Source organism: Amycolatopsis sp. MtRt-6, from assembly GCF_017308975.1.
Classification (GTDB): domain Bacteria; phylum Actinomycetota; class Actinomycetes; order Mycobacteriales; family Pseudonocardiaceae; genus Amycolatopsis.
The window spans coordinates 171,264-226,099 of record NZ_JADWPD010000005.1 but is presented as its reverse complement, the minus strand read 5'-3'; the positions used below and the strand labels follow the sequence as shown (position 1 = coordinate 226,099).

Annotated in this window: 59 protein-coding genes and 1 pseudogene (1 of these 60 only partly in view); 36 read left to right on the top strand and 24 right to left on the bottom strand. The window is 71.8% G+C overall.

Annotation, left to right across the window (positions count from 1 at the left end):
* Window positions 1-107, top strand: partial view of a C4-dicarboxylate transporter DctA gene (dctA, locus tag I4Q55_RS11765; RefSeq protein WP_206787084.1) — the final stretch only. It extends 1,174 nt beyond the left edge of the window; the window shows 107 of its 1,281 coding nt (coding positions 1,175-1,281); its start codon lies beyond the left edge, outside the window; the stop codon is at window positions 105-107.
* Window positions 108-261: 154 nt separating this feature from the next.
* Here dctA and I4Q55_RS11760 read toward each other — a convergent pair whose 3' ends face one another.
* Both I4Q55_RS11760 and I4Q55_RS11755 read right to left on the bottom strand, forming a co-directional pair.
* On the bottom strand, window positions 262-750 hold the full coding sequence (locus tag I4Q55_RS11760) for a MarR family winged helix-turn-helix transcriptional regulator (RefSeq protein WP_206787082.1): 489 nt from the start codon (window positions 748-750) through the stop codon (window positions 262-264).
* A gap of 4 nt (window positions 751-754) precedes the next feature.
* Window positions 755-2,086, bottom strand: a complete 1,332-nt coding sequence (locus I4Q55_RS11755; RefSeq protein WP_206787080.1) for a PucR family transcriptional regulator — start codon at window positions 2,084-2,086, stop codon at window positions 755-757.
* 122 nt (window positions 2,087-2,208) lie between these two features.
* Between I4Q55_RS11755 and I4Q55_RS11750 the strand changes: the two genes are divergently transcribed.
* From I4Q55_RS11750 to pucD, 4 genes are read left to right on the top strand one after another with little or no spacing between them, the layout of a single operon-like run.
* A complete protein-coding gene (locus I4Q55_RS11750) occupies window positions 2,209-3,081 on the top strand; it encodes a xanthine dehydrogenase family protein subunit M (RefSeq protein ID WP_206787078.1) in 873 nt (290 codons plus the stop codon).
* Window positions 3,072-3,539, top strand: a complete 468-nt coding sequence (locus I4Q55_RS11745) for a (2Fe-2S)-binding protein (RefSeq protein ID WP_206787076.1) — start codon at window positions 3,072-3,074, stop codon at window positions 3,537-3,539. Before I4Q55_RS11750 ends, I4Q55_RS11745 begins: the two co-directional genes overlap by 10 nt.
* Window positions 3,536-4,876: an 8-oxoguanine deaminase gene (locus I4Q55_RS11740; protein ID WP_206787074.1), complete on the top strand. Its 1,341-nt coding sequence runs from the start codon at window positions 3,536-3,538 to the stop codon at window positions 4,874-4,876. Before I4Q55_RS11745 ends, I4Q55_RS11740 begins: the two co-directional genes overlap by 4 nt.
* Window positions 4,873-7,134, top strand: a complete 2,262-nt coding sequence (gene pucD / locus I4Q55_RS11735) for a xanthine dehydrogenase subunit D (RefSeq protein WP_206787071.1) — start codon at window positions 4,873-4,875, stop codon at window positions 7,132-7,134. Before I4Q55_RS11740 ends, pucD begins: the two co-directional genes overlap by 4 nt.
* On the opposite strand, the gene I4Q55_RS11730 is transcribed toward pucD, so the two are convergent.
* The 5 genes from I4Q55_RS11730 to I4Q55_RS11710 all read right to left on the bottom strand — a co-directional run bounded on the left by I4Q55_RS11730 (window position 7,121) and on the right by I4Q55_RS11710 (window position 9,928).
* On the bottom strand, window positions 7,121-7,669 hold the full coding sequence (locus I4Q55_RS11730; protein ID WP_206787437.1) for a TetR/AcrR family transcriptional regulator: 549 nt from the start codon (window positions 7,667-7,669) through the stop codon (window positions 7,121-7,123). The genes pucD and I4Q55_RS11730 overlap by 14 nt on opposite strands.
* A gap of 79 nt (window positions 7,670-7,748) precedes the next feature.
* Window positions 7,749-8,630 carry a factor-independent urate hydroxylase gene (pucL, locus tag I4Q55_RS11725; RefSeq protein ID WP_206787069.1) on the bottom strand — a complete coding sequence of 294 codons (882 nt, stop codon included), beginning with the start codon at window positions 8,628-8,630 and terminating at the stop codon, window positions 7,749-7,751.
* Between the two features lie 2 nt (window positions 8,631-8,632).
* Complete coding sequence (uraH, locus tag I4Q55_RS11720) at window positions 8,633-8,950, bottom strand: hydroxyisourate hydrolase (protein WP_206787067.1); 318 nt, start codon at window positions 8,948-8,950, stop codon at window positions 8,633-8,635.
* Complete coding sequence (locus tag I4Q55_RS11715; protein WP_206787049.1) at window positions 8,947-9,396, bottom strand: 2-oxo-4-hydroxy-4-carboxy-5-ureidoimidazoline decarboxylase; 450 nt, start codon at window positions 9,394-9,396, stop codon at window positions 8,947-8,949. Before I4Q55_RS11715 ends, uraH begins: the two co-directional genes overlap by 4 nt.
* Window positions 9,397-9,451: 55 nt before the next feature.
* A complete protein-coding gene (locus tag I4Q55_RS11710) occupies window positions 9,452-9,928 on the bottom strand; it encodes a helix-turn-helix domain-containing protein (protein WP_013223821.1) in 477 nt (158 codons plus the stop codon).
* A 128-nt stretch (window positions 9,929-10,056) separates the two neighbouring features.
* Here I4Q55_RS11710 and allB point away from each other — a divergent pair, with 128 nt between their 5' ends.
* From allB to I4Q55_RS11695, 3 genes are all read left to right on the top strand, one after another.
* Window positions 10,057-11,385: an allantoinase AllB gene (allB, locus tag I4Q55_RS11705; protein ID WP_206787047.1), complete on the top strand. Its 1,329-nt coding sequence runs from the start codon at window positions 10,057-10,059 to the stop codon at window positions 11,383-11,385.
* A 1-nt stretch (window position 11,386) separates the two neighbouring features.
* Window positions 11,387-12,400, top strand: a complete 1,014-nt coding sequence (gene alc, locus I4Q55_RS11700) for an allantoicase (protein ID WP_206787045.1) — start codon at window positions 11,387-11,389, stop codon at window positions 12,398-12,400.
* Window positions 12,401-12,676: 276 nt separating this feature from the next.
* Window positions 12,677-14,011, top strand: a complete 1,335-nt coding sequence (locus I4Q55_RS11695; protein WP_206787043.1) for a cytochrome P450 — start codon at window positions 12,677-12,679, stop codon at window positions 14,009-14,011.
* On the opposite strand, the gene I4Q55_RS11690 is transcribed toward I4Q55_RS11695, so the two are convergent.
* A complete protein-coding gene (locus I4Q55_RS11690; RefSeq protein WP_206787034.1) occupies window positions 14,008-14,181 on the bottom strand; it encodes a hypothetical protein in 174 nt (57 codons plus the stop codon). The genes I4Q55_RS11695 and I4Q55_RS11690 overlap by 4 nt on opposite strands.
* A gap of 176 nt (window positions 14,182-14,357) precedes the next feature.
* Window positions 14,358-15,107, bottom strand: a complete 750-nt coding sequence (locus I4Q55_RS11685) for an MBL fold metallo-hydrolase (RefSeq protein WP_206787032.1) — start codon at window positions 15,105-15,107, stop codon at window positions 14,358-14,360.
* A 157-nt stretch (window positions 15,108-15,264) separates the two neighbouring features.
* On the opposite strand from I4Q55_RS11685, the pseudogene I4Q55_RS11680 reads away from it, so the two are divergent.
* Window positions 15,265-15,825: pseudogene (locus I4Q55_RS11680) on the top strand (hypothetical protein).
* Here the strand turns inward: I4Q55_RS11680 and I4Q55_RS11675 are convergent.
* The 5 genes from I4Q55_RS11675 to I4Q55_RS11655 are packed head-to-tail and all read right to left on the bottom strand — an operon-like array spanning window position 15,822 to window position 20,760.
* Window positions 15,822-16,295 (bottom strand): CoA-binding protein, encoded by a 474-nt coding sequence (locus tag I4Q55_RS11675; protein ID WP_206787030.1) that lies wholly within the window; start codon window positions 16,293-16,295, stop codon window positions 15,822-15,824. The pseudogene I4Q55_RS11680 and the gene I4Q55_RS11675 overlap by 4 nt on opposite strands.
* The gene (locus I4Q55_RS11670) at window positions 16,292-17,578 is read right to left on the bottom strand and encodes an O-acetylhomoserine aminocarboxypropyltransferase/cysteine synthase family protein (protein WP_206787021.1); all 1,287 of its coding nucleotides are present in this window, start codon (window positions 17,576-17,578) and stop codon (window positions 16,292-16,294) included. The genes I4Q55_RS11675 and I4Q55_RS11670 overlap by 4 nt, the downstream gene beginning before the upstream one ends.
* A 56-nt stretch (window positions 17,579-17,634) precedes the next feature.
* On the bottom strand, window positions 17,635-19,011 hold the full coding sequence (locus I4Q55_RS11665) for a Clp protease N-terminal domain-containing protein (RefSeq protein ID WP_206787019.1): 1,377 nt from the start codon (window positions 19,009-19,011) through the stop codon (window positions 17,635-17,637).
* On the bottom strand, window positions 19,004-20,320 hold the full coding sequence (locus I4Q55_RS11660) for a caspase domain-containing protein (RefSeq protein WP_206787016.1): 1,317 nt from the start codon (window positions 20,318-20,320) through the stop codon (window positions 19,004-19,006). The genes I4Q55_RS11665 and I4Q55_RS11660 overlap by 8 nt, the downstream gene beginning before the upstream one ends.
* Window positions 20,317-20,760: a hypothetical protein gene (locus I4Q55_RS11655; RefSeq protein WP_206787007.1), complete on the bottom strand. Its 444-nt coding sequence runs from the start codon at window positions 20,758-20,760 to the stop codon at window positions 20,317-20,319. The genes I4Q55_RS11660 and I4Q55_RS11655 overlap by 4 nt, the downstream gene beginning before the upstream one ends.
* Before the next feature lie 24 nt (window positions 20,761-20,784).
* Between I4Q55_RS11655 and I4Q55_RS11650 the strand changes: the two genes are divergently transcribed.
* Both I4Q55_RS11650 and I4Q55_RS11645 read left to right on the top strand, forming a co-directional pair.
* The gene (locus I4Q55_RS11650; RefSeq protein WP_307793185.1) at window positions 20,785-21,222 is read left to right on the top strand and encodes a VOC family protein; all 438 of its coding nucleotides are present in this window, start codon (window positions 20,785-20,787) and stop codon (window positions 21,220-21,222) included.
* A gap of 51 nt (window positions 21,223-21,273) precedes the next feature.
* Window positions 21,274-21,687 carry a PPOX class F420-dependent oxidoreductase gene (locus I4Q55_RS11645; protein ID WP_206787005.1) on the top strand — a complete coding sequence of 138 codons (414 nt, stop codon included), beginning with the start codon at window positions 21,274-21,276 and terminating at the stop codon, window positions 21,685-21,687.
* A 4-nt stretch (window positions 21,688-21,691) separates the two neighbouring features.
* On the opposite strand, the gene I4Q55_RS11640 is transcribed toward I4Q55_RS11645, so the two are convergent.
* A complete protein-coding gene (locus I4Q55_RS11640; protein WP_206786993.1) occupies window positions 21,692-22,525 on the bottom strand; it encodes an SDR family NAD(P)-dependent oxidoreductase in 834 nt (277 codons plus the stop codon).
* 71 nt (window positions 22,526-22,596) lie between these two features.
* Between I4Q55_RS11640 and I4Q55_RS11635 the strand changes: the two genes are divergently transcribed.
* Together I4Q55_RS11635 and I4Q55_RS11630 are read left to right on the top strand one after the other, a co-directional pair.
* The gene (locus I4Q55_RS11635; protein ID WP_206787433.1) at window positions 22,597-23,502 is read left to right on the top strand and encodes a LysR family transcriptional regulator; all 906 of its coding nucleotides are present in this window, start codon (window positions 22,597-22,599) and stop codon (window positions 23,500-23,502) included.
* 83 nt (window positions 23,503-23,585) lie between these two features.
* Window positions 23,586-24,440 (top strand): sigma-70 family RNA polymerase sigma factor, encoded by an 855-nt coding sequence (locus I4Q55_RS11630; RefSeq protein WP_206786984.1) that lies wholly within the window; start codon window positions 23,586-23,588, stop codon window positions 24,438-24,440.
* On the opposite strand, the gene I4Q55_RS11625 is transcribed toward I4Q55_RS11630, so the two are convergent.
* Both I4Q55_RS11625 and I4Q55_RS11620 read right to left on the bottom strand, forming a co-directional pair.
* Window positions 24,437-25,063: a (2Fe-2S)-binding protein gene (locus I4Q55_RS11625; protein WP_206786982.1), complete on the bottom strand. Its 627-nt coding sequence runs from the start codon at window positions 25,061-25,063 to the stop codon at window positions 24,437-24,439. The genes I4Q55_RS11630 and I4Q55_RS11625 overlap by 4 nt on opposite strands.
* On the bottom strand, window positions 25,060-25,911 hold the full coding sequence (locus I4Q55_RS11620; RefSeq protein ID WP_242545752.1) for a putative RNA methyltransferase: 852 nt from the start codon (window positions 25,909-25,911) through the stop codon (window positions 25,060-25,062). Before I4Q55_RS11620 ends, I4Q55_RS11625 begins: the two co-directional genes overlap by 4 nt.
* Window positions 25,912-26,084: 173 nt before the next feature.
* On the opposite strand from I4Q55_RS11620, the gene I4Q55_RS11615 reads away from it, so the two are divergent.
* The 3 genes from I4Q55_RS11615 to I4Q55_RS11605 are packed head-to-tail and all read left to right on the top strand — an operon-like array spanning window position 26,085 to window position 30,125.
* Window positions 26,085-27,470, top strand: a complete 1,386-nt coding sequence (locus tag I4Q55_RS11615) for an ammonium transporter (protein WP_206786978.1) — start codon at window positions 26,085-26,087, stop codon at window positions 27,468-27,470.
* A complete protein-coding gene (locus tag I4Q55_RS11610; RefSeq protein WP_091306756.1) occupies window positions 27,467-27,805 on the top strand; it encodes a P-II family nitrogen regulator in 339 nt (112 codons plus the stop codon). Before I4Q55_RS11615 ends, I4Q55_RS11610 begins: the two co-directional genes overlap by 4 nt.
* Window positions 27,806-27,815: 10 nt before the next feature.
* Window positions 27,816-30,125 (top strand): [protein-PII] uridylyltransferase, encoded by a 2,310-nt coding sequence (locus I4Q55_RS11605; protein WP_206786977.1) that lies wholly within the window; start codon window positions 27,816-27,818, stop codon window positions 30,123-30,125.
* 130 nt (window positions 30,126-30,255) lie between these two features.
* Here I4Q55_RS11605 and I4Q55_RS11600 read toward each other — a convergent pair whose 3' ends face one another.
* The 6 genes from I4Q55_RS11600 to I4Q55_RS11575 form a co-directional block, all read right to left on the bottom strand.
* Complete coding sequence (locus I4Q55_RS11600; RefSeq protein WP_206786974.1) at window positions 30,256-31,584, bottom strand: FAD-dependent oxidoreductase; 1,329 nt, start codon at window positions 31,582-31,584, stop codon at window positions 30,256-30,258.
* Window positions 31,577-32,233, bottom strand: coding sequence for a VC0807 family protein (locus tag I4Q55_RS11595; protein ID WP_206786972.1), 657 nt, complete (start codon window positions 32,231-32,233; stop codon window positions 31,577-31,579). The genes I4Q55_RS11600 and I4Q55_RS11595 overlap by 8 nt, the downstream gene beginning before the upstream one ends.
* Window positions 32,230-32,832, bottom strand: a complete 603-nt coding sequence (locus tag I4Q55_RS11590) for a TetR/AcrR family transcriptional regulator (protein WP_307793184.1) — start codon at window positions 32,830-32,832, stop codon at window positions 32,230-32,232. The genes I4Q55_RS11595 and I4Q55_RS11590 overlap by 4 nt, the downstream gene beginning before the upstream one ends.
* Before the next feature lie 67 nt (window positions 32,833-32,899).
* Complete coding sequence (locus I4Q55_RS11585; protein WP_206786968.1) at window positions 32,900-34,204, bottom strand: diguanylate cyclase; 1,305 nt, start codon at window positions 34,202-34,204, stop codon at window positions 32,900-32,902.
* A gap of 369 nt (window positions 34,205-34,573) precedes the next feature.
* Window positions 34,574-35,326 carry a glucose 1-dehydrogenase gene (locus I4Q55_RS11580; protein ID WP_206786957.1) on the bottom strand — a complete coding sequence of 251 codons (753 nt, stop codon included), beginning with the start codon at window positions 35,324-35,326 and terminating at the stop codon, window positions 34,574-34,576.
* A gap of 23 nt (window positions 35,327-35,349) precedes the next feature.
* Window positions 35,350-35,937, bottom strand: a complete 588-nt coding sequence (locus tag I4Q55_RS11575; protein WP_206786955.1) for a TetR/AcrR family transcriptional regulator — start codon at window positions 35,935-35,937, stop codon at window positions 35,350-35,352.
* A gap of 121 nt (window positions 35,938-36,058) precedes the next feature.
* Here I4Q55_RS11575 and I4Q55_RS11570 point away from each other — a divergent pair, with 121 nt between their 5' ends.
* The 19 genes from I4Q55_RS11570 (at window position 36,059) to I4Q55_RS11480 (ending at window position 52,285) form a co-directional block, all read left to right on the top strand.
* A complete protein-coding gene (locus I4Q55_RS11570) occupies window positions 36,059-36,421 on the top strand; it encodes a hypothetical protein (protein WP_013223841.1) in 363 nt (120 codons plus the stop codon).
* A gap of 53 nt (window positions 36,422-36,474) precedes the next feature.
* Window positions 36,475-37,347, top strand: coding sequence for a Ku protein (locus I4Q55_RS11565; protein WP_206786952.1), 873 nt, complete (start codon window positions 36,475-36,477; stop codon window positions 37,345-37,347).
* A 438-nt stretch (window positions 37,348-37,785) separates the two neighbouring features.
* Entirely contained in the window at window positions 37,786-39,324 is a 1,539-nt protein-coding gene (gene ffh, locus I4Q55_RS11560) for a signal recognition particle protein (protein ID WP_206786943.1), read from the top strand.
* On the top strand, window positions 39,321-40,397 hold the full coding sequence (locus I4Q55_RS11555) for an amidohydrolase family protein (protein ID WP_206786941.1): 1,077 nt from the start codon (window positions 39,321-39,323) through the stop codon (window positions 40,395-40,397). The genes ffh and I4Q55_RS11555 overlap by 4 nt, the downstream gene beginning before the upstream one ends.
* A gap of 45 nt (window positions 40,398-40,442) precedes the next feature.
* Entirely contained in the window at window positions 40,443-41,168 is a 726-nt protein-coding gene (locus tag I4Q55_RS11550) for a CPBP family intramembrane glutamic endopeptidase (protein WP_206786931.1), read from the top strand.
* A 102-nt stretch (window positions 41,169-41,270) separates the two neighbouring features.
* A complete protein-coding gene (locus I4Q55_RS11545) occupies window positions 41,271-42,065 on the top strand; it encodes a CPBP family intramembrane glutamic endopeptidase (RefSeq protein ID WP_206786929.1) in 795 nt (264 codons plus the stop codon).
* A 159-nt stretch (window positions 42,066-42,224) separates the two neighbouring features.
* The gene (gene rpsP, locus I4Q55_RS11540; protein WP_206786927.1) at window positions 42,225-42,668 is read left to right on the top strand and encodes a 30S ribosomal protein S16; all 444 of its coding nucleotides are present in this window, start codon (window positions 42,225-42,227) and stop codon (window positions 42,666-42,668) included.
* Entirely contained in the window at window positions 42,665-42,904 is a 240-nt protein-coding gene (locus I4Q55_RS11535; RefSeq protein WP_003103110.1) for an RNA-binding protein, read from the top strand. The genes rpsP and I4Q55_RS11535 overlap by 4 nt, the downstream gene beginning before the upstream one ends.
* A gap of 20 nt (window positions 42,905-42,924) precedes the next feature.
* Window positions 42,925-43,437, top strand: coding sequence for a ribosome maturation factor RimM (gene rimM / locus I4Q55_RS11530; protein WP_206786925.1), 513 nt, complete (start codon window positions 42,925-42,927; stop codon window positions 43,435-43,437).
* Window positions 43,437-44,183 (top strand): tRNA (guanosine(37)-N1)-methyltransferase TrmD, encoded by a 747-nt coding sequence (gene trmD / locus I4Q55_RS11525; protein ID WP_206786923.1) that lies wholly within the window; start codon window positions 43,437-43,439, stop codon window positions 44,181-44,183. The genes rimM and trmD overlap by 1 nt, the downstream gene beginning before the upstream one ends.
* Before the next feature lie 166 nt (window positions 44,184-44,349).
* On the top strand, window positions 44,350-44,718 hold the full coding sequence (rplS, locus tag I4Q55_RS11520) for a 50S ribosomal protein L19 (protein ID WP_091306793.1): 369 nt from the start codon (window positions 44,350-44,352) through the stop codon (window positions 44,716-44,718).
* Between the two features lie 31 nt (window positions 44,719-44,749).
* Window positions 44,750-45,688, top strand: coding sequence for a signal peptidase I (gene lepB / locus I4Q55_RS11515; protein WP_206786913.1), 939 nt, complete (start codon window positions 44,750-44,752; stop codon window positions 45,686-45,688).
* A gap of 90 nt (window positions 45,689-45,778) precedes the next feature.
* Entirely contained in the window at window positions 45,779-46,633 is an 855-nt protein-coding gene (locus I4Q55_RS11510) for a ribonuclease HII (RefSeq protein ID WP_206787431.1), read from the top strand.
* Window positions 46,630-46,953 carry a DUF2469 domain-containing protein gene (locus tag I4Q55_RS11505; RefSeq protein WP_003096226.1) on the top strand — a complete coding sequence of 108 codons (324 nt, stop codon included), beginning with the start codon at window positions 46,630-46,632 and terminating at the stop codon, window positions 46,951-46,953. Before I4Q55_RS11510 ends, I4Q55_RS11505 begins: the two co-directional genes overlap by 4 nt.
* Before the next feature lie 262 nt (window positions 46,954-47,215).
* Window positions 47,216-47,593 carry a YraN family protein gene (locus I4Q55_RS11500; RefSeq protein ID WP_206786903.1) on the top strand — a complete coding sequence of 126 codons (378 nt, stop codon included), beginning with the start codon at window positions 47,216-47,218 and terminating at the stop codon, window positions 47,591-47,593.
* On the top strand, window positions 47,593-49,104 hold the full coding sequence (locus I4Q55_RS11495) for a YifB family Mg chelatase-like AAA ATPase (protein ID WP_206786901.1): 1,512 nt from the start codon (window positions 47,593-47,595) through the stop codon (window positions 49,102-49,104). The genes I4Q55_RS11500 and I4Q55_RS11495 overlap by 1 nt, the downstream gene beginning before the upstream one ends.
* On the top strand, window positions 49,101-50,243 hold the full coding sequence (gene dprA, locus I4Q55_RS11490) for a DNA-processing protein DprA (RefSeq protein ID WP_206786892.1): 1,143 nt from the start codon (window positions 49,101-49,103) through the stop codon (window positions 50,241-50,243). Before I4Q55_RS11495 ends, dprA begins: the two co-directional genes overlap by 4 nt.
* Before the next feature lie 103 nt (window positions 50,244-50,346).
* A complete protein-coding gene (locus I4Q55_RS11485) occupies window positions 50,347-51,327 on the top strand; it encodes a tyrosine recombinase XerC (protein WP_206786883.1) in 981 nt (326 codons plus the stop codon).
* Window positions 51,328-51,436: 109 nt separating this feature from the next.
* Window positions 51,437-52,285, top strand: a complete 849-nt coding sequence (locus I4Q55_RS11480) for a FliA/WhiG family RNA polymerase sigma factor (RefSeq protein WP_206786881.1) — start codon at window positions 51,437-51,439, stop codon at window positions 52,283-52,285.
* Here the strand turns inward: I4Q55_RS11480 and I4Q55_RS11475 are convergent, their stop codons facing one another.
* Complete coding sequence (locus I4Q55_RS11475) at window positions 52,286-52,780, bottom strand: M23 family metallopeptidase (protein ID WP_242545807.1); 495 nt, start codon at window positions 52,778-52,780, stop codon at window positions 52,286-52,288.
* Window positions 52,781-53,888: 1,108 nt separating this feature from the next.
* Here I4Q55_RS11475 and rpsB point away from each other — a divergent pair.
* Window positions 53,889-54,749 (top strand): 30S ribosomal protein S2, encoded by an 861-nt coding sequence (gene rpsB / locus I4Q55_RS11470; RefSeq protein ID WP_206786880.1) that lies wholly within the window; start codon window positions 53,889-53,891, stop codon window positions 54,747-54,749.
* Window positions 54,750-54,836 lie beyond the last annotated feature (87 nt).

Sequence of the window (54,836 nt, the reverse complement as noted above, 5' to 3'; positions counted from 1 at the left end):
TGCTCGGCAACTGCGTGGCGACGTTCGTGGTGGCGAAGTCCGAAGGCCAGCTGGACCGCGACAAGCTGCGGGAGACCCTGGAGGGAGCCACGCCGGTCGCGGCCTGACCGCGGTCACCTCCCGGGCGGCGGACGTGCTCAACGCGGCGATCGGCCTGACGCTGTTCTACGCGGGGGCGATCGCCGCCCACGTCCGGGCCCGCAGGTTCGCCACCGGCGCGGCACCGCCGGCCTTCCTCGGCCTGGCGGTGGCGACGCCGGTTCAGCGCAGCCGGGGCAGCGCGTCCCGGGCGAAGTGGCTCAAGGTCCGCAGGTCCTCGGCGAACCGTTCCCGGTGGTCGTCGGGCAGGGGCCGGAAGAAGAACTGCTCGACGTTCGCCACGTGCACCCGGCTGGCCCGCACGGTCGTCTCCTCGCCGAACGCGGTCAGCCTGACCAGCTGCACCCGCCGGTCGGCCGGGGACGCCGTGCGGGTCACCAGCCCGAGCGCCTCCATCCGGTCGACCAGCCGGGTGGCGCCGCCGGTCGTGAGCACCTGCTCCTGGGCGATCGAGCGCATGGTCAGCCCGTCTTCGCCGGTGCGGCCCACGATCAGCAGGACCTCGTACATCAGGTGCGTGATCCCGCATTCGCGCTCCAGCGCCCGCCCGAGCAGGTAACCGAGCCGGTGTGCCGCGCCCTGGAGCTGCCCGAAGGCCAGCACGCGGGCGTCGTCCGCCGCCTGCCGGGCCGAAGTTATTTCGGGGTCCACGCCCTCAGTCTCCTCCCGGGGAGCCGGCGCGCAACGCGAGATAAACGTCGAGCTGGTCGGTGAACTCCGTCAGGTCCACCCCCAGCAGCTCCCCGGCCCGCCCGATCCGGTAGCGCAGCGTGTTCACGTGGACGTGCAACGCCTTCGCCGCCCGCGTCGGGGAGCCCGAGCACTCCAGGAACACCCGGACCGTGTGCACCAGATCCGTGTGCTGCTCGGCGTCGTAGGCCAGCAGCGGCCCGAGCACCCGGCGCCGCAGCGCGGCACGCAGTCCCGCCGGGGCGCCGGCCAGCAGCAGGTGGTGGACGTCCACCTCGCCGGCCGTCACCACCGATACCCGTCCGGTGCGCTCCGCCGCCACCGCCAGGGCGTACCGCGCGCTTTCCGCGGCCTCGGCCCGCGGGCCGGGATCGCTGATGCCGCACAGAATCCGCTTGGCCCGCAGCAGGGGCTCCACAGTGGACAAACCGGCCGGTGAAGGCCGCGCCACGGCCGCGTACGACGTGTCCCCCGAGGAATCGAACAGCAGCGAGTCCGGCAGCCACTCGCTCAGGACGTCCCGGCTCTCGTCACTGCCCTCGGTCCGCAACGCGACGACGCACACCTCCGCGGGCAACGACACCTCGGGCGGCGCCGCTCGCGCCCGCGTGACCCCGACGAGCCCCGCCACCTCCTCGGCCAGCTCCGCTTGCGCGGTGCTCAGCGGCCCGCCGATCGCGATCAGCCACGGCACCGCGTGCCTGCCCTCGACCGGGACCACCGTCAGCGGGCCCGGCTCGCGGGCCGCGTACCGGCGGACGACGTCTTCGGGCGGGATCGGCAGCGGGGCCGTCCCCGCGACGAGCCGGCCCACGCCCGACAGCACCCAGCAGGGCAACCCCAGTTCCGCCGCGGCACGCTCCACCAGCGTCTCGACCGGCGCTTCCGCCGCCGCCTGCAAACGTTTGCGCGCCCCGTCGGACGCCGCCGCCAGCGCCAGCACGACCTGCTCGGTGATCACCGAAAACGACAGGTCGGCGGGCACTTCGAGGAGCGGGATCCGGTGCCGGACGCAGGCGTCGACCACGTCGTCCGGGATGCCGCCGGAGTCGGCGCCGGACGCGGCCAGCGCCGCCGCGCCCGAACGGGCCAGCGCGGCCACGAACGGCTCGGCGTCGCCCGGGGCGTGCCACCAGAGCAGGCCGGACAGCACCAGCTCGCCTGCCGACAGGTACCGTCCGGGGTCGGACAGCTCCGTGACGTAGATGCGCGTCACCGGCCGGTCGAGCAGGTCGGTCCCGGCCCGGGGGCGCAGCCGCAGACCGGGCAGGCCCAGGAGAGTTTTCACGGTCGTCATGAGGCTTGTAGGAAAGCACAACCGCGCCCGGCTCCGCTCCCGTGCGTTTCATGCGTGGTGCCGTTGCCGCCCGGCCGTGATCCGTCGTCTACTGGTCTATCGCCCCCACGAAGGAGCAACCAGTGGAGTTCCTGCGTCCCGCGACGCTCGCCGAGGCGCTGGCCCTCAAGGCCGAGCGGCCGGACGCGGTGCCGATCGCCGGCGGCACCGACGTCATGGTCGAGCTCAACTTCGACCACCGGCGGCCCGAAGCTCTCCTCGACCTGACGCGAGCCGCGGAGCTGACGGAGTGGTCCACTGTGGCCTCTTCGGACGGCACGGTCCGGCTCGGCGCCGGCGTCCCCTACTCCCGCGTCATCGCCGAACTGGGTGAATCCGTCCCGGCGCTGGCCATGGCCTCCCGCACGGTCGGGTCCCCGCAGATCCGCAACCGCGGCACGGTCGGCGGGAACCTCGGCGCCGCCTCGCCGGCCGGCGACACCCACCCGGTGCTGCTCGCCCTGGACGCGCGGGTCGAGGTCGCTTCCGTCCGGGGGACCCGGATCCTCCGTGCGGAGGATTTCTACGTCGGCGTGAAACGCCACGCCCTCGAACCGGACGAGCTGATCACCGCCGTCCACCTGCCCGCGCACGCCGGGCCGCAGCAGTTCGCCAAGGTCGGCACGCGCAACGCGATGGTCATCGCCGTCTGCTCCTTCGCGCTGTCGCTGCGGCAAGGCGTGGTCGGCGCCGCGATCGGCTCGGCCGCGCCGACCCCGCGCCGCGCCCGGGAGGCCGAGGACTTCCTGACCGCCGAGCTGCCGTGGACGTCCCCCGAGCCGCTGCCGGACTCCCTGAAACGCCGCTTCGGCGACCTGGTGGGCGCCGCCGCCCAGCCGATCGACGACGTCCGGGGCAGCGCCGCGTATCGGAAGCACGCGCTCGGGGTACTCGCGCGGCGTACGTTGACCTGGGCCTGGGACGAACACCGGACGGGGGAGCGCGCATGCGCCTGAATGTCACGATCAACGGCGAAGAACGCCAGGCGGACGACGTCTGGGAAGGCGAAAGCCTGCTGTACGTGCTGCGGGAACGGCTCGGCCTCCCGGGCTCGAAGAACGCCTGCGAGCAGGGCGAATGCGGCTCCTGCACGGTCTACCTCGACGACGTCCCGGTGTGCGCCTGCCTGGTCGCGGCCGGGCAGGCCGAGGGCCGCGTGGTGCGCACGGTCGAGGGCCTCGCCGACGGCGACACGCTCGACCCGGTCCAGCAGTCCTTTGTGGACGCGGGTGCGGTGCAGTGCGGGTTCTGCACGCCGGGCCTGGTCGTCGCCGCGCACGACCTGCTGAACCGCGTCCCCGATCCGAGTGACGAGGAGATCCGCGAAGCACTGGCCGGCAACCTCTGCCGCTGCACCGGCTACGAGAAGATCCTCGACGCGGTGCGCGCCGTCGCGAAGGGTGGTGTGGCGTGAGGACGCTCATCGCGAACGCGGCGATCGCCACCGTCAGCGGCGAGGAGCACGCGAGCGGGCACGTCGTGATCGAGAACGACCGGATCGCCGAAGTCGGCGAAGGCGTGTACACCGGCGAGTTCGACGAGCGCGTCGAAGCTGAAGGCTGCCTGGTCACGCCCGGCCTGATCAACACCCACCACCACCTCTACCAGTGGGCGACCCGCGGCCTGGCCGCCGACCACACGCTCTTCGAGTGGCTGGTCGCGCTCTACCCGGTGTGGAGCCGCCTCGACGACGAGATCACGCACGCCGCGGGCACCGCCGGGATGGCCCGGCTGGCGCTGACCGGCTGCACCACCGTCGCCGACCACCACTACGTCTTCCCGCGCGACGGCGGTGACCAGGTCGCGGCGCTGGCCGCGGCCCGCCAGCGCGTCGGCGTCCGGCTGCACGTCGTGCGCGGGTCGATGGACCGCGGCGAATCCGACGGCGGCCTCCCGCCGGACAACCTCGTCGAGACGACCGAGGGCGCGCTGACCGGCACCGAAGCGGCCATCGACCGCTTCCACGACGACTCCGCGGGTGCCCAGCTGCAGATCGCCGCGGGGCCCTGCTCGCCGTTCTCGGTCACCGAACGGCTGATGTCCGGCGCGGCCGAGCTGGCGCGGCGCAAGGGCGTCCGCCTGCACACGCACCTCGCGGAGACCGTCGACGAGGAGCGCCAGTGCCTCGCCGAAGTCGGCTGCACGCCCGCCGAGTACGCCGACAAGCTGGGCTGGCTCGCCGACGACGTCTGGCTCGCGCACACCATCCACCTCGCGCCCGAGGCCATCCGCCGGTTCGGCGCGACCGGCACCGGGTCGGCGCACTGCCCGACGTCCAACGGCCGCATCGGCGCCGGCATCGCGCCCGTCCGCGACCTGCTCGACGCCGGCGTCCCGGTCGGCCTGGGTGCCGACGGCGCCGCGTCCAACGAGTCCGGCGGCCTCGGCGAGGAACTGCACCAGTCGCTCCTGCAGGCCCGGCAGCGCGGCGGGCCGCGTGGCCTGACCACCCGGGAAGCGCTGTGGATGGGCACGATGGGCGGCGCCCGCTGCCTCGGCCGCGCGGCCGACCTCGGGTCGGTCGAACCCGGGAAGCTCGCCGACCTCGCCGTCTGGGACCTGACCGGGCTGAACTACGCCGGCATCACCGACCCGGTCGCGGCGCTGGTGCTCGGCACCACGCCGCCGCTGCGCCGGCTGTTCGTCGGCGGCAAGGCCGTCGTCGAGGACGGCACCCTGCGCGAAGCCGACGAGTCCGCGATCGCCCGCGAGCTGGCCGCCGCGAGCGCCCGGCTGAGGGAGGGCAGATGACCAGCACCACCTCCGTCACGACGACGACCGCGAACGGCGTCGGCACGTCGCCGCAGCGACCCGACGGCACGGTGAAGGTCCGCGGCGAGTTCGCCTACTCCTCGGACCTGTGGCACGAGGACATGGTGTGGGGCGTGACGCTGCGCAGCCCGCACCCGCACGCCCGGATCACCGGCATCGACATCGCGGAAGCCCTCGCCGTGCCCGGCGTCCACGCGGTGCTGACGCACGAGGACGTCCCCGGCGTCAACCGGTACGGCCTCGAGCACGCCGACCAGCCGGTGCTCGCCTCCGACGTCGTGCGGTACCAGGGCGAGCCGGTGGCGCTGGTCGCCGCCGACCACCCGGAAACCGCGCGTCGTGCGATGAAGCGCATTGTCGTCTCGTACGAAGAACTTTCGCCCGTGACGGACTCCGAAGCGGCCGTCGCCGGCGAAGGGCCTTCGCTGCACTCCGGTGGGAATGTCGTGCGCCACGTGAAGATCCGCCGCGGCCCGCAGGACCTCGACGCCGAGGTCGTCGTCTCCGGTCTCTACGAGGTCGGCATGCAGGACCAGGCGTTCCTCGGCCCGGAATCCGGGCTCGCCGTGCCGGACACCGAAGGCGGCGTCGACCTCTACGTCGCGACGCAGTGGCTGCACGTCGACCAGCAGCAGATCGTCGCCGCGCTGGGGCTGCCGGTCGAGAAGGTGCGGCTGACGCTCGGCGGCGTCGGCGGGGCGTTCGGCGGCCGCGAAGACCTGTCGATGCAGGTGCACGCCTGCCTGCTGGCGCTGCACACCGGCAAGCCGGTGAAGATGGTCTACAACCGCGAAGAGTCCTTCTACGGGCACGTCCACCGCCACCCGGCGAAGATGTACTACGAGCACGGCGCCACCCGCGACGGCCGGCTCGTGTACGTGAAGACGCGCCTGTACCTCGACGGCGGCGCGTACGCGTCCTCGACGGGGGCGGTGGTCGCGAACGCGGCGACGCTCGGCGTCGGACCGTATGCGGTCGACAGTGTTTCGGTGGACTGCTGGGGTGTGTACACCAACAACCCGCCGTGTGGCGCGATGCGCGGATTCGGTGCGGTGCAGGCGGCTTTCGGCTACGAGTCGCAGATGGACAAGCTGGCGGTCGCCTGTGGACTGGACCCCGTGGACATCCGCGTCCGCAACGCGATGAGCGAGGGCGACCTGATGCCGACCGGCCAGGTCGTCGACGCGGAAGCCCCGGTCGCGGAGCTGCTTTCCCGGGTGCGGGCGATGCCGCTGCCCCCGGAGCGGCCCTTCGACCTGCGGCACATGCCGGGCGGGGTGTCCAACACGACGCACGGCGAGGGCGTCGTCCGCGGCGTCGGGTACGCCGTCGGGATCAAGAACGTCTGCTTCTCCGAAGGCTTCGACGACTACTCGACGGCCCGCGTGCGCCTGCAGCTGGTCGGCGGCGAGCCGGCCGCGACCGTGCACACCGCGGCCTGCGAGGTCGGCCAGGGCCTGGTGACGGTCATGCAGCAGATCGTGCGCACCGAGCTGGGCGTCGACCAGGTGACGATCCTGCCGATGGACACCTCGATCGGCAACGGCGGCTCGACGTCGGCGTCACGCCAGACCTACGTCACCGGCGGTGCGGTGCGGGCCGCCTGCGTGGCGGTGCGCGCGCGGCTGCTGTCCCGCTTCGACCAGCGGGTGCGGGTGGTCGGCGGCAAGCTCGTCGCGGCCGACGGCCAGGTGCTCGCGGACCTGGCCGACGTCCTGGGCGACGACGTCTACGACGAGACGATCGAGTGGCGGCACCGGCCGACTTCTCCGCTGGATCCGGAAACCGGGCAGGGCACCGCGCACGTGCAGTACGCGTTCGCCGCGCACCGGGCGGTCGTGGACGTCGACACCGAGCTGGGCCTGGTGAAGGTGGTCGCGCTGGACTGCGCCCAGGACGTCGGCAAGGCACTGAACCCCCAAGCCGTGCTCGGCCAGATCCAGGGCGGCTCGGCGCAGGGGCTCGGGCTCGCGGTGATGGAGGAGATCCAGACGGCCGGCGGGAAGATCCGGAATCCGTCGTTCACCGACTACCTGATCCCGACCGTGCTGGACATGCCGCCGATGACCATCGACGTCCTGGAGCGCCCGGACCCGCACGCGCCGTACGGCCTGCGCGGAGTGGGCGAGCCGCCGACGATCTCCTCGACACCGGCGATCGTGGCCGCGATCCGGGCCGCGACCGGGCTCGCGCTCACCCGCGTCCCGGTGCGGCCGGAGCACCTCACCGGGACGTGAGCATCTTGGCCACCTCGACGGTCGCGGCACCGGCGACGGCCATCGCTTCGGTGTCGCGCAGCGACCGGCAGAGCACGAACGCGCCTTCGAGGTTGTTGACGGCGGTGATGGTCAGCGTCCGGGCGGCTTCCGGGCCGAGGCCGAAGGCCGCGAACTTCTCGGTGCCGGCGTCGATCCAGGCGGTGAAGACGTCGGCGGTGGCCTGCCGGAGCGGTTCGCTGGTGGCCGCGACCTCGAGGGCGACGGTCGCGATCGGGCAGCCCTCGACGTAGTCCGTGGCTTCGAGGGTGGCGATCCCGGCGGCGAAGAAGGCCTCGATCCCGCTGACGAGGTCTTCGGCCGGCGCGATGAAGAGGTCGAACAGCGCGATGTACGCCAGGCCCGAGGTGCGGATGACCTCCGCGCCGAGCTGCTCCTTGCCACCGGGGAAGAAGTGGTAGAGCGACCCGAAGGGCGCGTTGGCCTCGCTGACGATCTGCTTCAGCCCGGTGCCGGCGTAGCCGTTGCGCCGGAACAGCTCGGCACCGGCGGCCATGATGCGTTCCTTCGTCCCTGCCACGCCTCGATGATAGAGCGTTCTATCAACGGAGCTTTCCCGTGAAAGCTCCGGGCCGTCAGTGGAGGTCCCAGGCCGGGCCCGGGTCCTCGGCGTCGTCCCGCTGGATCGTGCCCTCGATCAGGCCGTAGGGCCGGTCCGCCGCGTAGAACACCTCGTTGTCGTTCTTCAGCCCGAACGGACCGAGGTCCACCAGGAAGTGGTGCTTGTTCGGCAGCGACAGCCGGACCTCGGCCACCTCCGGCCGCGCTTCCAGCACCGCCGCGCCCATCGCGTACAGCGTCTGCTGCAGCGAGAGGCTGTGCTTCGTCGCGAACGTCTCCAGCAGCACCCGCCGGATTTCGCGGTGCGAAACCGCCCAGCCGATGTCCTCGCCCTGGTAGCGCCACCGGGCCGTGACGGCGGTGGCGAGGATGCGGTCGCTGGTCTCGGCGAGGGTCGTGTACTGGTCGCGGGGGAAACCGTGGAACTCCGAGCCGGTCGACTTGAGCAGCGTCAGGCCGTCGATGCCGGACACCACCCACGCGCGGCCGTCCTGGAACGTCACCGCGGTCGTGCGCCGCTCGTCGCCGGAGCGGCTGAACGCGTGGTCGTGCGGCTCGCCGCCGACGGCGATCCGGTCCCAGCCGTGCTCGTCGATCTTGATCCGGGCGCCGGTGATGTTCTCCTGCGTGCCGGTGAAGTGCCGGGCCAGGCGCAGGCCGAAGTCCTCGATCTCGCCGACCGGCGCCTCCTTCGCGAAGGCGTACACGGTGTTCTTCTGCGTGTCGGTCGCCAGCACGCCGGCGTTGTCGCCGGTCAGGTGCGTCGCGGCCAGCTCGCCGCGCAGCGACGTCGACACGGTGAGGTCCTTGAGGTGGTGCACCGGGCCGTCGCGGCGCACCGTGACCAGGCGGACCTCCGCCTTGCCGTACTGGTTGGGGCCCAGGGTGATGGCCACGGTCAGCTCCCTCGGTAGGTCGAATAGGCGAACGGGCTGAGCAGGAGCGGCACGTGGTGGTGCGCGCTTCCGTCGGTGATCCGGAAGGTCAGCGCGACCTCCGGGAAGAACGCGTCCGGGCCCAGGTAGGTGCCCGTGTCGAAGACCAGCCGGTAGCTGCCGGGCGCCAGGGTTTCCGGGCCGAGGTCGCGGACGCGCCCGTCGTCGTCGGTGCGGCCTTCGGCGATCGGCTCGCCGCCGGCGGTCTCGAAGCGGACGGCGATTCCCGGTGCCGGCCGCCCGGCCGCCGTGTCCAGGACGTGGGTGGTCACGAGGCTCACGCGGTCACCGCTTTCGCGAGCCGGAGTTCGGCGATCCTGATCAGTTCCCGCCCGGCGACGGCGAGCTCGGTCGCCGGGTCGTTGTTCAGGCGTTCGCGCAGGATCTTCAGCAGCTCGTCGCCGCCGCGGCCGCTGGCGCAGACCAGGTAGACGTGGCCGAACTTGGCTTCGTACTCGGCGTTCGCCGCGGCGAACGCGTCCGGATTGTCCACACCGGACTGTTCGGAGTGCGCGAAGCCGCCCGCCGGTTTCTCCCCGATCCGCGGGTGCGCGGCCATGGCCTGGCGGATCTCGTCGCTGCTCAGCGGCAGGTCCGCGGCGGCCTTCAACGCGTCGACATCGGCGTACGGGCGCCCGGCCAGCACGGCGTCGACCCACCGCGGCACGGCGAGGCATTCCGTCAGCAGCGGGCGGACGTCGGTGGTGTTGAACTCGGTGAGCAGCACGGGCTGACCGTACGTCGGCGCCGGAGTTCCGTCAACATTTTGTTGAAGACGCTGGTCAGTCCGCTTCCCGGTTGAGGTAGTTGTAGACGGTGAACCGCGTGACACCCAGCGCGTCGGCCACCGACGAGACGGATTTCCGCAGGCCGAAGGCGCCGCGTTCGCGCAGCAGCCGCACCGCGCGCTGCTTGCCCGCGCGGTCGAGGTCGCCCAGCTTGGCGCCCAGTTCCCGTTCGACGTCGGCGATGAGCCGGGCCAGCGCGTCGTTCAGCTCGACGACCGGCGCGCTGCCGGGATCGTCGGCCCGGCGCAGCTGCAGCGTGACCCGTGTGGCGCCGCCTTCCAGGGCCGCCTTCGCGATGGCCGGAAGGGCTTCGAGCAGTTCCTTCGCTTCGCCGCGGGCGAGGGTGCCGAGCGGCCCGAAGTCGGTGTCCAGCCCGGCTTCCGCGGCGGCGTCCCGGGCGGCGACGGCGTGCTCGGGCGGCGAACCTTCGCCGTGGAACGGTTCGCTGGTGAACTCCGCTTCTAGCCGCACGAAGATGACCGTAACGCGCTACGCACGTCGTTGACGAGCGGCGCGCGCCGTGGTTACTGTCGTTGTGCGAAACCGCCTTTCCGTTCTGTGAAATCGGCGGTGTCATTCCTCCAGACGAAGGGCTTCGGATGGATCTTGTGGTGCGCGCCGCCCGGGCCGTGACGCCCGAGGGCGAGGTCCCGGCGACCGTCGGCGTCGACGGCGGCCGGATCGTCGCGGTCGAACCCGGCGGCGCGGCGCTGGCCGGCGACCGCGTCCTCGACCTCGGCGACGACGTCGTGCTGCTGCCCGGGCTGGTCGACACGCACGTCCACGTCAACGACCCCGGCCGCGCCGAGTGGGAGGGGTTCGAGACGGCGACCCGCGCGGCCGCGGCGGGCGGGGTGACCACGATCGTGGACATGCCGCTGAACAGCCTGCCGCCGACCGTCGACGTCGCGGCCCTCGACGTCAAGCGCAAGGCGGCGGCCGGCCGGGTGCACGTCGACGTCGGCTTCTGGGGTGGCGCGATCCCGGGCAACGCCGGTGATCTGCGCGGCCTGCACGACGCCGGCGTGTTCGGCTTCAAGTGCTTCCTGCTGCACTCCGGTGTCGACGAGTTCCCGCCGCTCGACCCGGCCGGGCTGGACGAGGCGCTGCGGGAGCTGAGCTCCTTCGACGCGCTGATGATCGTCCACGCCGAGGACGCGCACGAGATCGACGAGGCACCCGAGCCGCACGGCGGTCGCTATGTCGACTTTCTGCACTCGCGGCCGCGTCAGGCCGAGAACCTGGCGATCTCGCAGGTGATCGACGCGGCCCGCCGCCACTCCGCGCGGGCCCACATCCTGCACCTGTCCTCTTCGGACGCTCTCCCGCTGATCGCTTCGGCGCGGCGTGACGGCGTCCGGCTGTCGGCGGAGACCTGCCCGCACTACCTCAGCTTCGTCGCCGAGGAGATCCGCGACGGCGCCACGCAGTTCAAGTGCTGCCCGCCGATCCGCGAGGCCGCCAACCGCGAGCTGCTCTGGCAGGGCCTCGCCGACGGCGTCATCGACACGATCGTCAGCGACCACTCGCCGTGCACGCCGGAGCTGAAACGGTTCGACAGCGGCGACTTCGGCCAGGCGTGGGGCGGGATTTCCAGCCTCCAGCTGGGGCTGCCGGCGATCTGGACGCAGGCGCGGCAGCGCGGGTTCGCGCTCACCGACGTCGTCCGCTGGATGGCCGAGCGCCCGGCCGCGCAGGCCGGGATGCGCCGCAAGGGACACCTGGCGGTGGGCTACGACGCCGACTTCTGCGTGTTCGCGCCGGACGAGGCGTTCGTCGTCGACGTCGCGAAACTGAAGCACCGCAACCCGGTCAGCGCCTACGACCGGCGGCCGCTCGCCGGCGTCGTGCGCTCGACGTGGCTGCGGGGCACCGAAATCACCGGTGACGAGCCGCGCGGCGCGCTCCTGACCCGGGGGAACTGCTGAAATGGAGACGCTGGTGTCCGACCGTCCGGAGTGGACAGAACTGCCCGATCTCGCTTCGCGCCGCTTCGGCGGCACGGTGATGTGGGCGACCGACGAGCTGTTCGCCGAGAAGGAGAACCTGGTCAACCCGTGGGTGCCGGCGCACAGCGCGGAGACGTTCGGCCCGAAGGGCCAGGTCTACGACGGCTGGGAGACCCGCCGCCACCGCGAGCCGGGCGACGACCAGGCCATCGTCCGGCTCGGCCTGGCCGGCACGATCACCGGCGTCATCGTCGACACGGCGTTCTTCAAGGGCAACTACCCGCCATTCGTCTCGGTCGAGGCGGCCTCGGTCCCGGGCTACCCGAGCGCGGCGGAACTGCAAACGGCGGACTGGGACGTCCTGGTCGACCGCGCCCCGGCGGCGGGCCACACGGAGAACTTCTACGCGGTCAACGGCTCGCGGCGCTACACGCACGTCCGGCTGACGCAGCACCCGGACGGGGGAGTGGCGCGCCTGCGCGTGCACGGCACCCCGATCCCGGACCCGGCCCTGCTGGACCTGGACGCGCTCGACCTGGCGGCGCTGGAGAACGGCGCGCTCGTCACGGGCTGCAGCAACCGGTTCTATTCGTCGCCGAACAACATGCTCTCGCCGGGCCTGGCGGCTCACCAGGCGGAGGGCTGGGAGACGGCCCGCCGTCGCGACGACGGCAACGACTGGGTGACGCTGCGGCTGGCGGGCGCCGGGATCGTCCGGTTCGTCGAGCTGGACACGAGCAACCTGAAGGGCAACGCGCCGGGCTGGGCGTCGGTGAGCGGCCGGGAGACCTACGGCGAGTGGGTTCCGTTGCTGCCGAAGACCCGGCTGCAGCCGGACACGCGTCACCGGTTCGTGGTGCCGGACGGCCCCGAGGTGACGGAGGCCCGCCTCGACATCTACCCGGACGGCGGCCTGGCGCGGTTGCGGCTGTTCGGCCGGCTCACGGAAGCGGGCCGGACGAACCTGAAAGCGCGGTTCGCGAAGACGCGCTAGGTGTCGCGTGAAAATGATTTGTTAACTCTTCCCGCGTGTAAGGCTCCTGGAATTCCGGGCAATGTTGCTGCCCGGAATTCGGGACACCGTTGCTTGACATCGCAAGGATGATCTTCCTAGTATCGGATTGTCCGAAGAGCAACTCGATTGGAGCCACGATGAGCAGGTTCTTTTCTCGTATGAGCAAGCGATTCTTCGGTGCGGGTCGAATGGCTGGCCGCTACCCCTATTACTGATCACTCTGGAAGGGGAATTTCCGCGGACAGGAGGCCGGGTTTGACGGAGCAGCTGCCACCGGGACCACGAGGACGCCTGCTCCGCGGAAATCGCCCCGACTACGAAGCGGACCGCCTCGGGTTCCTTCTGCGTTGCCACGAAGATTATGGCGACATCTGGTCCTTTGACGACAGCACGGTGGTCATCGGGGCACCGGATGCCGTCCACGAAATCCTCGGCAGGACCAACGGGGACTATCTGGCCGAGGTCAATTTCTTCGCGGGCGGATTCGCGGACGGTGGATTCGTGGACGGCGGCGATATGGCGGGCGCCGCGCACCTGGCCGAAGTATGGATGACAGCTCGGCGCAAGGTGTCGCGGGGCTTTCACCGCAAGGTCGTCACCGCGCACGCCGGACGTCTGATCGGAATGCTGGACGAGCGGCTCGAACGCACCGCCGGCCGGCCGGTCGACGTGCAACCGTTGATGGCGAACATTTCGGGCTGCATGGTGGCCGATTTCTGTTTCGGCGGCGAAGGCGCGGAACTCGTCGAAACGGTGGATTCTTTGGTCGCGGCAGGGACCTCCATCGTGTCGGCCGCGCGAATCCTGCCCCGGTGGCTGCCCGTGGCGCGACACCGGCGCTTCGTCTCGGCACGGCGCGAACTCAAGGCGCAGTTCGGCGAGATCATCGAGCAACGCCGCGCCCGGCCCGCTCCGGACAGCCCACGTGACCTTCTCGATGTCCTGTTGGCGGCCCCCGATCTCAGTCCGCACCAGATCCAGGAGCTGCTCCGGGTGACGCTGCTGGCGTCTCATGGCGTACCCGGCGCCGCGCTCGCCTGGTGCGTTCGCGAGCTGTCCTTCCGCCCGGACATCCGGCTCCGGATCGAGGTCGAAGCCGAGGCATGGGAGGCGCGAGAGGCGCCACCGGAGTTGTCCGAACTCCCCTATACCGAAGCCTTCGTGAAGGAGATCCTGCGCGCCTACCCACCCACCTGGCTGCTCGGGCGGACCGCGCGGCGGCGGGTGCGGATAGGCGAATGGACTTTGCCGCCGGGGCACGAGATCATGTTCAGCCCTTATCTCGTTCACCGGGACCCGCGGTGGTGGAACGAGCCGGGGAAGATCGATCCGCAACGATGGCTCGGCGAAAAGGTGCCGCACACGCCCCACGCCTACTTTCCGTTCGGCGCCGGACCCCGTGTCTGCCTGGGAGCGCACCTGGGCATGATGCAGCTCACGCTGGTCACGTCATGGCTCGTTCGCCACTACGAGATCGACGTCGAGGAACCGGGCACCGTGCCCGCCAATGGTTCCGCTTTGCTGGCGCCTCGAGCGCTGCGGGCCTCGTTCGCCGTGCGTGACCACACCGCCACCGCGTCACCGCACTAGTTCGCGCCGGGGCGGTTGAGGTACGCGGAGGCCAGCGACAGGACACAGGCGCAGCCGACGATCGCGCTCACCCACCACTGCATGCCCACCGCGATGCTCCAGACGAAGCCCGCCGCCGCGAGGACGGCGACGAGGATGTTCCGGAACTGCAGCGGAGTCGGCTTGGCCATGCCGCCACCCTCTCACGGCGCCGAGCCGGCCCTGCGTCGTGCCCGGCTCTCCGGCCCTAGCGTTAACTGTCACATCGATGAGGCATCTGTCACATCGATGAGGCATCTGTCGCATCGATGAGGCATTAAGGCGTAGGCGCTCAAGACCGGCTGCGGCAAACCCCTCACGACCGGCGTCAGACCTCCGCGCGCTGCCCGGGCTCCAGCAGCACGAGCCGGTCCGCCAGCCCCGCCGCCTCGAAGGCCTCCCGCAGCGTGTCCGGGCCCTCGCTGAAGTGCCCCCAGCCCCGGAAGTGCAGCGGCACCACCTTCGCCGCCCCGAGCGCCTTCGCCGCCTCGACCGCGTCCACGCTGGTCAGCGTCAGCGGCGCCCCGTCGAACAACGGCGTCCGGGCGGCGCCGGCGAACAGCACCGCGATGTCGACGCTGAACCGCGCCGCGATCTCGCGCACCAGGTCCACCGAGGCGTTGTCGCCGCTCACGTACACCGTCGGCAGCCCGTCGCCGGTCAGCACGAACCCCGTCACGTCCCCGGTCAACGTCGCGGCGCCCTCCGGCCCGTGCAGCGCCGGGACCGCCGTCACCGTGAGCGGCCCGACCCGCGTCGAATCCCACGGCGCCAACCCGCGCGCCGTCCCGCCGAGCCGTGCGGCTCCGCTGGGCGTGATCAGCGTCAACGGCACCGTCGCGAGGTACGCGCGGCCGCGGTCGTCGAGGTTGTCGGGGTGCTGGTCGTGCGACAGCAGCACCGCGTCCACCGCCCCGACCGCGGCCTCGGTCAGTGCCGAATCCTCGGTCTTGACCAGCACGCGCTCGCCGATCGGGTGGTCGCCGGGCGGGTCGAACGTCGGGTCGGTGAGCAGCCGGACGCCGCCCAGCTCCAGGAGGGCGGTCGGGCCGCCGGAGAACGTGATCCCGAAAGTCATACCCGGGCCAACAGCGGGACCGGCCGTGGTCTTCCCCAGGTGTCCTGCCTGGGGAGGTTGCGATCGTGGCGACACGGGATCGGATGGTCTTGGGGTGAGGGAGGGCCTCCGGGTCCGGTGTGGATTGCGATGTCCACACCGGCCAACGGAGGCCTTCGTGACCGACGCCAACGCACCCCTGACCACGACCGGCGGACTGCGCCTGGCCTGCTGTGTTGTCGAGGACGGCTGGTCGCTACGACGGGCCGCCGACCGGTTCCCGGTGCCGGTTTCCACCGCCGCCCGCTGCCGCAACCAGGGCGAAGCCGGTATGGCCGACCGGTCCGCCGCGGGTGGGGGCCGGCCGCATCGGCTCCCTGCTCGGCCTCGAGAACACCCCAAACCGTGGACGATCACAGCAGGCCGGCTACCCCGAAATCCATGCCGACCAGACCCGGGACACCGCGGTCGCGTTCCGACCGGTGCTGACCGGCAACGGCGCCTGCCGCCGCTCACGTCTGTGGCGCGACACGCTGCGCGCGGCGGGCAGCACCCCGAAACGGACCCGCCCCGACCGGCCGCAAGCAAACGGAAAGCGGAACGGTTCAACCGCACCCTGCTCGAGGAGCGGGCCTACGCCCAGGTCTCTACCGGACCGAGCCGTCACCGCGGACACACCGCACTCGCAGGCCACCCACCCACCAGCCGCGCCCCCAACCTCACAGGTCAGTACACCTAGGGCGCCGACTGCCGCCGTGAGCTGATCACGCCCGTGTTGAACCCGGCCAGGTGCAGCCCGCCGGCGAAGCGCGCGTGCTCGATCTTCACGCACCGGTTCATCACGACGTCCAGCCCGGCTTCGCGCGCCCGGTCGGCGACCGGCTCGTGCCACAACCCGAGCTGCAGCCACAGCGTCCGCGCGCCGGCGTCGATGACCTCCTCGGCGACCTGCGGCAGGTCGTCGTGCCTGCGGAAGACGCTGACGAGGTCCGGCTCGGGGACGTCCTTCAAAGACGCGTACACCGGCTTCCCGAACAGCGTGTCCAGGCGCGGGTTGACGAAGGTGACGTCGTACCGCGTCGACGACAGCAGGTAGGTCGCGACGAAGTAGCTGGGCCGCGCCGGGTTGGCCGACGCGCCCACCAGCGTCACCGACGTCGTCCGCTGCAGGATCGCGCGCCGCTCGACGGCCCCGATGTCGTGTGTCATCCGGCCACCGCCTTGCCCAGCGCCTGGTCGAGGTCCCAGAGGATGTCGTCGACGTCCTCCAGGCCGACCGACAGGCGGATCAGGTCGGGTCCGACGCCCGCGGCCGCGAGCTGCTCCTCCGACAGCTGGGCGTGCGTGGTCGACGCCGGGTGGATGACGAGCGTCCGCGCGTCGCCGACGTTCGCCAGGTGGGACAGCAGCTCCACCGACTCGACGAACTTCTCGCCCGCCGCGCGGCCGCCGTCGACGCCGAACGAAAACACCGCGCCGGGCCCGGCGGGCAGGTACCGGCGGGCCAGCTCGTGGTGCGGGTGCGACGGCAGCCCGGCGTAGGACACCCAGGCCACGCGCGGGTCGGCCGCGAGGTGTTCGGCGACCGCGCGGGCGTTCGCGACGTGCGCGTCCATCCGCTGCGGGAGCGTCTCGACCCCTTGCAGCAGCAGGAAAGCCGAGTGCGGCGACAGGACAGCGCCGATGTCCCGCAGCTGATCGGCGCGCAGCCGGGTGCAGAAGGCGTACTCGCCGAAGTTCTCCCAGTAGCGCAGGCCGCCGTAGCTGTCGACGGTCACGGTCATCCGCGGGAACTTCCCGTTGCCCCAGTCGAACTTCCCGGATTCGACGACGATCCCGCCGAGCGTCGTCCCGTGCCCGCCGAGGAACTTCGTCGCCGAGTGCAGCACGATGTCGGCGCCGTGCTCGATCGGGCGGCACAGGTACGGCGTCGCGAGCGTCGCGTCGACGACCAGCGGGATGTCGTGGGCGTGCGCGAGGTCGGCCAGCGCCGCGAGGTCGGCGATCCCGCCGCCGGGATTGCCGATGACCTCGGTGTAGAGGAGCCGTGTCCGGTCGGTGATCGCCGCGGCGTAGTCGTCGATGCCGCCGTTGACGAAGGTGGTCTCGACGCCGAAGCGCCGGAGCGTGCCGGTGAGCTGGGTGACGGTGCCGCCGTAGAGCCCGCTCGCGGAGACGATGTGGTCGCCGGCTTCGGTGAGCGCGCTGAAGGTGAGGAACTCGGCGGCCTGCCCGCTGGCGGCGGCGACGCCGCCGATGGCCCCTTCGAGACTGGCGATCCGCTCTTCGAAGGCGGCCACGGTCGGGTTCCCGATCCTGCTGTAGACGTTGCCGTACTTCTGCAGCGCGAAGAGGTTCGCGGCATCGGCGGCGTCTTCGAAGACGAAGCTCGTGGTCTGGTAGATCGGCACGGCCCGGGCGCCGGTCGCGGGGTCGGGCGTGCCGCCCGCGTGCAGGGCGCGGGTGCGGAAGCCCCAGCTGCGTTCACTCATCGTGGTTCACGGTACGGGCGGGCTCGCGGCGCCACCATCCGTTCCAGCCGGTGGGCTCAGCCGATCCGCCAGATCTCGGTGTCCACGCCGCCGTAGACCTGCAGGAACGCGTCTGGTGTCGGCCGTGCCGCCGGCCCACGGTAGGCCGGCTCGATCATGCCCAAGAGCTCTGCTTCGATCTTCCATTCGTTGCGCAGATCTTGCATGGTCCGGCTGAGTTCCGCCTCGCCCAGGTTCGGCGACCCGGTGGTGCGGGCGCAGGCCTCGTCGATGAGGTCGATGGCACTCCTCGGCAGGCGATGCCGCCGGTCGTACCGCGAGGCCAGCTCCACAGCCTTGGTCAGCACTTCGTCCTCGATGACGAGGTGGTGGTGGTCGGCGAGCCGGCCGCGCATGACGCGGAGCACCTCCAGCGCGGTATCTGTCGACATCTCCGCCACCTGGATCGGCTGGAAGAGCTGGGTCAGCGCTGGGCTTTCGGCATTGGCCCGGCGGTAGTTCTCCGGTGTCGCGGTGCACCCCACGAGGACGTCGCCGTGCAGCACCGCCGCGCTCAGAATCTCGGCGTGGTCGCCGTGCAGGAGGTCCGAGATGTCGTCGAGCAGCAGGATGACGTCGTCGCGGGCTCGGACTTCAGCCAGCGCTTCGCGCAGGAGATCTCCGCCTTCGCGGCCACCGTGGTCAAGGGCGTGGACCTCCTTGCCCTTGAGTCGTGCCGGTACTTCACCGGCGGCGATTCGCTGGGCCAATCCGTCGAATACCGCGGTTTTTCCGACGCCGTGTTCGCCGACGAGGACCGGGTTGTGCCGCGTCCGGCGGGAGAGAACCTGGACGAGCCGGTCGATCTCCTTGGTTCGTCCGACGGTGGGATCCAGCGCGCTTTGCTGGGCGAGTTCGGTGAGATTGCGTCCCAGCTGTTTCAGCGGTGACGACTGCCCCCGGTTCGGTGCGGCGTGGTCTTCGGTGCGCTCCTGACTCTGTCGGACTGCCGGCGCCACCGGATATCCGAGGAAAGCCTCGACACGGCGTTTTAGCCGCTCATGGGGGACCTTCAGCCGCATGAGCACGTCGGCGGCACCACCGTCGCTTTCGTGGAGCAAGCCCAACAGGAGATGTTCTGTTCCGACATAGCTTTGACCGAGCCGCGTAGCTTCCTTCAACGAGTGATCCAGCACCCTCTTCGTGCCCGAGGTGAACGGGATGCGCACCTTCGACGGCTCGGTGCCCGGCCCGATCAATTCATCGATTTGGTGGCGGAGACCCTCGAGAGTGGCACCCTCGGCCTCCAGCGCTCGCGCGGCGACACCCTCACCTTCGTGTGCTAGGCCGAGGAGGATGTGCTCGGTTCCGATGTAGTTGTGGCTCAACGTCTTGGCCTCCTCCTGGGCCAGGACGACTACTCTTCGTGCGCGATCGGTGAACCGCTCAAACATCCATGACCTCCCGCGAGAGCAACGTCAGGTCGCGCCGGACCCAGGCGGTCTGCGGTGCGTCTTCGCCCAAGTGCACCTTCTGCATCACCAGTAACTCCTTCAGGAGAGCGGCACTTTCCTCGGTCTGCCCCGTCAGGGCGAGGTTGACCGCGAGGACGTGCTGGGCCCGCCAGCAGGCCGGGTCGAGATGACCTGAGACACGGCGAAGGTCGGGCAGAAGCGTCCGAAGCAGCGTGATCGCATCCTCGCGAAGTCCGGCCTCACCGAGGTTCACCGCGAGGAGGTGCCGCGACCGCAGCGTGTCGGCGTGCTCGTCGCCGAGTTCAGCGGTCTGTAGGGCGTGGAGTTTGCGAAGCCGCTCGGACGCCTCCGCCGGGTCACCGCCCTCGCCGATCGCATGGGCGATGAGCTGCTCGGTCCGCCAGACCTTCACGTTCCGGTCGCCGAGGATCGCCTGCTGGCGAGCCAGGATTTTCTCCAGGTCGGGAAGCTGCTTTTGCCAGCTCTCGGCTCGGCCCCGCCGGACGATCTCGGCGATCCGTGTGTCGAGATCCTCTTCGCTCTCGGCTGAAATGGCGTGGTTGCGCGCGATCCGGAACCGGCCCGAGTTCTGGCTCCCGCGCTTCTGCGGCCTGGGCAACCCGGCGGCCGCCATCATGGTCGACAGGTGCTGGTAGACGTCGTCGACCGTCAGAAATTCGCCCGCTTCCGGGATCCCCGTCTTCAGGACCCGCAGCAACCGGCCGGTGAACGCGGTGTGCGGCTCGCCGTCGAGGACGAGGGCGACCTGGTCACGCTGGGCGGATGTCATCAGGTAGGTGCCGTCGATGTCGAGCTGACCGACGACCGCCCCGACCGGGTCGGCGAGTGTTTCGCCCATCGCCCGGCCTGAGTAGCAGGAATCCAGGATGACGACTTTCGTGCGCGCCGGGCTGTCCAGAATCTGATCTCGCAGCGCGTCGTAGGACAGCGACCCGAACGTCGGGTGTTCGAGGTCGCTGTCGGGTAGGCCGAGGTACAGCTCGTGCCGGCGGCCGATGATGCCGTGGCCGACGAAGTAGACGACCAGGAGACCCGTCGCGCCCGTCATCGCCTCGCGGATTCGCCTGCCCAGCTGGGCGATGTCCGGTTCGTCGAGCAGGACTGTGCAGTGCTCGGCCTGGACGAGTCCGTGGTCCGGGTCGGTGAAGACGTCCCGCAAGTCGTTCAGGCACTGTTCGACGACCGGAATGGGCGGAAGGCGCTCGTCGGTGTACTGAGACGTGCCGATGAGGACAACGCGCGATTCCTCCAGAACCGCGGGAATCATGCCGATTCGCCCTCCCGGAACAGGCGGTCGAGGATCGCTTCGATGTCGTCCGAGCCGACTCGGTCGGCATCGATCTCCGTCGTCTTCTCGCCGTTTTCTCCGCGGCTCAGCCGGAGGACGACGTGCTTGCCCCGTGGCTGCTGGACCCAAGCCTTCAACGCGGAGGCGAGCATGGTCAGGGCGCCACCGCTGCCGACCGAAATCAGGATCGCGTCCGCGATCGTCCCCAGTTCGCCGGGCTTCGGCGCCGCGTGGCGTTTCTTCACCGCCGGTCTCAGCTCGGGGTCGCCGCGCAGCCAGTCGAGCAAGGACTCCTGCAGTAGTGCATCGTTCACGGAAACAGCGATGTCCATGTGAATGCTCGCCCACCCTCTCGGCCGGTGCAACGTGCCGGGGATGTCGTGGAGACATTCCGTCTTGTTACGCGCGGTGCCCGCCACCTTTCGCGGCTACGCTCTGAGTCCGTGACGGTGCGCTGGAGCGTGACGATCGACTGCGCGGACCCCCGCGCGCTGGCGAGGTTCTGGGCGGTGGCCCTCGGCTACATCGAACGTCCGCCGCCGGCGGGGTTCGCGAGCTGGGAAGCGTGGTTCAGCCGGCACGGCGTGCCCGAGGCGGAGTGGGACGACGGCGCGTACTTGAGCGATCCGGAGGGCGTCCTGCCGAGCCTGAGCTTCCTCAAGGTGCCCGAGGGGAAGGTCGCCAAGAACCGCGTCCACCTGGACCTCCAGGCCGGCGGCGGGCGTGACGTGCCGTGGGAGACGCGCTGGGAGCGGGTCGTGGAGGCGGTCGCCCGGCTGACCGCCGCGGGCGCGGCGGTCCTGCGCGAGCACCGGCTGGACGGCCGTCCGGACCACTTCGTGATGGCGGACCCGGAGGGCAACGAGTTCTGCGTACTGTGATGCCTCGCGCGTTCGTTCACCGGTGTACCCACGCCGCACGAAGGAGTTGTCATGGCGTTCACGGCCGATGAGCTCGGCTATCTGCGTTCCCAGCCGCTCGCCCGCGTGGCCACCCTCGGCCCGGGTGGCCAGCCGGACCTCGTCCCGCTCGCCTTCGAATACGACGGCGAGCACTTCTGGGTCGGCGGTGTCGGCGCGGCCGTGACCTCGACGCGCAAGTTCCGCAACGTCGCCGCCGGGCGCCGGAGGGTTGCGCTGCTGGTCGATGACCTCGTCTCCCTGCAGCCGTTCATCGCCCGGGCGATCCGGGTCTACGGCGTCGCGGACGAACCGGTGGAGCGCACCGGCCTGGTCGGGCCGGGACTGTACGCGCGGATCACGCCGAAGATCTCGTGGAGCTGGAACATGGCCGGGGAGCCGGTGGGCGAGACCTGGTACGAGCCGCGCCGGGCCGTGCACCGCTAGCCGGTCAGGCCGCCGGGCTGCCGCTGGTCCACGGCAGCACCCGCCCGAACCGGACCAGTTCGCCGTAGGTCGCCGGGTCCACGTCCGCGAACACCAGGTCCAGCACCGCCCGCGCCGCCTCCTCCGGGGTCTGCGCCCGGCTGAAGTCGCTGAACCACGGCCGCGACGCGCGTGTGTCCACCAGGCCCGGGCAGACGGCCGCCACCAGGGTGCCGGCCGCCAGGTCCGCGTCCCGGCGGAGCGCCGCCACCGCGCGGACCGCCGCGACCTGCGCCACCTTCGACGGCACGTTGATCCAGTCCGGCCAGCCCGCCGCCCGCGCGGTTCCGTCGTGGATCGCCGAACGCCAGTCCTCGACCGCCTTCTCCACCTCGTCCAGCGAGACGCCGTCGAAGCGCGGCCGCAGCGGCTCGGGCAGGTTGCCCAGGGTGCCCAGCGTGCTGGCGACGACGAGCAGCCGCCCGCCCGGCCGCAGGACCGGCCCGAACGAGCGCAGCACCGCGTGGGTGCCGCCGTTGGCGACGTCGAGGAAGACGTCGGCCTGCTCGGCCTGCGGGCGGTCGGGCGTCAGCGGACCGATGGCGTTGGAGAGCACGATGTCGACCGGCTCGGCGAAGCGAGCCACCGCGGCCGCGTCGGAGACGTCGAGGACGCGGCCTTCGACGCGGCTGCGCGTCGCCGGATCGGCGGCGACGGCGGCGGCCGCCGCGGCCACCCGGCCGGCGTCGCGGCCGGTGAGCAGGACGAGGTCTTCGGGGGCGAGGCGGGCGGCGAGCCCGCGGACGAGGGCGAAGCCGAGGCCCTGGTTGGCCCCGGTCACCACGGCGGTACGTGTCATACCCGCACGCTAAGCCGACCCGAGTCCATGCGAAAAGCGAGAATCGAGCAACCCTGGTATGCGTGAACGTCATGGACTTCGGCGACGTCACCCTGCTCGCCCTGCGCGTGTTCCGCGAGGTCGCCGAACGCGGCACCCTCACCGCGGCCGCGACGGCGCTCGGCTACACGCAGTCCGCGGTGTCGCGGCAGATCGCGTCGCTCGAACGAGTGACCCGAACGCCCGTGCTGGAGCGGCGGCCCGGCGGCGTGCGCCTCACCGCCGCTGGGAACGTCGTGCTGCGGCGGGCCGTCGCGGTGCTCGACGAGATCGACGCCGCCGGGCGCGAACTGGCCGGGCTGCCCGCCGACGCCGGGACGGTCCGGCTGGGCTGGTTCCCCAGCGCGGGCGCGGTGCTGGTGCCGCGCGCGGTCGCCGAACTGCGGCGGACGCACCCCGCGGTCACCGTCGTCACCCGGGAGGGCACGACGCCGGTCCTGGTCCGGGCGTTGCGCGCGGGCACGGTCGACTTGGCGGTGCTCGGCTCGGCCCCGCCGTTCCGCCCGCCGGACGCCGAGACGCCGGCGTTGCGCCTGGAGACGCTCGCCGAGCGCACCCTCCGCGTTGCCGTGCCCGCGGGGCACCCGCTGGCCGGTGCCGGCCAGGTCGACGTCGCGGACCTGCGCGGGCAGCGGTGGATCGCCGGGCCGTCGGCGGGCGCGGAGACGCTGATGGGCGTGTGGCCGGGCCTCGACGAGCGCCCCGAGATCGCCCACACCGCCCGAGACTGGCTGGCCAAGCTGAGCCTCGTCGCGGCCGGCTGCGGGCTGACGACGTTGCCGGCTTCGCTGGCCGAGGCGGTGCCACCCGGGGTGCGGGTGCTGGCCGTGCGCGGCGGCCCGGCGGAGCGGCGGCGGGTCGTGCTGGCGCGCCTCCCGGGTCCGGTGTCCGAACCCGCGGCGCTGCTGGCCGACGTCCTGCGCCGCGCCGCCGGATGACCCAGATCACTTCCGTTCCGGTCACATCGGCCGTCGCCGTGGGGTCTACTCCTACGACCGGCGAACGGAAGGAACGGGACACAGTGGACGCGCTGACCGAGCGGTTCGAGCAGGAGCGCCCGCGGCTGCGCGCGGTCGCCTACCGGATGCTGGGCTCGGCGGCCGAAGCCGACGACGCCGTCCAGGAGGCGTGGCTGCGGTTCCACCGCTCCGACGCCGGCGAAATCGGCAACATCCCCGCGTGGCTGACCACCGTGGTCGCCCGGGTGTGCCTGTCCCTGCTGCGCACGCGCCGCAACCACCGCGAAGAACCCCTCGACGGCCAACCCGAGCCGGACGACGGCCGCCGCGATCCGGAGCAGGAGGCGGAGCTCGCCGACTCCGTCGGGCGGGCGCTGCTGGTGGTCCTCGACGCGCTGGGCCCGGCCGAGCGCGTCGCGTTCGTGCTGCACGACATGTTCGCGGTGCCCTTCGACGAGATCGCGCCGATGATCGGCAAGACCCCGGCCGCCACCCGGCAGCTCGCCAGCCGCGCCCGTCGCCGGGTGAAGGGCGGCGAGACGGCGGACGCGGACCTGCCCCGGCGCCGCAAGGTCGTCGAAGCCTTCCTGGCGGCGTCCCGCGGCGGCGACTTCGAAGCGCTCCTGGCCCTGCTCGACCCGGACGTCGTGCTGCGCGCCGACCGGTTCGCCGGTCCGAGCCCGGCGCCGATCGTGCTGCACGGCGTCGAGAGCGTGCGCCGCGGCGCGATCCTGGCGTCCGAGCGGGCTCGCGCCAGTGAACTCGCCCTCGTCGACGGCACCCCCGGCCTGCTCATGGTCCGCGAGGGACGGCTCGCGGTGGTCCTGAAGTTCCAGGTCGACGCCGACCGCATCACGGGCATCGAGGTCATCGCCGACCCGGAGCGGCTCGCCGCGCTGGACCTGGCGGTGCTCTAACCCAGGGCGGCGCGAAGACGGGCTTCGCGCTCTTCGGGCGTCTGACGCGGGCAGCTCACGCACTTCGGGTTGCCCACTTCGTAGATCAGGCAGCACGAGGCACGCCGTACGGCGGGAGTGCGGCCGACGCGCACGAAGCGCGGCTTGGGCAGGCCGAGGTCGATCGCTTCGACCAGGGGTTCGGCGAGGGCCATCGCGCGTTCCGGGTCGGGCGTCCAGAGCAGCCGGTTGCCGATCGAGTCGGTGGCGATCGCGCCCAGCGCCCGCTCCCGCGCCCCGCTGACCGCGGCGATGGTGGCGATCGCCGTCCCGAGGGCGCCGGTGAGCGCGGCGCCCACCGCGGGGAGGCCGCCGTCGAGGGAACGGGTGGACCGGGCACCCAGGAACCGCCCGTCGGTGACGAGGTCGAGCTCCACGGCGTCCAGCGACGGATCCACCGGCCGTCCGGCCACCAGGCCCTCCACCGCCGGGGCCACCAGCACCGAGGAGAGCGAATACCACCAGATCGTCCCCAGCACCTCCGGCCGCGCGCAGCCGTACAGCTTCGCCGCGCCGCCGATGCGGGCGCGCACCCAGTCCTCGTCCGCGAGCCGGGTCGCGGACACGGTCCAGCCGGGCTTCACCCCTGCCGCCGGTACGTGGAGACGGTGAACGACACCGTGACGACCTGGGCCTCGCTCAGCGCGTCCAGGCGCTCCCGGCGGCCGTCGCGGTCCAGGTGGAACCCCGCCGGACCCATCTCGACCGCCTGGCGCACCTGCCGCGGCGTCAGCTCGACCTCGCGCCGCACCTGCGTGCGCCCGGTGCGCGTGAAGTACTCGCCGAGGGTGGCGTCGAGCCGCTCGTCCTTGCGCTCGTCGACGGCCAGGACCAGGTCGCCCAGCTCGCGGAGGTGGTCCGGCGCCGGCGCGGCGACGACCAGCAGGCCGCCGGGCCGCAGCACGCGGTGGAATTCGGGCCCGTTGCGCGGCGCGAAGACGTTCAGCACGACCGACGCCACGCCGTCGCCCACCGGCCACGGCTCCCACAGGTTCCACACCGCCGCGCCCAGCCGCGGGTGGGCCCGCGCCGCCCGCCGCAGGGCGACCGCCGAGACGTCCAGCGCGAGCCCGAACGCCGCCGACGTCTCCAGCACGCGCGCGAGGTAGTACCCCGTGCCCGCGCCGGCGTCGACGACGAGGCCGTCCGCCTCCGCGCAGACGCGGGCCAGTTCGTCGGCCAGGGGTTCGTAGGCGCCCGAGGAGAGGAAGCCGGCGCGGGCCGCGACCATCGGCGCGGTATCCGCCGTCCCGGCCGGGATTCGCGCGTGCAACAGGTTCACGTAACCCTGTCGCGCTAGATCGAAAGAGTGGCGGTTTCCGCAACGCAGCGTGCGTCCCGCTGGGCCGATCGGGTCACCGCAGACCGAACACCGCAACGCCGCCACGACCGAGGGTGGCAGTGGGTCATTCCCGTGGTCGCCCGGTGTCATGGGGATATTCGACCACGACGTTTCGCAACCGGACACTCCAGGAGGGGTCCTGGGAAACCTGGCCGTAACAACCGGGCGCGGACAGTTCACGCGGGCGAAACCTCACGAGCCGCCCCGTGAAACACCGCGCGCCAAAACTGCCAACGCACGAACCCAGGGCACGGGAGGACGATGTGCTGAACGCAGGAGACACCGCGTGGGTATTGGCCAGCGCCGCGCTGGTCATGCTCATGACCCCAGGACTGGCGTTCTTCTATGGCGGCATGGTCCGCGCGAAGAGCGTCTTGAACATGCTGATGATGAACTTCATCGCGCTGGCCGTCGTGGGGGTGCTGTGGGCCCTCTACGGGTTCACGATGTCCTTCGGCGACGACGCGTTCGGAGGCTTCATCGGTAACTTCCACTTCGCCGGCCTCGAAAACACCTTCGGCAAGCTCGCCGGCTTCGCGGTCGCCGCCACCGACACCACGCCGGCGGTCGCCTGGCCCGGTTCGGACGCGCTGCCCGTCCTCGCGTTCGTGATGTTCCAGCTGATGTTCGCGATCATCACGCCCGCGCTGATCTCCGGCGCCATCGCCGACCGCGCGAAGTTCTGGGGCTGGACGCTGTTCGTCGTCATCTGGGTGACGGTCGTGTACTTCCCGGTCGCGCACTGGGTGTTCTCCTTCAACGGCTTCATCGGCGAGAACTCCGTCGGTGGCTGGATCGCCAACAACCTCAAGGCACTCGACTTCGCCGGTGGGACCGCGGTCCACATCAACGCCGGTGCCGCGGGTCTCGCCCTCGCGATCGTGCTCGGCAAGCGCAAGGGCTGGCCGAAGGACACCGGCCGGCCGCACAACGTGCCGTTCGTGCTGCTCGGTGCTTCGCTGCTGTGGTTCGGCTGGTACGGCTTCAACGCCGGTTCGGCGCTGGCCGCCAACGACCTCGCCGCCGTCGCGTTCACCAACACCACCGTCGCCACCGCCGCCGCGGTGCTCGGCTGGCTGATCGTGGAGCAGCTCAAGTTCGGCAAGCCGACCACCCTCGGCGCGGCCTCCGGCGCGGTCGCCGGCCTGGTCGCCATCACCCCGGCGTGTGGTTTCGTGAGCCCGCTCGGGGCCATCGCGATCGGCCTCATCGCCGGTGCGGTCTGCGCGCTCGCCATCTCGCTCAAGTTCAAGTTCGGCTTCGACGACTCGCTCGACGTCGTGGGCGTCCACCTGGTCGGCGGCATCGTCGGCACGCTGCTGATCGGCTTCTTCGGCACCACGAGCGTCAACGCGCTCGGCGCGGACGGCCTGTTCTACGGCGGTGGGCTCACCCAGCTGGGCCGTCAGGCCGCGGCCGCCGGTGCGGTGCTCGCGTACTCCTTCGTGCTGTCCTTCATCATCGGCTTCGTGATCAAGAAGGCCGGCGGCTTCCGCGTCAGCACCGAGGACGAGGTCAGCGGCATCGACGAAGCCCAGCACGCGGAGAGCGCCTACGACTTCACCGGGTCGGGCGGTGGCCTCGGCCACCCGTCGACCGTCCCGGTCAAGTCCACCCCGGCCGCGAAACTCGAGGAGAGCAAGGCATGAAGCTCATCACGGCGATTGTCAAGCCGTTCACGCTCGACGACGTCCGCTCCGCGCTGGAGCAGCTGGGCGTGCTGGGCATGACGGTCAGCGAGGTCCAGGGCTACGGCCGGCAGAAGGGCCACACCGAGGTCTACCGCGGCGCGGAGTACTCGGTGGACTTCGTGGCCAAGCTGAAGGTCGAGGTCGTCACCGACGACACGAACGTGGAGAAGGTCCTCGAGGCCATCACCACGGCCGCCCACACCGGCAAGATCGGCGACGGCAAGCTGTGGGTGACGCCGGTGGAGACCGTCATCCGGGTACGGACCGGCGAGCGCGGCACGGACGCCCTATAAGGCGTCTGGGATGGCCGACGGGGGCGAACTGGTCAAGGCCACCGAGCGACTGCTCGAGGGCAGGCACGGGAGGCTGGGGGCGTCCGCTTTGCGGGCGGCCCTGGTCGACCTCTACGAGTTCTGGCTGGGCAGGGGAGCCTCGGCGGCCGGCGTCGACACCGCGGAACCGGGTGTCGCGCTGGTCGCCGTGGGCGGGCTCGGCCGCCGGGAGCTGGTGCCGTTCTCCGATCTCGACCTGCTGCTGGTGCACAACGGCAACAGCGGCGTCGGCGAGATCGCGGACGCGCTCTGGTATCCCTTGTGGGACGCCAAAGTCGGGCTCGACCACTCGGTCCGCACGCCCGGCGAGGCGCTGAAGGTCGCTTCGGAAGACCTCCGCGTGGCGATGGGCCTGCTCGACGCCCGGCACCTCGCCGGGGACGCCGAGCTGAGCGGCCGGCTGGTTTCCGCGGCGCGTGACCAGTGGCGGCGCACCGCGCGCAAGCAGATCCCGGACCTGACGGCGTCGGTCCGGCAGCGCTGGGCACGCAGCGGCGAAATCGCGCAGTCCGCCGAACCGGACCTCAAGCACGGCCGGGGTGGGCTGCGGGACTTCGCCGTCCTGGAGGCACTGGCCGCGGCACAGCTCACCGCGCGTCCGGGCGAGGAACTCCTGGAGGCGAAGGGACTCCTGCTCGACGTCCGCACCGAGCTGCGGCGCGAGATCCGGCGCGAACGGGACGTCCTGTCCGCGCCGGAGGCCGAGCTGGTCGCGGCCGAACTGGGGTTCGGCGACCGGTTCACGCTGGCCCGCAAGCTTTCCGGGGCGGGCCGGACGATCGCGTACGCACTCGACGTCGCGCTTCGGTCCACTGTGGATCCTCCGAAGACGCGGTTCGGACGGCGTCCCGCGCGGACGCCGCTGGCCGAAAACGTGGTGCTGCACGGGAACGAGGTCGCGCTGGCCCGCGACGCCGTCCCGGCGAAGGACCCGGCGCTGCTGCTGCGCGTCGCGGCGGCGTCGGCCCGCACGGGCAAGCCGATCGCGCTCGGCACGCTCAAGGCGCTGGCCGAGTCGGCACCGGAGCTGCGCGCGCCGTGGCCGGCCGAGGCGCTGAACGCGCTGGTCGAGCTGCTGGGCGCGGGTGAGGGCCTGGTCGACGCGGTGGAGTCGCTCGACCGGACGGGCCTGTGGTCCCGGCTGTTCCCGGAGTGGGGCGCGGTCCGCGACCTGCCGCCGCGGTCGCCGGTGCACCAGTGGACGGTCGACCGGCACCTGATCCGCACCTGCGTCGAGGCGGCCAAGCTGACCACCACGGTGTCGCGGCCGGACCTGCTGCTGATCGGCGCGCTGCTGCACGACATCGGCAAGGGCCGCGACGCGGACCATTCGGAGCTGGGCGCCAAGATCTCGGCCCAGGTCGCGGCCCGGCTCGGGCTCTCGGCGACGGACGCGGCGACGGTGTCGTCGATGGTCCGCCACCACCTCCTGCTGCCGCACACGGCAACGCGGCGCGACATCAGCGAGCCGGCGACGGTGGCTCGGGTGGTGAAGACCCTGGACAGCGACATCGTCCTGGTCGAGTTGCTGCACGCGCTGACCCAAGCCGACTCCCTGGCCACCGGCCCGGGCGTGTGGACGGACTGGAAGGCCCGCCTGCTGGCGGAGCTGGTGTCGGGCTGCGAGGAAGTGTTGCGCGGCACGGGGTTCACGGCCCCCTCGCCGATGGACGACGAACAACGCGAGCTCGTCGCTTCGGCGGTGGCGTCGGGCACGGGCGAGATCCGGATCAGCTCGCACGGCAAGGTGGTGACGGTCCTGCTGGCGGTCCCGGCCCGAGCGGAGCTGCTGGCCCCGGCGGCGGGCGTGCTGGCGCTGAATTCCCTGGAGGTCCACTCGGCGATCCTGCGCGGCCACGACGGCGGCCGGGCGGGGGTGTTCACGGCGTCGCCGAAGTTCGGCTCGCTGCCGGACGCGACGTTGCTGAGGGAGCAGTTCGCCCGCGCGGTGGCGGGGACCTTGCCGCTGACACAGCGTCTGGCGGCGAAGGAGCGGGACTACGGGTCGCCGGCTCCGGTGGCGCCGAAGGTGCTGTGGTTCGACGACGAGACGACGGGCCCGGACACGGTGGTCCTGGAGCTGCGCGCGGCCGACCGGATCGGCTTGCTGTTCCGGGTGGCGGGCGCGTTGCGCAGGTGCGACGCGGAGGTCCGCTGGGCGAAGGCGTCGACGCTGGGCGGAGCGGTGGTGGACTCGTTCGCGGTGACCCCTCGAAGCGGCCGCATCGAGCCGGGCTGGCGCCGCGAGGTGGAGCAAGCGGTCCTGACCGCGGCTTCCTGACCAGCCCGCCTCCGAGCGCCCCAATGTGGCCTTGGTTGCGTTGAACGCACCCAATGTGGCCTTCGGTGCGTTCAACGCACCGAAGGCCACATTGGGGCGCTCGGCGCGAGCGGCGTGCCGGGGTTCCGGTCTAGGCGGGGGCGCCGACCCAGCGGCGCAGCGCTTCGTCCAGGCCCGGTCCGCCGTCCCACACGACGTAGCCGTCCGGCCGGACGAGCCGAGGTGCCGCCCCCTCCCGGCCCTCGACCCGTCCGGTCCACCCCGCCGGCACTGCCGCGCCGATCAGGACCGCCCGGCCGTCCGGGGCCGCCGGGACGTCCGCACGGCCGCTGACCCCGGCGTACGTCACCCCGATGCCGGACAGCTCCGCGGCGACCGCGCGGCGTGCCTCGGGCACCGCCAGCAGCTCCGTGACCACCGCCCGGACCGCCGCCGCGTCCGGGGCCGGCACGCCCAGGACCGCCTGGGCCCGGGTGCTGACCAGCACGCGCGCCGCGATCGGGTGACGCTCGTCGTGGTAGCTGTCGAGCAGCCCGTCCGGGGCCGTGCCGTGGACCGTCGCCGCCAGCTTCCAGCCCAGGTTCGCCGCGTCCTGCAAACCCAGGTTCAGCCCCTGGCCGCCGACCGGGAGGTGGATGTGCGCCGCGTCGCCGGCGAACAGCACCCGGCCGTGGCGGTAGCGCTCCAGCTGCCGGGACGCGTCGCCGAACCGCGACGCCCACAGCACCTCGCCCAAGACGACGTCCGGCCCGTGCGCCGCGGTCAGTGCCCGCCGCACCTCGTCCGCCGTCACCGGCGCGTCGCGGCCGAGCCGGTGCTGCTCCTCGCCGTACACGATCGTGCGATAGCGGCCGGCGGACAGCGGCAGCAGGTACCCCGACCCCGACGACGGCAGTGTCCAATCCTCCGCCAGGCCGGCGGGCTTGGCGGCCAGGGTGACGTCGGCGACGACCAGCGACGTCCGTGCCGGGCGGCCGGGGAACGCGGCACCCAGCAGCATCCGGACCGTGCTGTGCCCGCCGTCGGCCGCGACCAGCCAGCCGGCGCGGTGCTCGCGGCCGCCCGCGGTGACCGTGACGCCCTCGTCGTCCTGGGCCACGGCGGTCACGGCCGCGCCGCGCAGCACCGGTGTGCGCAGCCGTGCCTCGATCGCCGCCGTGACGTGGGCCTGTTCCACGCCGAGCTGGTACGGGAAGCGCGTCGGCAGGTCGCGGTAGTCGATGGGGACACCGGAGAAGTGCCCGGCGGGCAGCTTCGCCCGCGCGTGCGGCTCGATCGCGGCGAGCAGGCCGCGGTCGGCCAGCACCTCGACCGACCGCGGCTGCAGGCCGAGGGCCTTCGACTGCGTGGCGGGCCCGGGGTCGCGTTCCAGCACCAGGACGTCGACGCCGGCGCGCTCCAGCTCGAACGCGGTCAGCAGGCCGGTCGGGCCGGCGCCCGCGACCAGGACGTCAGGCATCCAGGTTCTCCTTGCGGAGGTACCAGACGTGCCAGGCGATCAGCACGGCCAGCGCGCCGAACCACGCCACGTTGGTGACCAGCGCGATGAGGTCGATCGGCAGCGTGTAGACGAGCACGATGTGCACCACCGCGCTGCCCAGCAGCACCGCGCCCCAGGCGGCGGTGTCGATCCGCAGCCCGCGCCGGAAGCGGGCGTCGGTGTCCCAGCGGCCCGCCCACGCGTCCGCGCCTTCGGCACCGCGCTTGACCTCGGCGATCGTGCGGCCGAGCGTCAGCTGCGCGGGCCGGCCGACGAACACCGACACCAGCATCCACGCGCCGAAGAGGCCGCCCAGCGCCGCCGTCCAGCCTTCGCGGATCACCAGCGTGCGCGGGTCGTCCGACAGCAGGCCGAGCACGACTGACAGCACCAGGACGCTCAGCGTGACCAGGGCGACGAGGTCGATCTTGCGGTTCCGGGCGATCGTCCAGAGCACGTACGGCGCGGCCACCAGGATGCCGGCCATCAGCGCCCACCACTGGCTCACCCCGGCGGCGCGCAGGCCGTAGAACAGCGCCATCGGCACGATCACTTCGAACACGATGGTGCGCACGTTGGCGCGCACCACCCGCCGCAGCCCGGCGTCGGTTTTCTCCTCGGTTGTCATGCGGTTCCCCCAGCGGATCCGGGTGCGGTCGCCCGCACGTAGAGGTCGGCGAGCTCGCGGCCGATGCGCGTGAGCTCGGCGGGTTCGGGCGGGTTCGCCGCCGCGGTGGCGACGACGGCGTCGAGCCCGGTCGTCAGGGCGAGCGCCGTGATCCGGACGTCGAAGGCGCCGAAGACGCCGGCCGCCTGCCCGGTGCGGAAGTGCTCTTCGAACAGGGCGAGCCGCCCGTCGACGGCGTCGCTGCGCGAGCCGGCGTTCTTGACGAGGTCGATCAGTGCCCGCAGCTCGGTGGCGTGCTCGCCGACGAGCTCGACGTTCGCCTCGACGAACGCGCGCAGCTGGGCGACGTGCCCGACGGCGGCGTCGATGCGCGGCTGCATGAACGCCCCGGTGATCTCTTCGATCTCGGTCACGCAGGCCGCGAGGAGGTCGTCCTTGCCGGCGAAGTGGTAGCTGATCATGCCGGTGCTCGACAGGCCGGCGTGCTTGGCGATCCGGCTGAAGGACGCCTTGAGGTAGCCGGCTTCGGCGATCACGGCGATCGCCGCCCGCACGATCTGGGCGCGCCTGCCGGACTCGGTGAACGTTCTTGCTCGCACGAGCAAAATTTAGCTCAGCCAAGCAAACCTGACAAGTTGCCTGGTCAGAGCCGGGAGAAGGGGTGGGTCAGGCGAGCGCGGTGCCGTCGACGACCTGGTTGCGGCCTGCGTCCTTGGCCCGGTAGAGGGCCTTGTCCGCGGCCTGCAGCAGGCGGTCGACGGCCGTGCCGCCGTCCGGGTACGTCGCCACGCCGATCGACGCGGACAGCCCGCCGATGGCGCGGACGTGGCTGCCGTCCTCGTACTCGACCCGCAGGGACTCGATGGCCGACCGGATGCGCTCGGCCACCGCGAGCACGGCCGCCGGGCCGATGTCCGGCAGCAGGACGACGAACTCCTCGCCGCCGAAGCGGCCGACCGAGTCGTAGTCGCGGACGGCGCTCTTGATCGTCGCCGCCACCGCGCGCAGCACCGTGTCGCCCGCCAGGTGGCCGTGGCGGTCGTTGATCAGCTTGAAGTGGTCCAGGTCGATCATCAGCACGCCGAACGTGCTCCGCGTGTGGCGCTGCGCCCTGGCCAGCTCGCGCGACGCGAGCAGGTGCCACCCGGTCGTGTTGAACAGGCCCGTCTTCTCGTCGGTCGTCGCCGCGATCTCCAGCTGCTTGATCAGCACCGCCCGGTGCAGCACCAGCAGCGGCGGCACGATGGCGAGGGTGAGCGCGGGCAGCGTCGCCAGCGTCAGGGCCGTCAGCATGCCCAGGCACAGCGTCGCGACTTCGAGCAGGTTGTCGCCGAGGCCGCCGAAGAACGCCTTCAGCGAGCGGGTCGTGATCGTCAGCGCCGGGAGGATCGTGATCGCCGCGACCAGGAAGTACGTCACCGCCGCGAGCGCGATCGCCGTGACGCCGCGCCAGCCCGCCGTCAGCGCGGCGGACATGTCGCCGACCCCGAGCCACGCGAGCACCAGGTCGGCCGAGTAGCAGGTGACGATGACCAGCGTCGCGTTCAGCGTCGTCCGGAACGGCGGGACGCGCTTGATCCGCGCCAGGCTGCGCGTCGCCAGGTGCACGTACAGGACGGCGACCAGGGCCGCGCCCAGCGCCGGCGGCAGGAGCAGCACCCCGGCGAACGTCCAGACCGACGTCAGGTTGATGTGCGGGGTGTCCGACACGAGGCGCCGGACGCGCTCGACCTGCCGGCCGAGCTCCGCCTGCAGCACGCCGAGCCCGGCGAGGACGCCGAAGACGGCCAGGTCCCACGCCCGCACCGGCACGGCCAGCGCCGTCCAGACAGTGGCGACCAGCGCGACCGACTCGACGAGGAAGCAGTAGAAGACCAGCGACGCGCGCTGCTGCCAGAGGGTCCAGTGAGCAGGGTTCACCGCCGCACGGATCCGTCCCGCGCGGGGTTGGGCCGGACGGGCGCCGTCCATACTCAAGGCGGTGCAACTCCCCTGGGTGATCCGACGATCCGCGTTCCACCCCACCACACCGGGCCGCCGCGATCGATGATTGCCACACGTTCGGAGCAGTGAAGGGAGGCCGCCGCCATGCGCAACCGCGAGTCCTGAGCCCCCGAGTCCCGACGTCCGCGCGGACCACCGGAGGGAGGCCGTCATGCGCAACCGCGAGTCCTGAGCCGCCATGACCCCCGTTCACCGTGTCCGAGAGGAGAGCCGTCGTGCGCAACCGTGAGTCCTGAGCCCGCCGTACCCCTGTTCCGTTCCGATCAGGAGAGAGGAATCGTCACCATGCGCAACCGTGAGTCGTGAACCTCGTCCGCGGGCCCGGGTGGGACCGCCTCAGGCGGTCGCGCCGCCGTCGACCACCAGGTCGTGCCCCACGGTGAACGCCGCTTCGTCCGAAGCCAGCCACAGCACCGCGGCGGCCACTTCGGCGGTGGCACCCACCCGGCCCAGCGGAATCGCGTCCTTCAGCCGCTCGGCGCGGCCGGCGTCCGTCTCGCCGGGGCGCCGGGACATGTCCGTGTCGGTCGCGCCCGGGCTGACGGCGTTGATGCGGACGCCGTCGGCGATGTGGTCGCGCGCCGCCGTCCTGGTCAGCGCGCTCACCGCGGCCTTCGACGCCGCGTAGGCCGCCAGGTTCGGCAGCCTGCCGTGCGCGCCGAGGTTCGACGCCATGTTGACGATCGCGCCGCCGCCGTGCGCCCGCATGTGCGCGACCTCGTGCTTGAGGCACAGCCACGTCCCGGTGACGTTCGTGTCGAGCACCGCGCCGAAGCCGGCCTCGTCGAGGTCGGCGGCCGGTGCCGGCGACCCGAGGATGCCCGCGTTGTTGAACGCGACGTCCAGCCCGCCGTGCCGTGCGACGACCGTCTCCACCATCCGCGCCACGTCCGCCGAATCGGTGATGTCGACGGTCACCGCGGTCGTGGTGCCGCCGATTTCCTTCACCGCCGACGCCAGCCGCTGCTCGTCACGCCCGGCGACGACCACGGTGGCGCCTTCGGCCGCGAACGCCCGCGCCGTCGCCCGTCCGATGCCCGAGCCGCCGCCCGTCACCAGGACGACCTTGCCCGCGAAACGTGCCCCCATCGTGTACCTTCTTTCTGGTCTGATCATTCTCGAATAAGCAGGCGCAGGGCCTGCGAGACGGCGGCGTGCACCCGGCTCGCCGCGTCGGTGCCCTTGCCCAGGACGCGTAGTCCCTGGAGCACGGTGAGCAGGAACCGCGCCAGTGTCGCCGGGTCGCTGCCGTCGGGGAGTTCGTCCTGGGCCTTCGCGCGTTCCAGCGCCATGGTCAGCGCGACCTCGAGGGTGTCCCAGCTGCGTTCCACCAGCCGCGCGACTTCGGGGTCGTGGGGGAGCAGCTCGATGGCCGAGTTGACGACGAAGCAGCCCATTCTCGTTTCGTCGCCGAGGATTTCCGCGGTGTAGCCGCCGAAGAGCCGGCGCACCGCGGCCACCCCGGACCCCGGCTCCGACAACTGGGCCATCACCCGCGCGTCGGTTCGTTCCGCGTAGCGCTTCAACGCGGTGACGTACAGGTCGTGCTTCGTGCCGAAGGTGGCGTACAGGCTGGCTTTGGCGACGCCGAGGTGCGTGACGAGGTCGCTGACCGACGTCGCCTCGTACCCCTGCTGCCGGAAGAGCGTGAGCGCGCCTTCGCACGCTTCGCCGACGTCGAACTCCTTGACCCGGGACATGATCAAAACCCTAGTCGTATCGAGAACGAGCGGTCAAATATGTAGGCGGCGGTGTGTCGCGTCCGGTCACGCCGCGTGCGGTGGCACTATGGCTGCTTCGACCGGCCCGAGGGGGTGAGCGATGCAGGATCGGCTGACGCTGCCGCCGACCGTCGTCGCCACCCACCTGCGCTCCTGCGCCGAGGAACTCGCCGCCGGCCTGCGCTGCGGTGGCCCGGGTGCCACGACGGCCGAGCTCACCGACGTCGTCGCCCAGCTGGTCGCCGGCCAGGAGGCCATCTCGCACGCGCTCGCCGGCCTCGCCGCCCGCGTCGAAGGCGGTTCGGCCGCGCTCGCCGCGGCGCCGCCGCTCGACGTCGAGGTGGTCACCGAGGTGCTCCGCGCGGCCGCCATCGCCTCCCGTTGCTCGGCGGAGGCGCTCGACGAGGTCACGCCGTCGTTCGAATGTGTGAGCGAATCCGTCTCGCCTGACACCCGTTTGTAGCTGTCGATCCGCCGCGGCCGCTGTCTAGCCTGGGAGCTGCGGAGGTGGCACGGATGCGCGCGGTGTGGACAGGCACGATCGGGTTCGGCAGTTACGCCATCCCGGTGAAGGCGTACAGCGCCACCGAGGAGCGGGAGATCCCGCTGCACCAGGTGCACGAGTCCGACGGCGGCCGCGTCCGGGTCAAGCGCGTGTGCGAGGTCGACGGCGCCGAGGTGCCACCGGAGGAGATGGTCCACGGCTACCCGGTCCCCGGCGGCGACGTCGTCCTGCTGTCGGCCCACGAGCTGGCGTCGCTCCCGATGCCGGGCCGCACGATCGCCATCCGCGGCTTCGCGCCGGTGCCCGACGTCGACCCGCTCTGGTTCGCGAAGAGCTACTACCTCGAACCCGAGCCGGCGGGCACGAAGCCGTACGTGCTGTTCAGCGAGGCGCTCCAGCAGTCGGGCCGGCTCGCGCTGGTCACGGTGGCGCTGCGCCGCCGCGAGACGCTCGGCGCGTTGCGGGTGCGCGACCAGGTGATCGTGCTGGAGACGATGCGCTGGCCGGACGAGGTGCGCACCCCGGACTTCCCGTTCCAGCACGCCGACGTCGACATCCGCCCCGGCGAGCTGCGGCGCGCGGTGAACCTGGTCGAGGAGCTGACCGGCGAGTTCGACCCGGGCCGCTACCCCGACCGTTACCGCGAAGCCTTCCAGGCGCTGGTCCAGGCGAAGATCGACGGCGCCGAGGTGGTCCAGCCGACGGCCGCCGAGCAGGCCGAGGGAGTGACCCGCCTGCTGGCGGCGTTGCAGGAGAGCGCGGCCGAAGCGGAGGACGCGCGCAACGCGGCGGTCACGAAGGCCAAGGCGGCGGCTTCGAGGGCCGCGAAGGCGCGTACGACGGCGAAGCGGGCCGCGACCCGCAGCCGGTCGAAGACGTCTTGAGTATTACTACCCACGGGTAATTGAGGGTTCTCACACTCAACCGGCCGTCCCCCGGCGCGGCAGACTTCTCCCTGTCAGCGGGTACCGGATCGCTGGCGAGGGGGGAAGTCGGGACGGCCCCTGGGGAGGTGAGCCGTCCAGACGCCAGGGTTCCGGGGCGGGCCGAAGGAGGAGCGGCCCGTTTCCGGGACCCGTCCCGCACCACGGGGAGGTGGCGCGGGGCCCAAGGGGGTGTCCGAAGGCTGCCGTGGAGGGATCGAGGGGTCTCCACGGCAGCTTTCCGGCGTCCGCGAACCGGCGGTCGTGGTGATCACCTTGCCTGCCCCGCCGAGGTTGCGGCGAGCGGCCCGCGAGAGCGGGAGACCCGGAGCGACTACCCTCGACAGGGCCGGCCGAGTCCGGCGCGCCACCATCGACCCAGCTGGAGCGTGCACACCCGTGTTCGACACCCTCTCCGATCGGCTCACCGCCGCCCTGCAGACGCTCACGCGCAAGGGCAAGCTGTCCGACGCCGACATCGACGCCACCGCGCGCGAAATCCGCATCGCGCTGCTGGAGGCCGACGTCGCCCTCGGCGTGGTCAAGACCTTCATCGCGAGGATCAAGGAGCGGGCGAAGGGCGCCGAGGTCTCCCAGGCGCTCAACCCCGCGCAGCAGGTCATCAAGATCGTCAACGAGGAGCTCGTCGGGATCCTCGGCGGCGAGACGCGCCGGCTCAACCTGGCCAAGACCCCGCCGACCGTCATCATGCTCGCGGGTCTGCAGGGTGCCGGTAAGACGACGCTCGCCGGCAAGCTGGCGATGTGGCTGAAGAAGCAGGGCCACGCGCCGATGCTGGTCGCCTGCGACCTCCAGCGCCCGAACGCCGTCACGCAGCTGCAGGTCGTCGGCGAGCGCGCCGGCGTCGTCACCTTCGCGCCCGAGCCCGGCAACGGCGTCGGCGACCCGGTCGACGTCGCCCGCCGCGCCATCGCCGAGGCCAAGCACGCGCAGCACGACGTCGTCGTGGTCGACACCGCGGGCCGCCTGGGTGTCGACGAAGAGCTGATGAAGCAGGCCGCGGACATCCGCGACGCGGTGAACCCGGACGAGGTCCTGTTCGTCGTCGACGCGATGATCGGTCAGGACGCCGTGACGACGGCCGAGGCGTTCCGCGACGGCGTCGGCTTCACCGGCGTCGTGCTCACCAAGCTCGACGGCGACGCCCGCGGTGGTGCCGCGCTGAGCGTCCGCGAGGTCACCGGCCAGCCGATCCTCTTCGCCTCCAACGGCGAGAAGCTCGAAGACTTCGACACCTTCCACCCCGACCGGATGGCGTCGCGGATCCTCGGCATGGGTGACGTCCTCACCCTGATCGAGCAGGCCGAGCAGGCCTTCGACCAGGACCAGGCCGAGAAGGCCGCGGCGAAGCTGTCCAGCGGCCAGCTGACCCTGGAAGACTTCCTCGAGCAAATGCTCGCGGTCCGCAAGATGGGCCCGATCGGCAACCTGCTCGGCATGCTCCCGGGCGCCGGCCAGATGAAGGACCAGCTGGCCCAGGTCGACGACAAGCACCTCGACAAGCTGCAGGCGATCATCCGCGGCATGACCCCGGCCGAGCGCGACGACCCGAAGATGATCAACGGCTCGCGGCGGCTGCGCATCGCCAACGGCTCCGGCGTCACCGTCCGCGAGGTCAACGACCTGGTCAACCGGTTCTTCGAGGCCCGCAAGATGATGGCCCAGATGGCCGGCCGGTTCGGCTTCGGCGGCGGGGGCGGCGGCTCGAAGTCCCGCAAGGGCAAGAAGGGCAAGAAGGGCCGCGGTCCCACGCCCCCCAAGGTCCGTGGCGGCTTCCCCGGCGGCATGCCGATGCTGCCCCCGGGCGGTGGCATGCCGGGCGGGATGCCCGACCTGTCGCAGCTCGGCGGCATGAACGACGTCCCGGGCTTCGACCCGTCGAAGTTCAAGCTGCCCAAGAACCCCAAGGACAATTGAGCACCGCGCTCCACGCCGCCGGGGTGATCCTGCCCGGCGGCGAGCCGGGGGAGCTGTGGATCACCGGCGGCCGGATCTCCTTCGAGCCGGTGCCGGACGCCGAGACCCTCGGCCGGGACGTCTTCCTCGTGCCCGGCCTGGTCGACGCGCACTGCCACCCCGGCATCGGCGTCGGCGGGCCCGTCTCCCTCGAAGAGGCGGCCGCCCAGGCCCGGCAGGACCGGGACGCGGGCACGCTGCTCATCCGCGACTGCGGCCTCCCGATCGACGTCCGGCCGCTGCAGCGGCGCGCCGACCTGCCGGCGATCATCCGCGCCGGACGGCACCTTGCCCTCACCAAGCGGTACATCCCGGGCCTGGGCATCGAGCTGGACGACCCGGCGCACCTGCCGGAAGCGGTCGCCGAGCAGGCGCGCGACGGCGACGGCTGGGTCAAGCTCGTCGGTGACTGGATCGACCGCGGGGTGGGCGACCTCGCGCCGCTGTGGCCGGACGACGTCCTCGCCGAAGCCGTCAAGGTCGCGCACGACCACGGCGCCCGCGTCACCGCGCACGTGTTCGGCGAAGCCGCGATGCCCGGCCTCATCGCGTCCGGCATCGACTGCCTGGAGCACGGCACCGGCCTGAGCGCCGACCAGCTCGCGGAGCTGGCGCGCCACGACGTCGCGCTCGTGCCGACCCTGATCAACATCGAGAACTTCCCGGGCATCGCGGACAAGGCGGGCAAGTACCCGACGTACGCGGCGCACATGCGCGCGTTGCACGCCGGCGTGGGCGACATGGTCGCTTCGGCCATCGAAGCCGGCGTACGCGTCTTCGCGGGCAGTGACGCCGGGGGCCTGGTCGAGCACGGCAGGCTCGTCGACGAGATCGAGGCGCTCCACCGCGCGGGAATGACGCGCGAGCAGGCCCTCGCGAGCGCGTCCTGGGCGGCCCGCGACTGGCTCGGCCACCCCGGCATCGCCGACGGCGCGCCCGCCGACCTGCTCGTCTACCCGAGCGATCCGCGCGAGGACCTGGGCGTCCTGCGGCATCCTTCGCACATCGTGCTCGGCGGGGTCGTGTACGCCTAGACCCCGCTGATTTCCTTGCGGGGGCGGCACTTTAGCGTGGGGCGCGTGACGGACGACGACGGCGCACGGCGCGTGCTGAGGGCGCACTGGTGTTTCGTGGCGTTCTTCGCGGGGATCGCCGGCTACTACCTGGCCAACCTGATCATCGCCGCGGCGGTCAACCGCAACGTCGGCGAGTTCGACCCCCTCGAACTGCACGACATCGGCCCGCTGCTGCTCCTGGCGTTCGTGCCCAACCTGCTGCTCGGCCTCGGCCCGGCGGCCGGCTCGTGGCTGTGGGGCGAGGGCCTGCGCGCCGACTTCGGCCTCAAGCCGACCTGGCGCGACGTCCGGATCGGCCTCGCCTGCGGCGTGCTCGCGCTGGTCGTCGGCTACCTGCTCAACCTGATGCTGATCGCGGTCTACGGCGCCGACGACGTCTCCGACAGCCCGCTGACCGACCTCGCCGACACCTTCGACGGCGACACCGTGTGGCTGGTGCTCGCGGCCGTGATCGTCATCGCCGGCGCGCCGATCACCGAAGAGCTGCTGGTCCGCGGCACGCTGTGGAACGCGCTGTCGTTCCACCGGGTCCCGCCCTGGGTGGTGCTCGTGCTCACCTCGCTCGTGTTCGCCCAGCTGCACGGCGAGCCGACCCGCACCATCGCCCTGTTCGGCCAGGGCATCGCGATGGGGCTGGCCCGGTACCTGTCCGGCCGGGTCAGCGCCGGGGTGATCGCCCACGCGGCCAACAACCTGCCGCCCGCCGTGCTGCTGTTCGTCGCGCACTGAGGCGTTGCGAAGTTCGATGGACAGTAGCTGGACGGATACTGTGCGATCACATCCCGGCGGCTAGGCTCGACACCTGGAGCCGAGCGACGCGGAGGGCAAGGCGTGACCACTTCCCAGCCCCGGGACCCGGCTGCCGACGCGACGCCGTTGCCGGAGCCGGAGGAGCCCGCCTTCCTGCCGCCCGCGCCGCGGCACCGGTGGGGTTTCGGGGCGTTCCTGCTCGTCGAGGCGGTGCTGCTGGCGTCCGCGGCCTTCGTGTCCGTCCTCGTCGGCGACACCGGCCCCGGCCCGCTGCCGATGCGCGTCGTGCTGCTCGGCACCATGCTGCCGACGATGATCGCGGCCGGCGTCGCGGTGCTGATCACCTACGTCCGCGGCAACGGCCCCCTCGCCGACCTGCGGCTCGAGTGGCGCTGGGCCGACGTGAAGACCGGGCTCCGGTACGGCTGCGTCGGCCTCGTCTTCACCACCGTCGCCGCCTACCTGTGGACGCGGCTGGTCGGCGACGCCAACGCGACGTCGGCGATCAGCGCGCTGGTCGAGGACCGCCGGATGTCGATCTCGGCGGCCCTGGTGATGTTCGTCTACCTCTGGCTGCTCGGCCCGATCTGCGAGGAGATCATCTACCGCGGCCTGCTCTGGGGTGCCGCGGAGCAGCTGCAGTGGCGCAGCGAGCGCTGGGGCCGCGTCGCGGCGTTCCTGCTGTCGACGGCGGTGTTCGCGGCCAGCCACCTCGAGCCGCTGCGGACGACGTTGCTGCTGGTCATCGCGGTGCCGATCGGTCTGGTCCGGCTGGTCACCGGGCGGCTGCCGGGCAGTATCGTCGCGCACCAGGTGAACAACTTCCTCCCGGCGCTGACCATCCTGCTCGGGGCGCTCGGGGTGGCCTCTTTCTGAGTGCGCGGGTGCCATCTGGCAGAATGGTGCACTGCCTGCTTCCGCCGGACCCTCTCACCGCGCGAAAGCTCCTGACCTTCGGGTGCCCGCGTCCGTGTCCCCACTCGGCCCGCGTGCGCCCAGCCCAGCACCAGAGAGACTCGAGGAGAACCCACACCCGTGGCCGTCAAGATCAAGCTGCAGCGCCTCGGCAAGATCCGTGCGCCGTACTACCGCATCATCGTCGCCGACGCGCGCACCCGCCGGGACGGCAAGGCCATCGAGACGATCGGCAAGTACCACCCGAAGGAAGAGCCGAGCCTGATCGAGGTCGTCTCCGAGCGCGCCCAGTACTGGCTGGGTGTCGGCGCGCAGCCGACCGAGCCGGTCCAGCGCCTGCTGGAGATCACCGGTGACTGGCAGAAGTTCAAGGGCCTGCCGGGCGCCGAGGGCACCCTGAAGGTGGCCGAGCCGAAGCCGTCCAAGCAGGACCTGTTCAACGCGGCGCTGGCCGCGGCCGGCGAGGAGCCCACCACCGAGGCCACCACGCCGAAGAAGAAGTCCACCCCGAAGAAGGCCGAGGCCGAGAAGGCGGAGGCCGCTGAGGGCGAGAAGTCCGAGTGAGTTTCCTCGCGGACTCCCTCGAGCACCTGGTGCGCGGGATCGTCGACAACCCGGACGAGGTCCGGGTCGAGCTGCTGACCACGCGCCGTGGCCGCACGCTCGAGGTGCACGTGCACCCCGACGACCTCGGCAAGGTGATCGGCCGGGGTGGTCGCACGGCGACCGCCCTGCGCACCGTCATGGGTGGCATCGGTGGCCGCGGCGTCCGCGTGGACGTCGTCGACACCGACCGCTGAGCCTCATCGAAACGGTCAGGATGGACGTCGTAGTCGGCCGCATCGCGAAGGCGCACGGAATCCGCGGGGAACTCGCGGTGGACGTGCGCACGGACTCGCCGGAAGAGCGGTTCAAGATCGGTGCGGCCGTCACGACGAAGCTGCGTGACGGCAGCAAGAGGGAACTCACCATCGCAGCCGCCCGCGAACACAGCGGGCGGCTGCTGGTGCGTTTCGAGGAGGTCCTCACCCGCGACGTCGCCGAGACGCTGCGGGGTGCGCTGCTGCTGGCCGACACGGCCACGCTGCCGCCGACCGCGGACCCCGACGAGTTCTACGACCACGAGCTGGCCGGCCTGCGGGCCGAGCTGACCGACGGCACGGTCGTCGGGAAGGTCGTCGAGGTCGTCCACTCGCCCGCGGGCGAGCTGCTGGAGCTGGACGTCGACGGCCGTCCGGCGCTCGTGCCGTTCGTCCGCGCGATCGTCCCGACCGTGGACGTCGCCGGTGGCCGCGTCGTGCTCGACCCGCCGGAAGGGCTCCTGGACGCCTGATGCGGATCGACGTCGTCACGATCTTCCCCGAATACCTCGACCCACTGCGTGCCGCGCTGCTGGGCCGGGCGATCGACCGCGGCCTCATCGAGGTCGGCGTGCACGACCTGCGCGACTGGACCCACGACGTGCACCGCGCGGTCGACGACGCCCCGTACGGCGGCGGCCCCGGCATGGTCATGAAGCCGCAGATCTGGGGCCCGGCCCTGGACGACGTCTGCACGTCCGAGACACGGCTCGTCGTGCCGACGCCGGCGGGGAAGCCGTTCACCCAGGAGCTGGCGCACGCCTACGCGGCGGAGCAGCATCTGGTCTTCGCCTGCGGCCGGTACGAGGGCATCGACCAGCGGGTCGTCGACGACGCGGCCCGCCGGATGCCGGTCGACGAGGTGTCGATCGGCGACTACGTGCTGGTCGGCGGCGAGGCGGCGGTGCTGGTCATCGTCGAGGCCGTCGTCCGGCTGCTGCCGGGGGTGCTCGGCAACGCGCGCTCGGCCGCGGAGGACTCGTTCTCCGACGGCCTGCTCGAGGGGCCCAGCTACACGCGGCCGGAGGTGTGGCGCGACCTGGCCGTGCCGGACGTGCTGCGGTCGGGCAATCACGCCCTGATCGACCGCTGGCGGCGTGACCAGGCCCTCGAGCGCACGGCCCGCCGCCGCCCCGATCTCCTGGCGGCGCTGCCGGAAGGTAGTCTCGACAAGCACGATCGCGGGGTCCTGGAGGGCTTGGACCCCGGGCAGGCTTAGGGCCGGTGCATTCGCCGGAACCCCGGTCTGTAATACTTGACAGGTTGGCGTGAGTGGACCTCCTCGTCCACGAGCCCGCCATCAGCCCCCCGGGTCGCCCGCAGCGGCACCGTTGCGCGCCCGGGATCTGTACGCAAGCCATACCGAAGACGAGGACGGACCACCGATGAACACCCTGGACGCGCTGGACAAGCAGTCGCTGCGTTCCGACATCCCGGACTTCCGCCCGGGCGACACGCTCAAGGTGAGTGTCCGCGTCATCGAGGGCAACCGCGAGCGCAACCAGGTCTTCCAGGGCGTGGTCATCCGCCGTCAGGGCGGTGGCATCCGGGAGACCTTCACCGTGCGCAAGGTTTCGTTCGGCGTCGGCGTCGAGCGCACCTTCCCGGTGCACTCGCCGAACCTGGCCGAGATCGAGGTGCACAAGCGCGGCGACGTGCGGCGCGCGAAGCTGTACTACCTCCGCGACCTGCGCGGCAAGAAGGCCAAGATCAAGGAGCGTCGCGAGAACCGCGAGACGGCCTCGGCTAACTGAGTCACCACCCGGTTACCGGTAGCCTGACGACGTGGCCGAACCCGTGTCCCAGAACGCTCCCGAGGATGACCCCGATCGCTCCGAGGAGGACAAGCCCAGGCTGTCCCGCTCCGAGGAGCGCGGGGGATCCCGCCGGCGGCGCGCCAAACCCGCCAAGAAACGGTCGTTCTGGAAGGAACTGCCGATCCTGCTCGTGATCGCCCTGGTGCTCACGATCCTGATCCAGACATTCCTCGCGAAGGTCTTCATGATCCCCTCGGGGTCCATGGAGGCCACCCTGCACGGGTGTCCCGGGTGTACCGGAGACCGGATCCTCGTGGACCGGGTCACCTACGACTTCACCGAGCCCGCCCCGGGTGACGTGATCGTCTTCAAGGGCCCGCAGTCGTGGATCAACAACGAGATCCCGCCGCAGGAGTCGAGCAACATCGTCGTCCGCGGCCTGCGTGGTCTCGGTTCGCTGGTCGGGTTCGCCCCGCCGGACGAGCGCGACTTCGTCAAGCGGGTCATCGCCGTCGGCGGTCAGACCGTCCAGTGCTGCGACCCGCAGGGCCGCGTCATCGTGGACGGCAAGGCGCTCGACGAGCCGTACATCTACTGGGACGACCCGGCCGTCCAGGAGCAGCGGTCCTTCGACCCGGTCAAGGTTCCCGCCGGAATGCTCTGGGTCATGGGCGACAACCGCAACAACTCCGACGACTCGCGCTTCCAGGGCGGCGGCGGCGTCAACGGCGCGGTCCCGGTCGCGGACGTCATCGGCAAGGCGCGGATCATTGTCCTGCCGCCGAGCCGGTGGGGCGGGATCACCGACCACAACCCGCAGGAAGCGGCGCAGCCGGTGGCGCTGGGCGCGCCGGCCTGGCAGAGCGGGCTCCCGCTCGGCGCCGGGATCGCGGCGGCGTGGCCGGCGTTGTTCGTCGGGCGCAAGCTCAAGTCCGGACTGCGCCGGGTGGCCGGGCGGAAACCCTAGCCACCCGACCCTTGCCGGCAGACGGGTGATCCAGCCTTGACACTTCCCGTTCCCCTGACGGCGGCCGAGCCGATCCGGCCACCGCGGGCCGTGGTGCGCGGCGACCTCTTCTGGGGGTTGCAGGGCGCGCTCGACCGCCGTGGCCTCGGCCCGGTCGCCGGTGTGGACGAAGCCGGCGCCGGAGCGTGCGCGGGGCCGCTGGTGGTCGCGGCCTGCGTGCTCAAGCAGGGCGACGCGGCGAAGCTGACCGAGCTCACCGACTCCAAGATGATGACGGCCAAGGCGCGCGACCGGGTCTACGACCTGATCCTCGCCCGGGCCGTCGACTACTCGGTGATCGTCATCCCGACCGAAGAAGTCGACCTCTACGGGATCCGGGTGATGAACCTGGAGGGCATGCGCCGCGCCGCGGCGGCCCTGCGCGTGTCCCCGGGCTACATCCTCACCGACGGGTTCCGCGTCCCCGGCCTGACGGCCCCGAACGCGGCGGTCATCAAGGGCGACCGGTCCGTGGCCTGCATCGCGGCCGCGTCGGTGCTGGCGAAGGTGACGCGGGACCGCATCATGGCGGGCTACCACGAAGACTTCCCGCACTACGGGTTCGACGTGCACAAGGGGTACAGCACGTCCGACCACCTGGCGGCGCTGCGCGAGCACGGCCCCAGCGACGTCCACCGCTGGTCGTACACGAACGTCGCCACGGTGGCCGTCAAGCACGGCCTGCGCCCGGTACGCCCGGTCCTGCTGACGTACGCGGCGCTGGAGAAGGCGATGGAGACGCCCGCCGCGGCCGGGCTGGCCGCGGTCCTCGACGAGGCATTGGAGCCTCAACTCAGCCTGCCGCTGCATGCCCTGGCCGCGGGTGTGGGTCACAATGAACGCTCCGCCGGCGGAGCAGCAGCACGATCCCCAGCACGATCCCGAGGAGGGGCGCGGATTTCATGAGCGCAGAGGATCTCGAGAAGTACGAGACCGAGATGGAGCTCTCGCTGTACCGCGAGTACCGCGACATAGTCGGCCAGTTCTCGTACGTGGTGGAGACCGAGCGGCGGTTCTACCTGGCGAACGCGGTCGACGTCCAGGTCCGCGACGGCGGCGGCGAGGTGTACTTCGAGGTCCGCATGTCCGACGCGTGGGTCTGGGACATGTACCGCCCGGCCCGCTTCGTCAAGCACGTCCGGGTCATCACGTTCAAGGACGTCAACGTGGAGGAACTGGACAAGCCGGACCTCCGCCTCCCCGAGGACGGCCCCTTCTCGGGCTGACGTTCGTCTTCGTCCCGCGCCGGCTCGCCACCTCGGTCGAGCCGGCGCGTTTTGCGTGCCGTCCTGGTAGCACATCCCACCGTCAGTTCGGGCGCTCCGCGGCATTCCGTGGACCGGTTGTCCACATCACCCCCGTTGTCCACAGCTTCGCGATCCGGCTCTGGTGAGCCCCCTCCGCAGGCTGGCATCGTCGAACGCACACGCACCGTGATCGCCGGGACCGCCCCGGTGACGGGCGCGAACCGACGAGGGGGCGAACACGATGACGGGCACCGACGAGCTCGCCAGACACCGCCGGGATCTGGGCGCCTGGGGCGAAGACCTGGCGCTCCGGTACCTGCAGGACCGCGGGCTGGTCCTGCTGGCCCGCAACTGGCGCTGCCGCGAAGGCGAGCTGGACCTCGTCTTCACCGACCGCACCCGCGTCATCGTCTGCGAGGTGAAAACCCGCTCCGGAACCGAATTCGGCCTCCCGGCCGAAACGGTCACCGAGGAGAAGGCGGGCCGGGTCCGCCGTGCTGCCCAACGCTGGCTGCGCGAGTTCCGCATCGGCTGGTGCCCCGTCCGCTACGACGTGGTCACGATCCTCGCGGAGCCGGGCACCCGGCCCCGCCTCCAGCACATCGAGGCGGCGTTCTGATGCCCATCGCCAAAGCCTGGTCGGCCGGCCTCCTCGGCATCAACGGCCGGGTGATCGAGATCGAGGCCGACCTCGGCGGCGGGCTGAGCCGGATCACCATCGTCGGCCTGCCCGACGCCGGGTTGCGCGAGGCGAAGGACCGCGTCCGGTCCGCCGTCCGCAATTCCGGTCAGTCCTGGCCCGACGGCAAGATCACCCTCGGCCTGTCCCCGGCGAACCTGCCCAAGATGGGATCCGCCTTCGACCTGGGCATCGCGGCGGCGGTGCTCGCGGCGTCGGGTGCGGTCCCGGCCACCCGCCTGCTCGGCACCGTGCTGCTGGGCGAGCTCGCCCTGGACGGCCGGATCCGCGCGGTCCGCGGCATCCTGCCCGGCCTGCTGGCGGCCCGGGCGGCGGGCTACGGACGAGCCGTCGTGCCGACGGACTCCCTCGTCGAGGCGGCTCTCGTCGACGGCATCGAAGTCGCGGGCGCACCGCACCTGCGCGACTTCGTGGCCTGGCTGAACCGCGAAGCCGAGCTGGCCCACCCGGAGCCACCCGGCCCGGTGCCACCGCCGGAGGTCCCGGACCTCGCGGACGTCATCGGCCAGCCGGAGGCACGCTGGGCGCTGGAGGTCGCCGCGGCGGGCGGCCACCACCTCCTCCTCACCGGCCCGCCGGGGGTGGGCAAGACGATGCTGGCGAAGCGGCTCCCCGGCCTCCTCCCGCAGCTGACGCCCGAGGAGTCCCTGGAGGTCACCGCGGTGCACTCGGTCGACGGCTCGCTGTCGAAATCCTCACCGCTGGTGACGATTCCGCCGTTCGTGGCCCCGCACTATTCGATCTCCTTACCGGCCCTGATCGGCGGCGGCAGCGGAGCAGCGTCACCGGGCGCGATCAGCCGCGCCCACCGCGGCGTCCTGTTCCTCGACGAGGTGTGCGAGTTCGGCGGGCAGTGCCTCGAGTCGCTCCGGACCGTCCTCGAGGAGGGCGAGGTGCGCATCGCCCGCGTGAAGGGCGCGATCACCTACCCGGCGCGCTTCCAGCTGGTCCTGGCCACCAACCCGTGTGCCTGCGCACCGCCGAAAGACGCCGACTGCGTGTGTTCGCCGAGCGCCCGCCGCCGGTACCTTTCCAAGCTGTCCGGACCGCTGCTGGATCGCGTCGACCTGAGGGTCCGCCTACGGCCGCTGAGCGCGATCAGCGCGCACGACACGGGTCCGGCGGAGCCCTCGGAAGCGGTGCGCCAACGGGTGTTCGCAGCACGCCGGCGAGCTGCCCAACGCTGGAGCGAGCACGGCTGGCTGTCGAACTCCGAGGTCCCCGGCCCCGCCTTGCGACGCGAGTTCGCCCTTCCCGCCGACACAACGGCTCTCCTCGACAGAGCCATGGAGAGAGGAGCCCTGAGCGGCCGCGGAGCCGACCGCTGCCTGCGCATCGCCTGGACATTGGCCGACCTCGACGGCGAGCCCCGCCCCGGAGCAGATCAGGTCGGAGCGGCCCTGGCTTTCCGAGAGCGGGTGGCGGCATGAGCGTCGACGAATCGCGGCAGGCCCGTGCCTACCTGCTGCGCGTGGCGGAACCTCCGGCGGTCGCCCTCGTCGCGTTCGTCGCCGAGCACGGGCCAGTGGCGGCAGCCGCGCGGGTTCGGCGCGGCGATTGCCCACCCGAAGTACGCAAAGTGACCGAGGCACGCCGCGGCTACGACCTCGTCAGCCAGGACTTCACCCGAGCCGCCGCGGCCGGCGCCCGGCTGGTCGTGCCCGAAGACGACGAGTGGCCCGGCTGGCCGCTGCACAGCCTCGACCTCGCCGCCCATCGTGGGGTGGCCGAAGCCGTACAACCTTTGGCCTTGTGGGTGGCCGGTGAGGGTGCGCTGGACACCGCCGCCGATCGGGCCGTGGCCATCGTCGGTGCCCGCGCCGCGACCGCCTACGGCGAACACCACGCCGCCGAGTTCGCGTACGGGCTGGCCGGCCGGGGTGTGCCGATCTTCTCGGGGGCCGCCTACGGCATCGACGGGGCGGCCCACCGAGGCGCACTCGCCGCCGAGGGCGTCACCGTCGCGGTGCTGGGCTGCGCTGTCGACAACGGCTATCCGGCCGGGCACATCAGCATGCTGAACCGGATCGTCCGCTCCGGCGGCGCGGTCGTCAGCGAATACCCGCCCGGCACCCCACCCGCGCGGCACCGCTTCCTCGTCCGCAACCGGCTCATCGCCGCCCTGACCGAAGGCACCTTGGTGGTCGAGGCGGGGCGCCGCAGCGGTGCTCGCAACACCGCCGGCACCGCCGGTGCCTTCGGCAAGGTGGTGATGGCCCTGCCCGGGCCCGTGACGTCGGGGATGTCCGTCGGCTGTCACGAACTGATCCGCGACGCCAAAGCAACGCTGGTCTCGACCGTCGACGAGGTCCTCGAGACCGTCGGCCGTTTCGGGGCCGCCGAGGACACCGCCCCGAGCCGGCCGAAACGGCGTACCGACCGGCTGGGGCCCGAGGCACTGCGTGCCTTCGAGGCACTCGCCGTGCGCGCCGACCGGTCCGACGCCGAGGTCGCGGCCGAATCCGGCCTCCCGCTGCGGCGGGTGCGGGCGTTGCTGCCCGAACTGGAGATCGACGGATTCGCCGTCCGCGGGGACTCCGGCTGGCGACGACGGAAGGAAAGCGCGTGATCACCACGAAATCCGGGCAAAATCGCCGACGGCGTTCGGCCGGTCCGGTAGGGCCGCGTGGCGATCCTTGACCGGAGGCGGTTGTTCGCGCAGCGTGACAGCCATGCCGCCACCACGCTCCGGCCGGGCTCGCCGTCCCGACCTCCGCGCGCTCCGGGCCGCGTTGCCCGAGCCCGTGCGCGCCGTCGTGACCGCCTACGAACGGCACCTCGGGCTCGAACGCGGCCTGTCCGCGCACACCGTCCGGGCGTACGTCGGGGACGCGGTGTCGCTGCTGGGGTTCGTCGTGGACGACGGCAGCGAGGCCGCGGAGCTCGACCTCGCCCGGCTGCGGGCGTGGCTCGCCGCGCAGCAGTCCGGCGGGGCGAGCCGGACGACGCTGGCCAGGCGGGCCGCCTCGGCCCGGACGTTCACCGCCTGGGCGCACCGCACCGGCGTGCTGGCGACGGACCCGGGTGGCCGGCTCGCCGCCCCGAGGGCGCATCGCACCCTGCCCGGGGTGCTGCGTGCCGGGCAGGCGGGGGAGGTCATGCAGGCGTCGGCCGCCGGCGCCGCGCAACGCGATCCCGTCGCCCTGCGTGATCGCGCGATCGTCGAACTGCTGTACGCCACCGGCATCCGTGTGTCCGAGTTGTGCGGGCTGGACGTCGGCGGGGCGGACTTCTCCCGTCGTGTCGTGACGGTGCTGGGGAAGGGCGGCAAGGAACGCGTCGTCCCGTTCGGCGTTCCGGCGGCGGAGGCGCTCGCGGACTGGATCGACGACGGGCGGCCGAAGATCGTCGCCGAAACCGGTGGTGAGAGCGCCGAGCCCGCGCTTTTCCTCGGTGTCCGGGGCAAACGCGTCGACCCGCGCACGGTGCGGCGCGTCGTCCACGACGCCGTCACGGCGGTGCCCGGAGCCCTCGACATGGGGCCCCACGGCCTGCGGCATTCCGCCGCGACGCATCTGCTCGAAGGGGGTGCCGATCTCAGGAGCGTTCAGGAACTGCTTGGTCACGCTACGCTTGCCACGACGCAGCTCTACACTCATGTGACCGTCGACCGGTTGAAAGCGATCCATGACCGAGCGCACCCCAGGGCCTGAGGCGGTCCGGGGAGGCTCGCCGGGGTCGTCACCAGCAGGTCCGGCGGCGCACGCGCATCCGCACGAGCACGGAGACGACACTGAGCCGCATGCCGAGAACGACTGTGCGATGACAGCAGGCCCGCACGTGACCGAAGCCGCCGGAGTGAGCACTCACGGTGAGGCTGCCGCGCCCGCGGAGGCCCGGGCCGGCTACGACGTCGACGCCGGAATCGCGGCTCTGTGGCAGCAGTTCGCCGACAGCCCGGACCAGGCGTCGCGCGATCGGCTCGTGCTCCACTACGCCCCGCTCGTCAAGTACGTCGCCGGCCGGGTCGGCACCGGCCTGCCCACCCACATCGACGTCGGCGACCTCGTGCAGTCGGGCATCTTCGGGCTCGTCGACGCGATCGAGAAGTTCGACCCCGAGCGCGGCCTGCGCTTCGAGACCTACGCGATGCAGCGCATCCGCGGCGCGATCCTCGACGACCTCCGTTCGCAGGACTGGGTCCCGCGCGCGGTCCGCAGCAAGGCGAAGGAGGCGGAGCGCGCGATGGAGCGCCTCGGCGCCCGCCTGCACCGCACCCCGACCGACGCGGAGCTCGCCGCCGAACTCGGCATCGGCCTCGACGACCTGCGCGACTTCTACGGCCAGCTGCAGCTCACCAGCGTCGTCGCGCTGGAGGACCTGGTGGCCGCGGGCAAGGACAGCGGTTCGCTGGTCGACACGCTGCCCGACGACGACGCCGTCGACCCGGTCGCGGTGCTCGTCGACCAGGACAACCGCCGCCAGCTCGCCCAGGCGATCGCGCAGCTGACCGAGCGGGACAAGATCGTGGTCAGCCTCTACTACTTCGAGAGCCTGACCCTCGCCGAGATCGGCAAGGTCCTCGGCGTCACCGAGTCGCGGGTCAGCCAGCTGCACACGCGGGCGGTCATGCGGTTGCGCGCCAAGCTGGTCGAGCAGACCGGCAACTGATCATCCACCACCTCCCCACGGCTTGAGCCGGTATTCGCCCGCCTCGCCGGTCAGGGCGAGGGGATCGACGTACTCCTCGCCCCGCCGGACGCCCCAGTGCAGGCACGCCGCCACCGCGCAGCCGGGATGCCCGGCGAGGACGGTGCCGAGCACCTGGCCCCGGTAGACCTGCTCGCCCACGGCCACCTTCGCCGAGACGGGTTCGTAGGTGGTCCGCAGCCCGCCGTCGTGGTCGACGGAGAGCACGGGCCGCCCACCCACCAGACCGGCGAAGACGACGACGCCCGCATCGGCGGCCAGCACGTCCTGCCCGGGCACGGCGGCCAGGTCGACGCCGCGATGCCCGGGACCGAACGGGGTGTCAGGCGCGTCGAAGTACTTCGTGACCACCGGAACGGGTGACAAAGGCCAGGAGAGCCGCGGATGCCGCACGGCACGGGAGCCGCCCGCGTCAGGTCCGGCCGCAGAGGTGGGCGGCCACGCCGGGGCGATCATGAGCGCGACCGCCCACGGCACGACCGGCCCTCGCACGGCGGCGGGGAGAGCCCGCGGTGCGGCCGACGGGGCAGCGGTGGCTGCGAGCCAACCGGCCGGCGGTCCGGGCATCTCGGATGACCACCGTGCCGGCGTCGCCGCAGATGGAGCGAAGTCCGGGCGTTCGGCTATCGCCGCTACCGGCCACCGGGGCGAGGCTGTTGCGCGCGAGACGAGGTCGGCTGACGCAGGCTTGGCCACCGCCGGCTCTGCGAGCCGCCTGGGTGACGCCGCGGGCGAGCCGAGATCGCCGGATCGCGGCTCGGCTGCTAAGGGCCGCCTGGGCGACGTCGCGGATGAGCCGAGATCGCCTGACCACGGCTCGGCCGCCGTGGGCCGCGCGGGTGATGCCGCTGCGGGCGTGCGCAGGTCACCTCGCCGAGCTTCGGCTCCCGAGCCGACGCGCCAAGCGCCCGCCTCAGGCGGCGGCAGAGCACGTGCCCGAGGCGGTGCGAGACCGCCCGTCCACCGCTCCGGCGCCGCGCGTGGTGGGCTGGATTCGTCCGTCCCGGGCGCATCTGTCCCCAGCCTCGGCGACGTCGACGCCAGCGCCGGCACCTCACCTCGCCAAGCCGCCGCCCCGGGGGCTCGAACACCGGCATCTCCACTCGCGAACCACCCTCCAAGAACCACCATGACCAGGGCAAACGCGCCCAAGAACCACCCCGGCGCCCACCACCGGGAACGCTTGATCGACTCCATGTCTCCAGCGTGCGGTACCCGAGCGCTCCGTGGGCCGCCGAGGCTGAATCTGTGGATAACCGGACCCGATGTGGACAACTTCGCCGTCCGGTGGCCGCCGGTGGGGGAGGGGGTGGTGGCAGGGGGTAGAATCTTCTGCGCAGTCCGTTTCAGCGGGCTGACTTCGCGTGCACGTGCGCGTTCCCCCTTCTGGAAACAGCCGGGGGAGCGCACGGGGTCCGGCGGTCCACGGGGTTTCCTCTACTCCCGGGGTCCGGACACCGGCGCGGGCACCAGGGCGAACGGCCACCCGGCCGCGAGCGACAACCGAGCAGCGCGTCCAGCGGAAGCAAGGCGCGCACTACACAGAAGAGGTGTGATTCCGGCAATGGCCGTCGTCACCATGAAGCAGCTGCTCGACAGCGGCGTGCACTTCGGGCACCAGACCCGCCGGTGGAACCCGAAGATGAAGCGCTACATCTTCACCGAGCGCAACGGCATCTACATCATCGACCTGCAGCAGACGCTGACCTACATCGACCGTGCGTACGAGTTCATCAAGGAGACCGTCGCGCACGGCGGCACCATCATGTTCGTCGGCACCAAGAAGCAGGCTCAGGAAGCCATCGCCAACGAGGCCGCGCGCGTGGGCATGCCCTACGTCAACCAGCGCTGGCTCGGCGGCATGCTGACCAACTTCCAGACCGTGCACAAGCGCCTCCTCCGCCTCAAGGAGCTCGAGGCCCAGGAGCAGACCGGTGGCTTCACCGGCCTCACCAAGCGCGAGATCCTGACGCTGACCCGCGAGAAGGAAAAGCTGGAGAAGACCCTCGGCGGTATCCGCGACATGGCCAAGGTGCCGAGCGCGGTGTGGATCGTCGACACCAAGAAGGAGCACATCGCCGTCGGCGAGGCTCGGAAGCTGAACATCCCGGTCGTCGCGATCCTGGACACCAACTGCGACCCGGACGAGGTCGACTACCCGATCCCGGGCAACGACGACGCCATCCGGTCGGCCGCGCTGCTGACCAAGGTCGTCGCCGAGGCCGCGGCCGCCGGTCTGATGGCGCGCTCCAGCCGCAACGGTGCTTCGGCCGACGCGAAGCCGGAGCCGGGTGTCGCCGCGGACGAGCCGCTGGCCGAGTGGGAGAAGGAGCTGCTCGCCGGCTCCGAGACCGCCGCCGCGGACGCGAACGAGGCCGCTGCCGCGACCGAGGCCGCCGCCGAGCAGGCGACCGCCTCCTCCTGATGCTCCACCGCCCGTGGGGGCGGCCCCCCCGGCCCGCCGCCCCCGCGGCGCACCCCCCCACAGAGCGGCCCAAGACCGGGGTAACAC

What these genes read in the sequence shown, in the direction of transcription:
- I4Q55_RS11690 (WP_206787034.1), bottom strand. Translation starts at nt 14,181, where the DNA reads ATGGCCAAGCCGACTCCGCTGCAGTTCCGGAACATCCTCGTCGCCGTC.
- I4Q55_RS11580 (WP_206786957.1), bottom strand. Translation starts at nt 35,326, where the DNA reads ATGGGGGCACGTTTCGCGGGCAAGGTCGTCCTGGTGACGGGCGGCGGC.
- pucD (WP_206787071.1), top strand. Translation starts at nt 4,873, where the DNA reads ATGACCAGCACCACCTCCGTCACGACGACGACCGCGAACGGCGTCGGC.
- I4Q55_RS11675 (WP_206787030.1), bottom strand. Translation starts at nt 16,295, where the DNA reads ATGACACACGACATCGGGGCCGTCGAGCGGCGCGCGATCCTGCAGCGG.
- alc (WP_206787045.1), top strand. Translation starts at nt 11,387, where the DNA reads ATGGAGACGCTGGTGTCCGACCGTCCGGAGTGGACAGAACTGCCCGAT.
- I4Q55_RS11755 (WP_206787080.1), bottom strand. Translation starts at nt 2,086, where the DNA reads ATGACGACCGTGAAAACTCTCCTGGGCCTGCCCGGTCTGCGGCTGCGC.
- I4Q55_RS11505 (WP_003096226.1), top strand. Translation starts at nt 46,630, where the DNA reads ATGAGCGCAGAGGATCTCGAGAAGTACGAGACCGAGATGGAGCTCTCG.
- I4Q55_RS11575 (WP_206786955.1), bottom strand. Translation starts at nt 35,937, where the DNA reads ATGTCCCGGGTCAAGGAGTTCGACGTCGGCGAAGCGTGCGAAGGCGCG.
- I4Q55_RS11605 (WP_206786977.1), top strand. Translation starts at nt 27,816, where the DNA reads ATGGCCGACGGGGGCGAACTGGTCAAGGCCACCGAGCGACTGCTCGAG.
- I4Q55_RS11665 (WP_206787019.1), bottom strand. Translation starts at nt 19,011, where the DNA reads ATGTTTGAGCGGTTCACCGATCGCGCACGAAGAGTAGTCGTCCTGGCC.
- I4Q55_RS11660 (WP_206787016.1), bottom strand. Translation starts at nt 20,320, where the DNA reads ATGATTCCCGCGGTTCTGGAGGAATCGCGCGTTGTCCTCATCGGCACG.
- I4Q55_RS11565 (WP_206786952.1), top strand. Translation starts at nt 36,475, where the DNA reads ATGCGCGCGGTGTGGACAGGCACGATCGGGTTCGGCAGTTACGCCATC.
- I4Q55_RS11585 (WP_206786968.1), bottom strand. Translation starts at nt 34,204, where the DNA reads ATGGACGGCGCCCGTCCGGCCCAACCCCGCGCGGGACGGATCCGTGCG.
- I4Q55_RS11600 (WP_206786974.1), bottom strand. Translation starts at nt 31,584, where the DNA reads ATGCCTGACGTCCTGGTCGCGGGCGCCGGCCCGACCGGCCTGCTGACC.
- I4Q55_RS11645 (WP_206787005.1), top strand. Translation starts at nt 21,274, where the DNA reads ATGGCGTTCACGGCCGATGAGCTCGGCTATCTGCGTTCCCAGCCGCTC.
- rpsB (WP_206786880.1), top strand. Translation starts at nt 53,889, where the DNA reads ATGGCCGTCGTCACCATGAAGCAGCTGCTCGACAGCGGCGTGCACTTC.
- I4Q55_RS11745 (WP_206787076.1), top strand. Translation starts at nt 3,072, where the DNA reads ATGCGCCTGAATGTCACGATCAACGGCGAAGAACGCCAGGCGGACGAC.
- I4Q55_RS11635 (WP_206787433.1), top strand. Translation starts at nt 22,597, where the DNA reads ATGGACTTCGGCGACGTCACCCTGCTCGCCCTGCGCGTGTTCCGCGAG.
- I4Q55_RS11485 (WP_206786883.1), top strand. Translation starts at nt 50,347, where the DNA reads ATGCCGCCACCACGCTCCGGCCGGGCTCGCCGTCCCGACCTCCGCGCG.
- rimM (WP_206786925.1), top strand. Translation starts at nt 42,925, where the DNA reads ATGGACGTCGTAGTCGGCCGCATCGCGAAGGCGCACGGAATCCGCGGG.
- I4Q55_RS11640 (WP_206786993.1), bottom strand. Translation starts at nt 22,525, where the DNA reads ATGACACGTACCGCCGTGGTGACCGGGGCCAACCAGGGCCTCGGCTTC.
- I4Q55_RS11730 (WP_206787437.1), bottom strand. Translation starts at nt 7,669, where the DNA reads ATGGCCGCCGGTGCCGAGCTGTTCCGGCGCAACGGCTACGCCGGCACC.
- I4Q55_RS11670 (WP_206787021.1), bottom strand. Translation starts at nt 17,578, where the DNA reads ATGAGTGAACGCAGCTGGGGCTTCCGCACCCGCGCCCTGCACGCGGGC.
- I4Q55_RS11475 (WP_242545807.1), bottom strand. Translation starts at nt 52,780, where the DNA reads ATGATCGCCCCGGCGTGGCCGCCCACCTCTGCGGCCGGACCTGACGCG.
- I4Q55_RS11685 (WP_206787032.1), bottom strand. Translation starts at nt 15,107, where the DNA reads ATGACTTTCGGGATCACGTTCTCCGGCGGCCCGACCGCCCTCCTGGAG.
- I4Q55_RS11495 (WP_206786901.1), top strand. Translation starts at nt 47,593, where the DNA reads ATGCCCATCGCCAAAGCCTGGTCGGCCGGCCTCCTCGGCATCAACGGC.
- I4Q55_RS11620 (WP_242545752.1), bottom strand. Translation starts at nt 25,911, where the DNA reads ATGACACCGGGCGACCACGGGAATGACCCACTGCCACCCTCGGTCGTG.
- trmD (WP_206786923.1), top strand. Translation starts at nt 43,437, where the DNA reads ATGCGGATCGACGTCGTCACGATCTTCCCCGAATACCTCGACCCACTG.
- I4Q55_RS11480 (WP_206786881.1), top strand. Translation starts at nt 51,437, where the DNA reads ATGACAGCAGGCCCGCACGTGACCGAAGCCGCCGGAGTGAGCACTCAC.
- I4Q55_RS11595 (WP_206786972.1), bottom strand. Translation starts at nt 32,233, where the DNA reads ATGACAACCGAGGAGAAAACCGACGCCGGGCTGCGGCGGGTGGTGCGC.
- I4Q55_RS11610 (WP_091306756.1), top strand. Translation starts at nt 27,467, where the DNA reads ATGAAGCTCATCACGGCGATTGTCAAGCCGTTCACGCTCGACGACGTC.
- allB (WP_206787047.1), top strand. Translation starts at nt 10,057, where the DNA reads ATGGATCTTGTGGTGCGCGCCGCCCGGGCCGTGACGCCCGAGGGCGAG.
- I4Q55_RS11570 (WP_013223841.1), top strand. Translation starts at nt 36,059, where the DNA reads ATGCAGGATCGGCTGACGCTGCCGCCGACCGTCGTCGCCACCCACCTG.
- I4Q55_RS11500 (WP_206786903.1), top strand. Translation starts at nt 47,216, where the DNA reads ATGACGGGCACCGACGAGCTCGCCAGACACCGCCGGGATCTGGGCGCC.
- dprA (WP_206786892.1), top strand. Translation starts at nt 49,101, where the DNA reads ATGAGCGTCGACGAATCGCGGCAGGCCCGTGCCTACCTGCTGCGCGTG.
- rplS (WP_091306793.1), top strand. Translation starts at nt 44,350, where the DNA reads ATGAACACCCTGGACGCGCTGGACAAGCAGTCGCTGCGTTCCGACATC.